The 56576-nt window shown below is 69.0% G+C and carries 52 protein-coding genes and 3 pseudogenes (1 of these 55 running past the window's edge); 40 read left to right on the top strand and 15 right to left on the bottom strand.

Annotated features, from left to right (window positions below):
• The 12 genes and pseudogenes from trmD to ACIQI7_RS33800 form a co-directional block, all read left to right on the top strand.
• Nucleotides 1-26, top strand: partial view of a tRNA (guanosine(37)-N1)-methyltransferase TrmD gene (gene trmD, locus ACIQI7_RS33855; RefSeq protein WP_401117599.1) — the 3' end only. The gene continues 793 nt to the left of window position 1, outside the view; 26 of the gene's 819 nt are visible here — the last part of the coding sequence; its start codon lies beyond the left edge, outside the window; it ends in the stop codon at nucleotides 24-26.
• Between the two features lie 154 nt (nucleotides 27-180).
• Entirely contained in the window at nucleotides 181-531 is a 351-nt protein-coding gene (gene rplS / locus ACIQI7_RS33850; protein ID WP_030306736.1) for a 50S ribosomal protein L19, read from the top strand.
• Nucleotides 532-609: 78 nt separating this feature from the next.
• Nucleotides 610-1575: a signal peptidase I gene (lepB, locus tag ACIQI7_RS33845; protein ID WP_401117530.1), complete on the top strand. Its 966-nt coding sequence runs from the start codon at nucleotides 610-612 to the stop codon at nucleotides 1573-1575.
• Between the two features lie 193 nt (nucleotides 1576-1768).
• Nucleotides 1769-2548, top strand: a complete 780-nt coding sequence (lepB, locus tag ACIQI7_RS33840; RefSeq protein ID WP_401117528.1) for a signal peptidase I — start codon at nucleotides 1769-1771, stop codon at nucleotides 2546-2548.
• Between the two features lie 242 nt (nucleotides 2549-2790).
• Complete coding sequence (gene lepB / locus ACIQI7_RS33835) at nucleotides 2791-3798, top strand: signal peptidase I (protein WP_401117526.1); 1008 nt, start codon at nucleotides 2791-2793, stop codon at nucleotides 3796-3798.
• 160 nt (nucleotides 3799-3958) lie between these two features.
• Nucleotides 3959-4711 carry a signal peptidase I gene (gene lepB, locus ACIQI7_RS33830; RefSeq protein ID WP_401117524.1) on the top strand — a complete coding sequence of 251 codons (753 nt, stop codon included), beginning with the start codon at nucleotides 3959-3961 and terminating at the stop codon, nucleotides 4709-4711.
• Nucleotides 4712-4823: 112 nt separating this feature from the next.
• A complete protein-coding gene (locus ACIQI7_RS33825) occupies nucleotides 4824-5297 on the top strand; it encodes an NUDIX hydrolase (protein WP_401117522.1) in 474 nt (157 codons plus the stop codon).
• A 54-nt stretch (nucleotides 5298-5351) separates the two neighbouring features.
• A complete protein-coding gene (locus tag ACIQI7_RS33820; RefSeq protein ID WP_188301739.1) occupies nucleotides 5352-5678 on the top strand; it encodes a DUF2469 domain-containing protein in 327 nt (108 codons plus the stop codon).
• A gap of 168 nt (nucleotides 5679-5846) precedes the next feature.
• Entirely contained in the window at nucleotides 5847-6365 is a 519-nt protein-coding gene (locus ACIQI7_RS33815; protein ID WP_401117520.1) for a YraN family protein, read from the top strand.
• Between the two features lies 1 nt (nucleotide 6366).
• Nucleotides 6367-7329, top strand: a pseudogene (locus ACIQI7_RS33810) (YifB family Mg chelatase-like AAA ATPase); the annotation flags it as partial.
• Between the two features lie 20 nt (nucleotides 7330-7349).
• Nucleotides 7350-7844, top strand: a complete 495-nt coding sequence (locus ACIQI7_RS33805; RefSeq protein WP_401117518.1) for a recombinase family protein — start codon at nucleotides 7350-7352, stop codon at nucleotides 7842-7844.
• A complete protein-coding gene (locus tag ACIQI7_RS33800; RefSeq protein WP_401117516.1) occupies nucleotides 7819-8784 on the top strand; it encodes a recombinase family protein in 966 nt (321 codons plus the stop codon). Before ACIQI7_RS33805 ends, ACIQI7_RS33800 begins: the two co-directional genes overlap by 26 nt.
• A 1628-nt stretch (nucleotides 8785-10412) precedes the next feature.
• Here the strand turns inward: ACIQI7_RS33800 and ACIQI7_RS33795 are convergent.
• The gene (locus ACIQI7_RS33795; protein ID WP_401117514.1) at nucleotides 10413-11240 is read right to left on the bottom strand and encodes an ExeA family protein; all 828 of its coding nucleotides are present in this window, start codon (nucleotides 11238-11240) and stop codon (nucleotides 10413-10415) included.
• 199 nt (nucleotides 11241-11439) lie between these two features.
• Here ACIQI7_RS33795 and ACIQI7_RS33790 point away from each other — a divergent pair, with 199 nt between their 5' ends.
• The 6 genes from ACIQI7_RS33790 (at nucleotide 11440) to ACIQI7_RS33765 (ending at nucleotide 14466) form a co-directional block, all read left to right on the top strand.
• Nucleotides 11440-11673, top strand: a complete 234-nt coding sequence (locus ACIQI7_RS33790) for a hypothetical protein (protein WP_401117512.1) — start codon at nucleotides 11440-11442, stop codon at nucleotides 11671-11673.
• On the top strand, nucleotides 11645-12163 hold the full coding sequence (locus tag ACIQI7_RS33785; protein WP_401117510.1) for a DUF6879 family protein: 519 nt from the start codon (nucleotides 11645-11647) through the stop codon (nucleotides 12161-12163). Before ACIQI7_RS33790 ends, ACIQI7_RS33785 begins: the two co-directional genes overlap by 29 nt.
• A 16-nt stretch (nucleotides 12164-12179) precedes the next feature.
• The gene (locus tag ACIQI7_RS33780) at nucleotides 12180-13025 is read left to right on the top strand and encodes a helix-turn-helix domain-containing protein (protein WP_401117508.1); all 846 of its coding nucleotides are present in this window, start codon (nucleotides 12180-12182) and stop codon (nucleotides 13023-13025) included.
• A 104-nt stretch (nucleotides 13026-13129) separates the two neighbouring features.
• Entirely contained in the window at nucleotides 13130-13483 is a 354-nt protein-coding gene (locus ACIQI7_RS33775) for a hypothetical protein (protein ID WP_401117506.1), read from the top strand.
• The gene (locus ACIQI7_RS33770; RefSeq protein WP_401117504.1) at nucleotides 13480-13725 is read left to right on the top strand and encodes a hypothetical protein; all 246 of its coding nucleotides are present in this window, start codon (nucleotides 13480-13482) and stop codon (nucleotides 13723-13725) included. The genes ACIQI7_RS33775 and ACIQI7_RS33770 overlap by 4 nt, the downstream gene beginning before the upstream one ends.
• A 240-nt stretch (nucleotides 13726-13965) precedes the next feature.
• The gene (locus ACIQI7_RS33765) at nucleotides 13966-14466 is read left to right on the top strand and encodes a hypothetical protein (RefSeq protein WP_401117502.1); all 501 of its coding nucleotides are present in this window, start codon (nucleotides 13966-13968) and stop codon (nucleotides 14464-14466) included.
• Nucleotides 14467-14593: 127 nt separating this feature from the next.
• Here the strand turns inward: ACIQI7_RS33765 and ACIQI7_RS33760 are convergent, their stop codons facing one another.
• The 8 genes from ACIQI7_RS33760 to ACIQI7_RS33725 form a co-directional block, all read right to left on the bottom strand.
• A complete protein-coding gene (locus tag ACIQI7_RS33760; RefSeq protein ID WP_401117500.1) occupies nucleotides 14594-15529 on the bottom strand; it encodes a toll/interleukin-1 receptor domain-containing protein in 936 nt (311 codons plus the stop codon).
• Between the two features lie 215 nt (nucleotides 15530-15744).
• Entirely contained in the window at nucleotides 15745-16095 is a 351-nt protein-coding gene (locus ACIQI7_RS33755) for a DUF5615 family PIN-like protein (RefSeq protein ID WP_401117498.1), read from the bottom strand.
• Nucleotides 16088-16297 (bottom strand): DUF433 domain-containing protein, encoded by a 210-nt coding sequence (locus tag ACIQI7_RS33750; protein WP_401117597.1) that lies wholly within the window; start codon nucleotides 16295-16297, stop codon nucleotides 16088-16090. Before ACIQI7_RS33750 ends, ACIQI7_RS33755 begins: the two co-directional genes overlap by 8 nt.
• A 34-nt stretch (nucleotides 16298-16331) precedes the next feature.
• Entirely contained in the window at nucleotides 16332-17858 is a 1527-nt protein-coding gene (locus ACIQI7_RS33745; protein ID WP_401117496.1) for a type IV secretory system conjugative DNA transfer family protein, read from the bottom strand.
• A gap of 13 nt (nucleotides 17859-17871) precedes the next feature.
• Nucleotides 17872-18696, bottom strand: coding sequence for a replication-relaxation family protein (locus tag ACIQI7_RS33740; RefSeq protein ID WP_401117595.1), 825 nt, complete (start codon nucleotides 18694-18696; stop codon nucleotides 17872-17874).
• A gap of 166 nt (nucleotides 18697-18862) precedes the next feature.
• The gene (locus ACIQI7_RS33735) at nucleotides 18863-20851 is read right to left on the bottom strand and encodes a type IV secretion system DNA-binding domain-containing protein (RefSeq protein ID WP_401117494.1); all 1989 of its coding nucleotides are present in this window, start codon (nucleotides 20849-20851) and stop codon (nucleotides 18863-18865) included.
• A gap of 123 nt (nucleotides 20852-20974) precedes the next feature.
• Nucleotides 20975-21733 carry a hypothetical protein gene (locus ACIQI7_RS33730; protein WP_401117492.1) on the bottom strand — a complete coding sequence of 253 codons (759 nt, stop codon included), beginning with the start codon at nucleotides 21731-21733 and terminating at the stop codon, nucleotides 20975-20977.
• Nucleotides 21734-21832: 99 nt separating this feature from the next.
• On the bottom strand, nucleotides 21833-22774 hold the full coding sequence (locus tag ACIQI7_RS33725) for a single-stranded DNA-binding protein (RefSeq protein ID WP_401117490.1): 942 nt from the start codon (nucleotides 22772-22774) through the stop codon (nucleotides 21833-21835).
• Between the two features lie 571 nt (nucleotides 22775-23345).
• On the opposite strand from ACIQI7_RS33725, the pseudogene ACIQI7_RS33720 reads away from it, so the two are divergent.
• From ACIQI7_RS33720 to ACIQI7_RS33705, 4 genes and pseudogenes are all read left to right on the top strand, one after another.
• Nucleotides 23346-23987 (top strand): annotated as a pseudogene (locus ACIQI7_RS33720) (ATP-binding protein); the annotation flags it as partial.
• 119 nt (nucleotides 23988-24106) lie between these two features.
• On the top strand, nucleotides 24107-25303 hold the full coding sequence (gene dprA / locus ACIQI7_RS33715) for a DNA-processing protein DprA (protein WP_401117488.1): 1197 nt from the start codon (nucleotides 24107-24109) through the stop codon (nucleotides 25301-25303).
• A gap of 687 nt (nucleotides 25304-25990) precedes the next feature.
• Nucleotides 25991-26740: pseudogene (gene whiG, locus ACIQI7_RS33710) on the top strand (RNA polymerase sigma factor WhiG); the annotation flags it as partial.
• Between the two features lie 223 nt (nucleotides 26741-26963).
• Nucleotides 26964-27548 (top strand): TetR/AcrR family transcriptional regulator, encoded by a 585-nt coding sequence (locus tag ACIQI7_RS33705; protein ID WP_401117593.1) that lies wholly within the window; start codon nucleotides 26964-26966, stop codon nucleotides 27546-27548.
• Nucleotides 27549-27590: 42 nt separating this feature from the next.
• Here ACIQI7_RS33705 and ACIQI7_RS33700 read toward each other — a convergent pair whose 3' ends face one another.
• Nucleotides 27591-28007, bottom strand: coding sequence for a peptidoglycan DD-metalloendopeptidase family protein (locus ACIQI7_RS33700; protein ID WP_401117486.1), 417 nt, complete (start codon nucleotides 28005-28007; stop codon nucleotides 27591-27593).
• Nucleotides 28008-28889: 882 nt separating this feature from the next.
• Here ACIQI7_RS33700 and rpsB point away from each other — a divergent pair.
• The 6 genes from rpsB (at nucleotide 28890) to rlmN (ending at nucleotide 35178) form a co-directional block, all read left to right on the top strand.
• The gene (gene rpsB / locus ACIQI7_RS33695) at nucleotides 28890-29762 is read left to right on the top strand and encodes a 30S ribosomal protein S2 (protein WP_401117484.1); all 873 of its coding nucleotides are present in this window, start codon (nucleotides 28890-28892) and stop codon (nucleotides 29760-29762) included.
• Between the two features lie 129 nt (nucleotides 29763-29891).
• Nucleotides 29892-30731, top strand: coding sequence for a translation elongation factor Ts (gene tsf / locus ACIQI7_RS33690; RefSeq protein ID WP_387759396.1), 840 nt, complete (start codon nucleotides 29892-29894; stop codon nucleotides 30729-30731).
• A 261-nt stretch (nucleotides 30732-30992) separates the two neighbouring features.
• The gene (gene pyrH, locus ACIQI7_RS33685) at nucleotides 30993-31757 is read left to right on the top strand and encodes a UMP kinase (protein WP_380654412.1); all 765 of its coding nucleotides are present in this window, start codon (nucleotides 30993-30995) and stop codon (nucleotides 31755-31757) included.
• 97 nt (nucleotides 31758-31854) lie between these two features.
• A complete protein-coding gene (gene frr / locus ACIQI7_RS33680) occupies nucleotides 31855-32412 on the top strand; it encodes a ribosome recycling factor (RefSeq protein WP_387759399.1) in 558 nt (185 codons plus the stop codon).
• 281 nt (nucleotides 32413-32693) lie between these two features.
• Nucleotides 32694-33953, top strand: a complete 1260-nt coding sequence (locus ACIQI7_RS33675) for a phosphatidate cytidylyltransferase (RefSeq protein WP_401117480.1) — start codon at nucleotides 32694-32696, stop codon at nucleotides 33951-33953.
• A gap of 94 nt (nucleotides 33954-34047) precedes the next feature.
• Complete coding sequence (gene rlmN, locus ACIQI7_RS33670; RefSeq protein WP_401117478.1) at nucleotides 34048-35178, top strand: 23S rRNA (adenine(2503)-C(2))-methyltransferase RlmN; 1131 nt, start codon at nucleotides 34048-34050, stop codon at nucleotides 35176-35178.
• Between the two features lie 19 nt (nucleotides 35179-35197).
• Here the strand turns inward: rlmN and ACIQI7_RS33665 are convergent, their stop codons facing one another.
• The 4 genes from ACIQI7_RS33665 to ACIQI7_RS33650 form a co-directional block, all read right to left on the bottom strand.
• Entirely contained in the window at nucleotides 35198-36349 is a 1152-nt protein-coding gene (locus ACIQI7_RS33665; RefSeq protein ID WP_401117476.1) for a hypothetical protein, read from the bottom strand.
• Between the two features lie 44 nt (nucleotides 36350-36393).
• Entirely contained in the window at nucleotides 36394-37149 is a 756-nt protein-coding gene (locus ACIQI7_RS33660; RefSeq protein WP_387759405.1) for an ABC transporter ATP-binding protein, read from the bottom strand.
• 236 nt (nucleotides 37150-37385) lie between these two features.
• Nucleotides 37386-38780 (bottom strand): aspartate aminotransferase family protein, encoded by a 1395-nt coding sequence (locus tag ACIQI7_RS33655; protein WP_387759407.1) that lies wholly within the window; start codon nucleotides 38778-38780, stop codon nucleotides 37386-37388.
• Entirely contained in the window at nucleotides 38777-39250 is a 474-nt protein-coding gene (locus ACIQI7_RS33650) for an Lrp/AsnC family transcriptional regulator (RefSeq protein WP_030243538.1), read from the bottom strand. The genes ACIQI7_RS33655 and ACIQI7_RS33650 overlap by 4 nt, the downstream gene beginning before the upstream one ends.
• A 250-nt stretch (nucleotides 39251-39500) precedes the next feature.
• On the opposite strand from ACIQI7_RS33650, the gene ACIQI7_RS33645 reads away from it, so the two are divergent.
• The 3 genes from ACIQI7_RS33645 (at nucleotide 39501) to ACIQI7_RS33635 (ending at nucleotide 43925) form a co-directional block, all read left to right on the top strand.
• Nucleotides 39501-40994, top strand: a complete 1494-nt coding sequence (locus tag ACIQI7_RS33645; RefSeq protein WP_401117473.1) for a gamma-aminobutyraldehyde dehydrogenase — start codon at nucleotides 39501-39503, stop codon at nucleotides 40992-40994.
• 300 nt (nucleotides 40995-41294) lie between these two features.
• The gene (locus ACIQI7_RS33640; RefSeq protein WP_401117471.1) at nucleotides 41295-42653 is read left to right on the top strand and encodes an aspartate aminotransferase family protein; all 1359 of its coding nucleotides are present in this window, start codon (nucleotides 41295-41297) and stop codon (nucleotides 42651-42653) included.
• Between the two features lie 69 nt (nucleotides 42654-42722).
• Nucleotides 42723-43925, top strand: a complete 1203-nt coding sequence (locus ACIQI7_RS33635; RefSeq protein WP_401117469.1) for a spermidine/putrescine ABC transporter substrate-binding protein — start codon at nucleotides 42723-42725, stop codon at nucleotides 43923-43925.
• 43 nt (nucleotides 43926-43968) lie between these two features.
• Here ACIQI7_RS33635 and ACIQI7_RS33630 read toward each other — a convergent pair whose 3' ends face one another.
• The gene (locus ACIQI7_RS33630; RefSeq protein ID WP_401117467.1) at nucleotides 43969-45621 is read right to left on the bottom strand and encodes a PucR family transcriptional regulator; all 1653 of its coding nucleotides are present in this window, start codon (nucleotides 45619-45621) and stop codon (nucleotides 43969-43971) included.
• Nucleotides 45622-45874: 253 nt separating this feature from the next.
• Here ACIQI7_RS33630 and ACIQI7_RS33625 point away from each other — a divergent pair, with 253 nt between their 5' ends.
• From ACIQI7_RS33625 to ACIQI7_RS33585, 9 genes are all read left to right on the top strand, one after another.
• Nucleotides 45875-47386, top strand: coding sequence for a gamma-aminobutyraldehyde dehydrogenase (locus ACIQI7_RS33625; protein ID WP_401117465.1), 1512 nt, complete (start codon nucleotides 45875-45877; stop codon nucleotides 47384-47386).
• Between the two features lie 58 nt (nucleotides 47387-47444).
• Nucleotides 47445-48695, top strand: a complete 1251-nt coding sequence (locus ACIQI7_RS33620) for a spermidine/putrescine ABC transporter substrate-binding protein (RefSeq protein WP_401117463.1) — start codon at nucleotides 47445-47447, stop codon at nucleotides 48693-48695.
• Nucleotides 48696-48734: 39 nt separating this feature from the next.
• Entirely contained in the window at nucleotides 48735-49877 is a 1143-nt protein-coding gene (locus tag ACIQI7_RS33615; protein ID WP_401117461.1) for an ABC transporter ATP-binding protein, read from the top strand.
• Nucleotides 49874-50803 (top strand): ABC transporter permease, encoded by a 930-nt coding sequence (locus ACIQI7_RS33610; protein ID WP_401117458.1) that lies wholly within the window; start codon nucleotides 49874-49876, stop codon nucleotides 50801-50803. The genes ACIQI7_RS33615 and ACIQI7_RS33610 overlap by 4 nt, the downstream gene beginning before the upstream one ends.
• A complete protein-coding gene (locus tag ACIQI7_RS33605) occupies nucleotides 50803-51606 on the top strand; it encodes an ABC transporter permease (RefSeq protein ID WP_401117456.1) in 804 nt (267 codons plus the stop codon). Before ACIQI7_RS33610 ends, ACIQI7_RS33605 begins: the two co-directional genes overlap by 1 nt.
• 103 nt (nucleotides 51607-51709) lie before the next feature.
• Nucleotides 51710-53104 (top strand): NAD(P)/FAD-dependent oxidoreductase, encoded by a 1395-nt coding sequence (locus ACIQI7_RS33600; protein ID WP_401117454.1) that lies wholly within the window; start codon nucleotides 51710-51712, stop codon nucleotides 53102-53104.
• Between the two features lie 132 nt (nucleotides 53105-53236).
• Nucleotides 53237-53668 carry a hypothetical protein gene (locus tag ACIQI7_RS33595; protein WP_401117452.1) on the top strand — a complete coding sequence of 144 codons (432 nt, stop codon included), beginning with the start codon at nucleotides 53237-53239 and terminating at the stop codon, nucleotides 53666-53668.
• A gap of 73 nt (nucleotides 53669-53741) precedes the next feature.
• Nucleotides 53742-54515: a hypothetical protein gene (locus ACIQI7_RS33590; RefSeq protein WP_401117450.1), complete on the top strand. Its 774-nt coding sequence runs from the start codon at nucleotides 53742-53744 to the stop codon at nucleotides 54513-54515.
• Between the two features lie 227 nt (nucleotides 54516-54742).
• Complete coding sequence (locus ACIQI7_RS33585) at nucleotides 54743-56266, top strand: CoA-acylating methylmalonate-semialdehyde dehydrogenase (RefSeq protein ID WP_401117448.1); 1524 nt, start codon at nucleotides 54743-54745, stop codon at nucleotides 56264-56266.
• The last annotated feature ends 310 nt before the right edge of the window (nucleotides 56267-56576 follow it).

The raw sequence follows: 56576 nt of genomic DNA, 5'->3' as shown, positions 1-56576 counted from the left end.
CCGTGGCCGGTGATGTGGAAGAATAGGCCGCTGTTGTCTGCCGCTGGTCCCCTTCCGTAGGGGGCACGTGGACCGGCGCCCCCGCCACGGGGGGATCGTCGTCAGCCGATGCGGCCCGCAGCACATCCCATTGAGACGATTTTCCGTGGGCGGCCCGTGGCGCCTGCGATGGAGAGCAACATGAGCAACAAGCTCGCTGCTGTCGACGCGGCCTCGCTGCGTAGCGACATTCCGGCCTTCCGCGCCGGTGACACCCTGAAGGTTCACGTCCGGGTCATCGAGGGCAACCGCTCCCGTGTCCAGGTCTTCCAGGGCGTCGTCATCCGCCGCCACGGCGCCGGTATCGGTGAGACCTTCACCGTCCGCAAGGTCAGCTTCAACGTCGGCGTGGAGCGCACCTTCCCGGTGCACACCCCGGTCGTCGAGAAGATCGAGGTCGTGACCCGCGGTGCGGTTCGCCGCGCCAAGCTGTACTACCTGCGTGACCTTCGCGGCAAGGCCGCGAAGATCAAGGAGAAGCGCGACCGCTGATCCACCGGCCCCCGGCCTCGCCGGGGGATCGGAATGCTCGGAGGGGGCCGAACGGCCGCAAGGTAAGCTCACCCCCCGATGAGCACGCACGAACCACCCGCGGACCGCGACGGCAGTCCCGCACCCACCGGTGCGGACTCGCTGTCGCGGTCCGCGGTCGTTTCCGGGGGCGATGCCGCGGACGTCTCCGATGGGGCGGCCGGCGGTGCGGCGGCGGGCGGTGCGGCCGTCTCCGATGGGGCCGCCGGCGGTGCGGCGGCGGGCGGCGTCGAGGGCCCGGAGCACGGCGGCGGGCCTGAGCGCGCCGAGGGTCCGGAACAGGCCGACGGCTCCGGCGAGGACGGCCAGGACCAGGACGAGGAGCCCGGGCACTCGCGTTCGCGGGACCTGCTGCTGTTGGTCGGGATCTGCCTGACGGCCCTGCTGCTGGTGAACGCCTTCGTCGCGCGTCCGTTCGCGGTGCCCTCCGGGTCGATGGAGGAGACCCTGCGCCCGGGCGACCGGCTGGTCGCGAACCAGCTCGCCTACGCCTTCGGCGGCCACCCCCAGCGGGGCGACGTCGTGGTCTTCGACGGGACGGGCTCCTTCCTGCGCGAGTCGGCGAAGCCGTCGGGCTTCTGGGACGGCCTGCGCTCCTTCGCCCAGGACCTCGGCCTCGCTCCGGCCGGGGACACCGTCTACGTCAAGCGGGTGATCGGCGTCGGCGGGGACCGGGTGACCAGCACCGGCCCGGGTGCGCCGATCACCGTCAACGGCGTGCCGGTCGACGAGACCTCCTACCTGTCTCCGGGCGACGACCCGTCGAGCGTGGCGTTCGACGTCGTCGTGCCGGCCGGCGAGCTGTGGGTGATGGGTGACCACCGCAGCGCCTCCCGGGACTCCCGCGACCACCTCGGCGAGCCCGGCGGCGGCTTCGTGCCCGAGGAGAAGGTGATCGGGCGGGCGGACTGGGTGGTCTACCCGTTCTCGCGCTGGACCAGTCTGGAGCGGCCCGCGGCCTTCGCCGTGACTGGGGGAACGGGCGGTCATGGGGAGCAGGGGTAAGGGACGGCTCGCCGACCGTCCGGCCGCGGAGCCGTCTGGTGCCGGCCTGCGGGCCGCCGGGGGACCGTCCGCGAGGGGAGCGGGAGGGGACGGTGCGGCAGGCAGTGGTCCGACCGGGGCCCGGCCGGCCCGCGGCCGGGCCGAGCGGCGGCGCAGCGCCCGCAAGGCGGCCCGCCGGCGCAAGCGTTCGCTGGTGCGCGAGGTACCGCTGATCGTCCTGGTGGCCCTGCTGGTGGCGCTGGTGATCAAGACCTTCCTGGTCCAGGTGTTCGTGATCCCCTCGGGCTCGATGGAGCGGACCATCCTGATCGGGGACCGGGTACTGGTGGACAAGCTGACTCCCTGGTTCGGCAGTGAGCCGCAGCGCGGCGACATCGTGGTGTTCAAGGACCCGGGCGGCTGGCTGGAGCGCGACCACGAGCCGTCCGACGAGGGCCCGGTGCTGGGCGCGACCAAGCAGGTGCTGACCTTCGTCGGACTGCTGCCCTCCGACGACGAGCAGGACCTGATCAAGCGGGTGATCGGCGTCGGCGGGGACACCGTCGAGTGCTGCGACGCGCAGGGGCGCCTCAGCGTCAACGGCCGTCCGGTGGAGGAGCCCTACCTCGCGCCGGGCAACCCGTCGTCCCGGCAGACCTTCAAGGTGCTGGTGCCGCAGGGGCGGCTGTGGGTCATGGGCGACCACCGGGACGTCTCCGCCGACTCCCGTTTCCACATGGGCAATCCGGGACAGGGGACGATCCCGTTGGGCGACGTGGTCGGTCGCGCGTTCGTGATCGCCTGGCCGCTGGACCGCTTCCATCAACTCGATGCACCGAGTTCACTCTCCTCTCTCTCGCGGATGCCGCAGGCCGGTGGAACTGCCGCGGGATCGGTGGGCGTTGGGCCGGTTCCTGTGGAACCACCGCTCGTTATGGGGGTGTTGGGCATCCTTCCGCTCGTGGTTCGCCGGTCCGGGCGGCCTCCGGAGTGAGCCGCGCCGGCCGTCGACCGGACAGGTCTCGCGTGTGGGACCGCGAGCCGGATGCCTCGGAGTGATAGAGAAGTGCAGGTGCGGCCGGGAGTGCTCCCGGCCGTGGGCCGAGGCTGTGCTGGTGTCAGGGGAGTCCGCGGTGGGCAGCCCTGAGGCGTTCATGGTCGAGGTGAGCGTGGTGCCCGCTGTGCGGCACTCTGAGCGCGGGCGCGCGGGCGTCCGCACAGCAGGGAGGAGACGTTGTGGGGGATTTGGTGATCGGCGCCCGGTCAGGCGCCGGAGAGCCCGAGGGCCCGGGCCGTCGGGCGGACCGGTCCGCCGAGTCCGCGTCCTCCTCGGCCTCGGTCGAGGACGCGGCGGCGCAGACCGCCGACGGGCAGGGTGGCACCGGTTCGGAGGACCCCCCGGACTCCCCGCACCCGGGGGCCGAGCCCGCGGACGGGTCGGAGTCGGAGGCTCCGGCCAAGCCGCGCAAGCCGCGGTCGTTCTGGAAGGAACTGCCGATCCTGGTCGGCATCGCGCTGGTCCTCGCGCTGGTGATCAAGACCTTCTTCGTCCAGGCGTTCTCCATTCCGTCGGAGTCGATGCAGAACACGCTGCAGGTCGGCGACCGCGTCCTGGTGGACAAGCTGACCCCCTGGTTCGGGGCCGAGCCCGAGCGCGGTGAGGTCGTGGTGTTCCACGACCCGGGCGGCTGGCTGAACGACGAGCCGACCCAGCAGAGCAGCAACTCCTTCCTGCGCGGCGTGCAGGACGTGCTCAGCTTCGTCGGCCTGATGCCCTCGGCCAACGAGAAGGACCTGATCAAGCGGGTCATCGCGGTCGGCGGGGACACCGTCGAGTGCGAGGGCGACGGGCCGGTCAAGGTCAACGGCGTCGCGCTCGACGAGCCGTACGTCTACCAGGGCAACACCCCCTGCGGCGACCGTCCGTTCGGCCCGGTCAAGGTGCCCAAGGACCGGATCTGGGTGATGGGCGACCACCGCGCCAACTCGCTGGACTCCCGCTTCCACATGGACCAGCCGGGTGGCGGCACCGTCCCGGTGGACAACGTGATCGGGCGCGCCTTCGTGGTGGCCTGGCCGGTCGGCCACTGGTCGACGCTGCCGGTGCCGGACACCTTCGACCAGAAGGGCCTGGCGGCGGCCGCGCCGATGGCGCCCCCCGTGGCCGGTGCGGTGGGGGCCGTCGCCCTGCTCCCGCTGGTGCGTCGGGTGCGGGGTCGCGCGGAGCGCCGCAAGGAGTCCTGAGCTCCACCGGATCGTGTTCCACCGGGTTGCCCCCGGCTCTTGCGCGGGCCGTGGTACCGACGAGTAATCTGCTCGGACGTGCCACGGCCCGTCGGCTTTTCCGCCCGTGCCTCCGGCGTGCCAGTGGTGATCTCCGGTCGGCCAGAGGTGGACGGTTCTGATGAGCGGTGTCGTGGAGCAGACGGTCGACCACCCGAGCGCGCCCGCCCGTGCGGGCCGCCGGCCGGCCGCGGTGCTGCAGGGCGTCGCGCTGGCGCTCGGACTGGTGCTGATGATCGGCGGGTTCGCACTGATCGCGATCGACTACCGGCCGTACAAGATCCCCACCGCCTCGATGCACCCGACGCTGCGCATCGGGGACACCGTGCTCGCCCGCAAGGTCGGCGGCGGCGACGTCGGGCGGGGCGACGTGGTGGTCTTCCGGGACCAGGCCTGGGGCAGCGAACTCATGGTCAAGCGGGTGGTCGCGGTCGGCGGGGACACCGTCGCCGCCACCGGGGCCGAGCACCGGCTGACGGTCAACGGGCAGCCGGTGGAGGAGCCCTACCTCGCGACGCAGGGCCGCCAGGGCGATTCGTTCAGCGTCACGGTGCCGCAGGGCCGGCTGTTCCTGCTCGGTGACAACCGGGTGGGGTCGCTCGACTCCCGGACCCACCTGGAGGTCGACGGCGGGACCGTCCCGGCCGACGCCGTGGAGGCCAGGGTCGAGGCCACCGTGCTGCCCCTCGACCGGACGGGCCTGCTCGACCGGGTCACGGACTTCGACGGGTTCGCGGGCCCGAAGGCCTCGCAGCCGGGGCCGCTGGCGCCCTTCGCCTTCGCCTCCGTCGCGGGCGCGGCGCTGATCCTCGTGACCTCGGCGGTGGGCGGAGTGGCCGGCCTGGCCCGCCGGATCCGGGGGCGCAGCTCCTGAGCGGGACCGTCGCCCGGCCGGCCGCTCTGCCGAACATCGCCCCGGACGGCCGCGCCGGGTGGCAGGATCGGTAGCGCCACCGATGCGAACGGAAGGAGCGTGGAGCGCTGCCATGACAGCACGGCGTCGCAGGGCGGCGCGGATCCTGCTGCTGGACGGGCTGGACCGCATCCTCCTCTTCCTGGGTGCCGACCCGGCAGCCCCGGGGGAGACGTGGTGGTTCACGCCCGGGGGCGGCTTGGAGGCGGGGGAGGACGTGCGCGAGGCCGCCGAGCGGGAGCTCGCCGAGGAGACCGGCCTCCGGGGTGTGGACCTGGGGCCCTTGGTGGCGTACGGCACGGTGTCGTTCTCCTTTCAGGGGCAGCGTTACGAGCAGGAGCAGTGGTTCCACCTGGCCCGGACCACGGAGACGGGCCTGGACCACTCGGGCATGGGTGCGGACGAGCACGCCCAGCTGCTCGCGGCGCGCTGGTGGACGGTCGAGGAACTGAGGGGGACCGCGGAGACGGTCTATCCGGTCGGACTGGTGGACTTCCTGGAGCGGCTGCTGGCCGAGGGCCCGCCGGTGGATCCGGTACGGCTCTGACCGCGGGTGCGGTGGTCCACAATGGGTGGACGTGACAAATGAGGGGACGCCTGGATGAGTGCCGAAGATCTCGAGAAGTACGAGACCGAGATGGAGCTCAAGCTCTACCGGGAGTACCGGGACGTCGTCGGCCTGTTCAAGTACGTGATCGAGACCGAGCGACGGTTCTACCTCACCAACGACTACGAGCTGCAGGTGCACTCGGTCCAGGGCGAGGTGTTCTTCGAGGTGTCGATGGCGGATGCGTGGGTCTGGGACATGTACCGGCCGGCCCGGTTCGTCCGCAAGGTCCGGGTGCTGACCTTCAAGGACGTGAACATCGAGGAACTCGCGAAGAGCGATCTGGAGCTGCCCTCGGACGAGTCCGGCTTCGGGAGCTGACGTTGGACGACTCCGTCCCGCGTTGTCCAGCCGAATTTCGCGGGAACGGGCCTCTTCACCCCTGCGGGTGACAAGAATTGTCGACAAGTCCGGGTTATCCACAGGGAACGGTAATTCCCGGGCCTCGTCGTGCGCATTGGTACAGCCTCCTCGGCGGAGGTGGTCACCATGCAGCACACCGTCGTGCAGGACCAGGCCGTACCGGACCAGGCAGTACCGGACGCGGCCGCAGCCGGGAAAGCCCCGCGGGCGATCCCGGACCGCAGCACCAAGAACGGGCTCGGCCGCTACGGGGAACGGGTCGCCGCCCGCCGACTCGCGGAGGCCGGGCTCCGCATCCTGGACCGCAACTGGCGCTGCGTCGAGGGCGAGCTGGACATCGTCGCCCTCGACGGCGACACCGTGGCGGTCTGCGAGGTGAAGACCCGCTCCGAGCGGGGCTTCCAACAGCCCACCGAGGCCATCGACCGGGCCAAGGCCGCCCGGCTGCAACGCCTGGCCGAGCGCTGGATGGCCGAGCGCTGGCCCGGTCACTTCGCCGAGTTGGCCGGCCCCGGCTACGACCCGGGGCCCACCGATCCGCAGTGGCCGCCCGCCCCACCGGGCGGGGTGCGGATCGACCTGGTCGCGGTGGTCAACCGGGCGCGGGGTGCGGCCCTGGTCGACCACCTGCGGGGGGTGGTCTGAGATGGCCTTCGCCCGCACCTGTTCCGTCGCGCTGGTCGGCGTCGACGGAGTGATCGTCGAGGTCCAGGCCGATCTGGAGCCCGGGGTGGCCGCGTTCACCCTGGTCGGCCTGCCCGACAAGGCGCTCACCGAAGCCCGCGACCGGGTCCGTGCCGCGGTGGTGAACAGCGGTGAGGCCTGGCCGCAGCGCAAGCTGACGGTCGGCCTCAGCCCCGCCTCGGTGCCCAAGAGCGGCAGCGGCTTCGACCTCGCGGTGGCCTGCGCCGTGCTGGCCGCCGCCGAACGGCTCGACCCCTCCGCGATCGCCGACCTGCTGGTCATCGGCGAGCTGGGGCTGGACGGCCGGGTCCGGCCGGTCAGAGGGGTGCTGCCGTCGGTGCTGGCCGCCGCCGACGCCGGGTACGAGCGGGTCGTGGTCGCCGAGCAGACCGCGCCCGAGGCCTCGCTCGTCCCCGGGGTGACGGTGATCGGCGTCCGCAGCCTGCGCCAGCTCGTCGCCATCCTGACCGGCACGACGGCACCGGAGGAGCCGCCCGACCCGATCGGCGGCCGGCCGGATCCGCTGATGGCCGGGCTGATGCTGCCCTGCGCGGGTGTGCGGGGCCTGCCCGACGACCGGACGGCCCGGCTCGACATGGCCGACGTGGCCGGCCAGTACGAGGCCCGGCGGGCCCTGGAGATCGCCGCCGCCGGAGGACACCACCTCTACCTGAAGGGCCCGCCGGGCGCGGGCAAGACGATGCTGGCGGAGCGGTTGCCCGCGCTGCTCCCGCCGCTGACCCAGAAGGAGGCCCTGGAGGTCACCGCAGTCCACTCGGTGGCGGGGCTGCTCCCGGCCGGGCGCCCACTGATCGACACCGCCCCCTACTGCGCCCCGCACCACTCCACGACGATGCCGGCCATCGTCGGCGGCGGCAGCGGTCTGCCGAGACCGGGTGCGGTCTCGCTGGCCCATCGGGGCGTTTGCAGACATACCTTGAAAATATGGACACCCTCGCTGCTATCTACTGTCGCATCAGCGATGACCGAGTGGGGGCAGGGCTCGGCGTCAAGCGACAGGAAACCGACTGTCGAAGCCTCTGCGGGCGCCTCTCGTGGCCTGTTGGACGCGTCTACGTAGACAATGACCTCTCGGCCTATTCCGGGCGCCCCAGGGGCGACTACCGGGCCTTGATGGCTGATCTCTGGACAGGCCCACAGAACGCGGTCGCCGCCTGGCACACCGACCGACTCCATCGCTCGCCGCTTGAGCTGGAGGAGTTCATCGACCTGTGCGACCGGCGGCACATCCTGGTTGAGACCTACCTCGCCGGACCGCTGGACCTGACCACGCCCGCTGGTCGAGCAGTCGCTCGCACCCTGGGGGCCTGGGCCCGCTACGAAAGCGAGCACAAGGCCGAGCGGAGCCGGCGAAAGGCCCTGGAGCTGGCCGAGACCGGCCAGGTCTCAGGCGGTGGCTACCGCCCCTTTCGGCTATAACGCTGATCGGCGCACCATCAATGAGTACGAAGCCGCAATCATCCGTGAACTCGTGGCGCGCGTCTTCATCGGGGATAAGCTCCGCACGCTGGTGAGAGAACTCAACGGTCTGGGGATCCGGACCACAACGGGCGGTCAGTGGTCGGTGACCACGCTCAAGCGGCTGTTGTGCTCGGGACGAATTTCCGGCCAACGTGAGCACCAGCCGCGTCCTCGCAGTGAGAGCAAGCGAGCGCTCGTAGGGGCGATCGTTGCGACTGCTGTATGGCCTGCGATCATCACCCCTGGCGAAACCGAGAAGCTGCGCGCAATCCTTTTGGCACCAGAGCGAAGGCTCACGTCCCCCACTCCGCGGCGGTGTCTGTGCACCGGGCTTCTGCATTGCTCGCTCTGCGGAGCAGGCATGTGCGGCCGCCCGCGAGAAGACGGCATGATGCGCTACATCTGCAACAAGATGCCGGGAAACAACCACTGCGGCAAGACATTCATCCTTGCCGACCCAACGGATGCCTTTGTCACGGCGATGGCCCGAGAAGCGTTGCTCTCCCCGCAGATGGCAGAACAGCTCCTCGCCGAGCCGGGCGGTCCTACCGAAGAGGACATCCTGCAAGTGATGCGAGCGTGCAGGATAAAACTTGATGAGCTGGCTGCTGACTACGCAGCAGACACCATCACCCGCAGCGAATGGCTCTCGGCTAAAACTGTCCTGGATGAGCGCCTGGCCACGCAGCGCACTGCTTTGGCCGAGACGGCACCTCGGCTGCAACTCATCACGGAATTCTCACTGGAGGATGCTTTTGATGAGTCGTTTGAGTTGCTGCCGCTTGAGCGCAAGCAGGCACTCCTGCACACAGTCTTTGATCAGGTCGTGGTCAAGCCGGCTGTTCGAGGCCTGAACCGCTTTGATCCAACTCGGCTTGAGCCTGTGTGGAAGATCTGAGGATGCGCGCGATGTCAGAGAGCACTACCGGGTCTTCGATTACCTCGGGAAGTCCTTGAGACGCTCGACTCGCGCGCACGTACTCCGCAAGCTCGTGTCGGTCCATAAAGACTCGACACCCCCACTCGCAAAACCAAGGGGTCTGTAACGGACGCTTCGCTTGGCTGCGAGGAAAAGCTAGCCTGCGGTAACGCCCAGTCTAACCGAGCTCTTGCCTGGAGCGAAGCAAATTCGAGGGCAAATCACGCTCGCGCGGAAAGTCTCTGAGCGGGGTTTCTGGGAGCCCAGTCACTCACCCGAGGCCGACCCCTGGACGAGGGCGAAAACGATAGCTCAGTGGCCCGCGGCAGGCCATTTGGCCACAGTCCCCTGCTCGGGAACCGAGCCTGAGCCAATCGGTGGCAACGCCACCACTCCATTGATCGCAACGCGATCCGCTCCTCCGCGTCAGCGGCCGATTTGCTGGCCGGCGGAAGGAAGGTCTGGAAGGAATGCCGCCGAGCCAGCCACTGTGTCCCCCCTTGGGGGTGGACTCGGAGCCTGCATCTACCCCGAAGGGCCATTGCGAAGCCAATGTGCAGGCGAAGAGGACGGGGGGAGTCAGCCGCGCCACCGACCGCAGGGAGCTTGGCATCACCCCCGAGGCGCGGCTGACTCCCCCCGTCTTGAGGCCACCCGAACCCGCTGGCCAGCGGGCCTTTCCTTCCAGCTACAACCGCCCGAAGGGCGCTTCCTTGGCTACCGGCCGGGCGTACCGGCTCGCGTACCGGCCAGAGGCGGTACGCCACCCGACCTGGGTATCAGGCCTGCTCGATCAACTCCCGTACTCGCCTCAAAGATGATCCAGAGCGATGCAGTAGTTTGCGGATCGAGCCAGTAAGAACCACTCGCGGCGACAGGCCAGATGCTTATAGGCGCAACGACCCCTCCCCCTAAAACCCCCGGGGGTAACGATTACTGGTAGCCTGGCCGCTTCTCTCCCCGATGCTTCGCATCGAAAATAAATGTTGGCGTGTTGTTTTGGGACAGTGTCTCATGCTCTCTCGGTAGTGAGCCGAGTGCCTTATAGCCAACGTGCGTCAGTAATCCAGCTGTGAAATCTCACTACCGCTGGAGCTCCGTAATCAGTGAAGCAGATAAAAGAAGAATCAACCAGACCGGGCCTAAGGCCGGGACCAGACCGGCCCCGGGCCGGGCCTAGGCCGGGACCCACCAAGAGAAAGTATCCTGAGGTGGTAATGGCTGAATGGTAGGCCGGGCCTAGGGGCCGGGCCGGGTTGATGTTAGTGAGAGTTCTTCCGGGCAGTAAGGTAAAGATCAATTGCATCTCGTACCATCGCACTCATGCTTCCTGGTTGTCCATTGGGACCACGATTATCTTCGGCAAGGACTCTAAGAGCCTCGTACTGGTCTTCATAGATGTCGAACTTGTGGCGCTGCCGAATAGGACGGTAGTCAAGAGTGGGCCAGGTCTGGGCCGGTAGGCCGGCGGTAGGCCCGGCCGGGGTAGGGCTTGACAGTGAATCCGAGCCCCGGCGAACCACCGACAGAACATCTGGAGCCGTCTCGGTAGGCGCATCGGCTACTGGTTTTGATATTTGCGTGAGTTTGTCGAATCTTCCCATAGGTTAGATGCGCAGGTTCTGCGCCTTGGCTATCTCCTCGATTTGCTGAGGGCTCGCGTGTGTGTTGCCCTGGACGGCAAGATCGATGAGGAGTTCAAAACACACCTTGATGGCATCTCGGGGAAGTCCTTTGGTGTAGGCGTAGAGCAGGTGGTAGGCCTCCTCGGCGGTTGATTCCTCAAACAGCGAATCGCGCCTGCCCGCGACAGTAAGACGAAACTGGATCATGTCGCGCAGGTCCTCCAAGGACATAGCACTCATGGCAATAGGAAACATGCGGGATGCCAGCTCGCGGTAATTTACGATCTTGGTTCCCAGCTCCTCTTGTCCGACCAGGACGATTTGTAAGAGCTTGGTCTTGTTGGTTTCAAAGTTGAGCAGGTAATGAAGTAGCTTCAGCTGCTCGCGAGTCATGTACTGGGCCTCATCGACCAGAAGCACGGGCACCTTGCCCGACTCAAACTGCTGAAGGAGAAATCCCTCAAAGTTAGCTAAGGAGGCTGCATAGGATCTCTCGGTCTTTACATCAAAGGTCTCCATGATTACCCGAAGCAACGCGTTGCTGCTTTTGATGTTGGGGACAATCAGAAGCTTGACGTTGTACCGCTCGTCTTGGCTTAGCTTTTCGTGGAGCCGGCGGACCAGCGAGGTCTTGCCCGAACCGATCGGTCCGTACATGTAGATGGGGCCGATGCGGTCGCGTGCCATGAACTCACACTTGGCCAGGGCCTCGCGCACCTGCGAGGAGAAGTACAGGAACCGCGGATCGGGGCTGGTGATAAACGGATGCTCGGTAAGTCCGAAATGTCTGACAATTGCATTAATATCCATATTGAGCAACTAACACCAAATATGGCAAAGTTGACGCAATTTGTCAATATGGCAATAAAGTTGGGCGAAATCGCTATTTTCGGAGAAACCCACGCAAAGGATGCTTGCCAAGCAAGTTCGAGCAAGTTGGGTGTGCCGTGGTTGTCGTTGGTGCAAGCTCAGTCACAGTGATCGACCGCGACCGCCAAGGAGGCCCATCATGGCGCTGCACAAACTGGGCAAGGATCCCGATTCGCCGGTGAACAACTCGCCGACCCTCTACTACGACTCGGAGACGGACAACTACCTCATCCAGGGCTGGAAGGTGCTGGACGAGGAGCGCCGGTCACAGTTGGAGCTGCCGGACCACGAGGATGTGGTCGAGTTCCCCAAGCGCATGATGCAGTTCTTCCCGGAGGTGAACGGTGGCGCTGGACCCGACCAGGTTCGATGAGCTGCTGAGGCTCGCCAGCCGCTCGGCCGTCCACCTGGAAATGCGGGACGGGTACATGCGCTCCGACCCGGCCTTCATCCAGTGGCAGGCGGGTGAGGTGATCGACCCTGCGGCGCTGTGGCCGCAGTGGTACGAGTTGCTGGGGGAGGCAGTAGCGCGGAGCGTGGCTATCCGCCGGGCACGCATTGTCTCCGAGCCCCTAAGTGACTACGTGGCGTTCGAGCACACCATCACCGAGGCGCTCAACATCGCGGCAGGAGAAGATGTCCGCTGGCTGCCGCGCCGGCAGGCAACAGATCTGGCGCTTCCCGGCAACGACTTTTGGTTGTTCGACAACCAGCTCGTCCTGGTGAACCACTTCAACGGAGACGGTGAAGCCACAGAGCCAGAGCTGCTCGATGATCCAGCAGTCGCGAAGCTGTGCGCCACAGCCTTTGAGGCGGTCTGGGAACGGGGCGTTCCCCACGCCGCGTACGCACCGGCACGATAGGAACCCCCAGAGATCCGTGTCGCAGTACTCCAACACCGAGCAAGCACGGCGGGACCTCGGCCAGCGGTTACGTGAGCTCCGCAAGGACGCGGGCCTCACCGCCCGAGCGCTGGCTGAGGCCGCTGGGTGGCACGAGTCCAAGTGCTCCAAGCTCCAGAGCGGGCGGACTGTCCCATCAAGCGAGGACATCCGGACATGGACGATGCTGTGCGGTGTCCCGGAGGAAGCGCCCGACCTGATCGCCACCGTCCGCGCCACTGAGGGCGCGTATATCGAGTGGCGGCGCATCGAGCGGGCCGGACTCAAACGTGCCCAGGAGGCCGCAACACCAATCTTCGACCGGACATCACGCTTTCGGTCGTACTCCTCCTGGCTCATCCCCGGGCCCCTGCAAACCGCGGACTACACGCGTGCTGTGCTCCTGGGGACAGCCAAACGAAGGGGACTCTCCCAGGATGTCGAAGAGGCGGTGGCGGTCCGTATGGAACGCCAACACGTCCTCCACGAGCGAGGCCGGTTGTTCGCCGTGCTCCTTGAGGAGTCGGTGCTCCACAAGCTGATCGGCGGGACCGAGGTCATGGCCGGACAGCTCGGCCAACTGGTCACCGCCGGCTCACTTCCCGCGGTCAGTCTGGGCATCATCCCTGACGCAGCAGACCGAAGCGGCATCCACCCGGTCGAAGACTTCTGGATCTTCGATGACGCGCAGGTCAACATCGAGCTGGTCGCCGCCTGGCTCACGATCACCCAGCCTGGCGAGATCGCTGAGTACGCCCGCACCTTCGCCGAGCTAGCGAGCCTCGCCGTGTATGGCGCGGAAGCCCGGGCCCTCATCGCTGGTGCGATCAGCGCGCTTGGGTGAACCGCGAGCAAGTTAAAGCAAGTTTGTTGAGGCGTCTTACAGCCGACTCCTACCGTCCAAAGCGGAGAGAGCAGTGCTGTTTCAAGCCATAGGGACAGGCAGCAATGACCGAGCTTGAGAACGAGGCGGACGTCCGCCGGGATCACCACCGCGAAGCCGAGACCGCTGCCGCTGCCCTGCGGACTGCCCTCTCCCTGAACGGCTTGCCGAGCCTGCCCTCGTTGGATGCAGCCCCTGTTGTCGAAGGGCTTCGCGAGGGCGGCTACGTCTACCTCGGCGGGTGCAACGCACGAACGGCTCAGGCCATCGCGGACACGTTGATGCTGCACGCCCGCTGGACGGGTCGAGTGCTCCCCAGCTCGGCTGACGTCCGGCTGCTCGCCGGCCTGCTGGACGAGCCCACCGCCGAGCAGCTGCCTGCACCACCCCCACACTTCCCCAAGGAGCTGAGTACATGAACAACATGGACGAGACCTCCCCGCCGGCGGCCCCCGCAGAGCAGAGTTGGACACCGCAGGAGGGGGAGGTCGTCACGCTCCTCAAGACCGGTGAGTTCATGAGAATCATGTCGATTCACTCCTTCGGAGTCTTCGTCCGCCCGGTCAGGGGCGGTCGGGAACAGATCAAGCGGCTGTGGGAACTGGTCCCCCCGGACACCGCCCCCGGAGGGTTCAACGACTGGCAGGCAAGCCGCGGGTAACCCGGCAGGCTCGAAGGCCTGGAGGCTTTGGCCGATGTCCTGACGCGGTTGGGGAAGCGGGGAGGCCGTACGCTCGCCAGCGGATCGGGCAGCCCAGCCTGCCCGCAAGAGCCCGATCTGGCCTCTCCGCCTGCGGGGCCCCAGCCGCGTGAGGTGGGTAAAACCTCCAGGCCATCCAATGGAGCAAGACAACCTACTCCCGCTCTGCGGAACCTATCGCAGGAACCTAACCTGACCTCTATGAGCACACCGCAACCGCAAAACGAAAAGGACAAAAACCATAAGGTCGACCCTGCTGCCTTATGGTCAGCCGCAGTTGCAGCAGTCATCGCCTTGGCCGTGGGCGAAGGCCGTTGGGGGTGGCTAAGTTCGGGAATCGGGATCGTGCTGTCGTTGCTCGTAGCGGCTTACTACCGCCCCGGCAAACAAACGGAAAATCGATGGGATAGACCTACCCGAGCTGCGGCCTTTGGTGGAATTGCAGGACTGCTTGGAGCGATGATCGCATCTGGACCCATTCAGGCAATCTTCTTTAATTGTCCACATGAATGCTCCAACGCCAACCTCTACCCCACTAAGAAAGAAATTGACAACTGCGCCGGCAACGCAGCAGGGGTAGCTGTGGGTTGGACCTGGCTGGGAGCTACGCTACTACTCGGATGGTTGCACTGGCGACTCACGGCAACACGAACTCTGGGATCAACAACAGAAGAAGATGTGTCAGAAGAAAATCAAGACTAACCTTCCTATAGTTGAAGCTAGCAAAATTATTAGAGGATAAATTGCACCCTACCCCCGTGTCATCAGGCTCAAAACCTCGCCGCAAATCTTTGATTGTGCGACATGGACTGCTAAGGCAGTTACCCGGCTATGGGATTTCTTCACCAAGGACATCATAAAGGCGCTCGCGCCTAACCAACCCATCAGAGTCGTACTCAAGCACCTTGCGGGTATACCCGTAGGAAAGATCGGGCGGACCTGAAAGGGTAACGATGCGCTCCTCAACCACGCGGTTGTGGCCGTCATACGTCAACTCCCGGCGTGACAACGCACCTGGCTTGTCGATGACCTTGCGCACGCGCCGGCCAGAGGCCGAGTCGTAGTAGTAGCGCCAAGTATCGATGTAGCGCCAAGTACCATCCGGCTCGCGCTCGTACATCATGTTCTCGTGCACGCGGCCTGATGCATCGAAGGTGAACGCCTTGTAGTGCGCGAGATCCCCGTTGTAAAAGATTTCACAGCGCTCCACGATGCCTTGGGCCCAGATGATTCGGACGCTGGGGCCGGTCGGGGCAACTTGGCTGATCTGGCCCACACCGACTATCTCCCCGAAGGGAGATATCTCAAGCGCCTTATACCAGCGCTCGCCAGTGAATGTATCAGCGTCCAGGCGGACGCGTTTAGCCAGAGCCCGCACGTTGTGAGTATAATTCTTCGCGTTGATGAAATTCAAGTACTGGAGCCCGGCGAGACGGGCAGGCAATGGCTGGGTGAGTTTGCGAATAAGGATCGGCAGGATGAAGACCTCCAGCCGGTCACGGATCATCTTTGCAAATGCGCTCTCGAACTCAACTCGCCGGACGTAGTACGAGCGAAGAGCCGCGGGTGAAAGAACGAGGCAGAAGTATCGACTATCCTCGATGGCCTCTTCGATGCTGAGGTGGAACTGAGCGCCGACCTGGAGCTCGATCGTGTCGAGCCAGACATCAACGTGGTGTTCCCGCAAGTCGGCTGCTAAGCGCTCAACAAATCGGGTGTTGGCGTGCGAGTAGGAAATGAAGAGGTCGCGTTGCTGTCGAGTCATGTCGCACCTCTACGAGACAAGCCCTTTGATCCAGTGTCGACCTGGTAGTCCAACAGCGCAACTGAGGGTGCCTTTTCTTCCTTGTGGCTCATGATGTTCCGGCCCGTCCGCCGCGTCAAGGACAAGCCCCTTCGGGGTCCTTCGGATCCTTGACCCGCCGGCCAGCCCGGAAGAGCCGCCAATTAAGGAAGGAAAAGGGAAAGGTGGTCAGGGGGTTACTTTGAGTTGAGTGCAACTACCTTGCCGCGGAAGAAAGACGCCCCGTGCCGTGTAAGCATCGAGGTGAGTTGGGCATCCATGCGCACCCAGTTGTTACCGGTAACTGCAATGACGCCCTCATCAAGACTTGACCCCACAAGTTTGAGAAAGTCGCGCCAATTCTGCGACACGATGATTCGGTGGTGTTTGAGAGCGAGTTGATAGACGGAGGAATCGGCTATCCCGCCCTGATGGAGGTCTACGCTTACGTGCTTGACATCAAAGCGCTCGTTGAGCTTAGGGAAGGCGCCACGCGGGGGCATGTTCTCATCGAGGAGAATCTTGTGTTTGTGGAAGGTCTTAGGCATGAGCGGCGTTGTTGATGATTTCATTTGCCTCGTCTACGGCGCCTGAAATCTGTTTCTTGCTCACCCATGGATACCATTCGTGCAATTGCGCGATAGAGACTCCATTCTTCATGAAGTCAATAAACTGAGTGATGCGTATTCGTGTGCCCTTAAGGACGAAATCGCCGCTGGCAATATTTGGACTAGAGTCTAAGTATTTCATTGCACCTTGTTTATAGCAATTCCGCACCATAAAGTCAATCACCGCTATCTCGCCTTTGGTCTTTAAAGCCGGGCAACCTAAAGACCGTGGTGGGCTGAACGAACTCACGGATCTGGGCTTGCAAACTTCGCCGAGAAATGGGCGGCGGCCGATTGGGTCGGCCCCGGTGGCGGTCCGCACGGCTTTCTTGCTTGGGGGCCGGGGCGAAGTAGCGGTGGAGGTAGTAGTCCTCGACCTGGGCCACCGCGGTAGGGGACGCCGGGAGGTCGGGGAGGGTTGGCGTTCGCACCTTGAGGACCTGGTCGTTGGGAAGACGGATGTAGGCCTCGCCGACCTGGAGCTGCTGCACCCACTGGACCTGGCGCTCCCACTGTTCCTGGAGGGGGTAGTAAGTGGGGTGCGTGCGCTCCTCGGCCTGCTCGTTGGAGACGGTGTGCTTGATCTCGTCCGGGTTGACGGTGCCGAACATCCGGGCGGAATACTCGGCGTCCGGGCGTCCGGCCTTGAGGATCACCTCAAGCCCCACGTTCTGCAGGGCGCCCTTGAGGCGGTCGGAGGCCTGGCTCCAGCTCTGGTGGGCCATGACGCAGAACAGGTTGTACTTGCGGGTCTCAGACAGCATGCGGGTGAGGGCTTCTTCGCTTTGGGCCATGAACTGGGAGAACTCATCGAGGATGAGGTGGTGTGAGCGCCGGGCGGCGGCTGTCCCCAGACTGGCGCGGCTGAGGGCCGCTGCCTCCATGCCGACTGTGAGCAGGCAGCCGAAGAGCCGGCGGACATCGGGGGAGGGGAGGGCCAGGTTGATGATCACCGAGGTCCCTGAGTCGATGATCTTGCGGAAGTCCAGGGCGTTTCGCTCGTGGCCCAGGGCGTAGCGCAGCACCGGGGAGAGGGTGAGCAGGTCGGCCCGGTTGAGGGTCGACTCCTTCATCAGCGGGGCCTCGCGTCCCCACTGGTCCATGCGCATCCGGAAGAAGCGGATCACCTGGGGGTCGGTGACCCGGGCCAAGACGGTGGTCCGCAGAACCGGGTCGACCAAGAGGTCGGAGAGCTTCGTGAGGGGCAGGCCAGCTTGGCGAAGCGCTATCACGGAGTGTTTGAGGATGTTCTCGAAGGTCGGGGCACCGCGGGCCAACTCTGGCCAGGCGCGGCGGGCGGCCTCGGCGACATGCTCGGCCATCGCGTGATCGTCATAGGGCTGAAGCAGGTAGTTGAACGGCAGGTACCTGCCCTCAGCGGCGGCCCGGGGGATGTCCAGGTACATGAGGGCCTGGCGTTGCTTAAGGGTGGTGAGGTCGCCTTCGGCCACCAGGTGGGCGAGGACGAGACGGGCCAGGTCGCCGTGAGGATCAATGAGGGTGACAGGCATCCCGGTCCGGTGCAGGGAGAGGAAGAGCGAGGCGAGAAAGTAGCTCTTGCCGGAGCCGGTCTTGCCGAGAACGTGGGTATGGACTCGGGCCTCATCGCTGGGCAGGGAGAGGGTACGGGGGATCACGTAGCAGGTGCGGTAGGCCCCCAGAGGGATCCGCGGCAGTCGCCGCTGCCAGCTGAACCAGCCCATACCAACGGCGAGTTCAGCTCTGCCCCTCCCCTGGCAGATCAAGCAGGCTGACTGGCTCGGGCCGGTCGGCGGGGAACCAGAGGGCCCCGAAGAAGAAGGCCTCCGCGGATACCTCAAGTGGTGAGGTCTCGGTGAAGAGGAAGACGTCACAAAGGGCCGGCTGGCCGATGCCGTACAGCTCCTGGGCCGTCCAGGAGGAGAGCTGCCTCCTGCGAGCGGTGGTGGGAACCACGGTCGCCACCGTGAGGTTGTCAGCCTCGAAGAGTTGCCGGTAGGGGCCCAGCGCCCAGGCCGTAAGGGCGGCGACCTTGCGGCGCCAGTACTTCTGCTCCTCGGTGCCCCGATCAAGCTCCAGGGCCACGTACACGGCCTCACCGGCCACGGCCAGCTCCAACCACGCATCGGGGATCACCGCCACCGGCCGGGCCTGGGAGTCGCCGGCTGGCTGAACACGTACGGCCTCGCGCTTGAGCTGGCGCTCGGTGAACAGGCGCGGCACGGACACGAGGGGGTGCTGCCGGTTGAGGAGTTCGGCGGCCACGAGAACATCCACCGCGGCAAGGGTGTGCTCCATGAAGGGGTTGTCCCGGGCCTTGGCGCGTTCCTCGGAGGGGCGGTAGTACCCACTCGTAAGCCTGACGCCCCGGGCCTGGAGGAACCGCCGGCCTCGGTCGGCCAGGGTGAAGACGTGCGGGGCCGAGCCAACCTGTGGGGTCGGAAGCTCCCGGAGCCTGAGAAGGTGTCCCGCCTCGACAAGGCGGCGAAGACGGCGCTGGGCGTACCGGTTGTCATCGTGCTGGTTGGGATAAAGGAGGCGGGCGACTTGGCCCGCCGTCATGTAGTGGAACCGGTTAACGGCACGGAGGATCTGCTCGTCTGCCTCACCGATTCGCACTGACTTGTTCTGCTGATTGGTAGGAAGGCCATTCATCGGGCTACAACTTTCGCAGACAAGCGTGAGAGGTATACCCCCAAGGTCGTAAGACTCCCGTAAGAGAAGTCGCTCACCGCTTCTTCGGAGACCTCCTGCCTATCGCTGGAGGAACCTGCGGACTGTCCTGAACCGGAGTGGAAGACTCCTCGGCGCGGGCCTGCTGCTGCGGCTCGTCCGCCTCAGGGTGCGGTGCGGCCGGCTGGTGGTCGGACTCCGGCCGTTGGGGCTGGGTACCAACCAAGCGCTCCTGGCGCTGCCTGATTTGAGCCTCGACCTGATTCCGAGGAGTCCCGAAGCGCTCGCGGCTACGCTCACGGACGCGTTGCAGGATGTCCTCGGGGGTAGGAGCCTCCATTGAGCCGATGAGCCCGCGCATGGCGTCTTGAAACCCCTGCTGCTTAAAGTAGTACTTTGGCTCGGGCGCCCAGCTGCCGAAACCCTCGCGAAGAAGATACTCCGGATCGAGACCTCGAAGCTTTTCACTGATCCGAGTAGCGCTCTCCCGGAGTTCCTCCTCGCTAGACGCTTGGGCCGGAGGCAGCATTTGAACTATGTTCTCGTGCGCCGAACCATCAAACCCGACCACCTTGCAATACGCTACGCCAGTAACAAGATGCGTCAAGCTATTCGTGATCTCCGCCTCTCGATCTGCATGGGTCTGACGAATCTTCTCTACGGAGTCGTACCAGCTACTACCGTCAAGACTCTGGGCAGCTACTTCGCCGAGGTATTCCTTGTGGTGGACGACAGAATGATGGCTGGCATAAAGCTCCTCCATCTCGATTGTGAGAGCTTGAGAGCGAGTGTCGATTTCAGCGAGCTCTTCTTGGCAGGCGTGATAGACCTCAGCGTGGAGGGCAACTGCCTTCCGTCTCTCTATTTTCTCCCGATCCTTCATGAGCGACATCTTGCGCGCTGCCAGCGCCTCGTAACAATTGCAAGCATCTTGGCTATCCCAAACTTGCTCATCCCACTCGTCAAAATGCGATTCCATACGCCGCTGCACATCCGTCTCAGTGCGGACAGGAGTGGAATCCAGGTTCGCCGCTACCTCGCGTGCATCGCTTCCGGACACCTGAAAGGCAATAAGGCTCTCAACGTTGAGCCCTTCCTTCTGGGGCGTCTGGGAAAGGTTCTGATGGGCGATAGTGGCGCCGAGGCCGAACTGGCGGCATTCCGACAGCATGCGTTGGGTTATAGGTGTAGCGAATCGGGCGTACTCATCAAGATACAAATGGACGCGCTTTCGCTTAGCCCTTGGGGTTGGTTCGCGCTGATGAAAGAGCCGCTCGATTTCGACTAGTAGCACCATTCCGAGAAGAGAAGTGGTGGAGTCGCCCAAGCGGGCGAGGTTGAGAAGAAGAATCCCGCCCTCGTCCATCACCTGCTTTATGGGAAGCGTGGTGGGCTGGGACACCATAAGCCGGATTCTATCGTCCCCCAAGAAGCGTTCGACCTTATTGAGGATGGGATCTCTCTTCGAGAGCTGGTCACGGGCGGACAGGGCCTCATACTCGCGCCAGTATTCGCGCGCCTCATTGGAGACTTGACGCAGCGCGCACTGCCGAAAGGTCGCATCTCTATAGAGAAGGCGCAACTCCTGCATGGTCAGGCCATTTGCTATGAGAAGTCGCGCCGTGTTACGAAGTCCCGGGTCGATGACTGAGCGGTACCCCTCCTCTGAGCCCATGAGCTTATTGAACACCTCCATCACGTGTTCAACCGCTAGTTCCCAAGAACCCTGATCTTCGGAGGATGGCAGCTCATAGAGGTTCAATCCGAACGGGCGCTCTGTATTGGGTTCGACAAGTACGATCTTGTCGCGCGCATAAGAAGGAGCCAATGAAACAAGCCGCTTGGTGAGATCGCCTTGGGCATCAATAACAATGGCCGCCGTACCATCGCGCATATCGGCAAGGACCAAATGCTCAAGCAGTACAGTCTTACCAGAACCAGACTTGCCGAGAATGCAGAGGTGTCTGTCGCGGCGATCATAGCGAAGGTGAATTGGGCTCTTGCTCTCGTCCTTCGTGTAGCCGAGCACAACATCAGTACCCACCGGCTAACCTCCTTCCGTGGCGTTGCGCCAAGCGGCGACATGCTAACGAAGAGGGTCTTAGTTCCATCCTACGACTGATCAGAAAAGCGGGCAAAGGGAGAACAGCTTCCCTTTTGATGGGACCTACTGCTCGTCCGGTGAGTACGCCCACCGTGCTCCAGGGGCACCGATACCGGAAATAACAGTTTCAGAGGTGTCATAGGGTAAAGAAGCCCGCTTGGCTAAAACATCAACAATTTTAGCCTGGCGAGGGGTAAGCTCGACCTTCTCCGGCGCAATCTGAATATCGCCCAAGTTTGTATGGAGCTCGCGCTCTGTAAATTTGAAACGCTTAAGCGAGAGAAGAAGAAAGGCGTTGCGAGCTGCATCTAGATCCCTAAAAGCTTCTCCATATCTCCGCGGATCTCTACGGGCCGCAACGGCTACCTGCGCGAAGCCTCCATCCAAAAATTCATCGTATGTCTGCCCTTCCGGGCTCAAAGGAGAACCCGCAGCCGTTTCTTTCTCTGCATATTCCTGGGGGGTATAACCCCTGTAGCGCCCCAGTTCTGCAAGCTCTCCAAGAACGTATGGAGCCAACGCTTCATCTAGGCGCTCCTTGGATGCCAAGACCTCAATGGGTACTCGGGGCGGAAACTCGGCCCACTTCTCGTCCCATCCTTCCGTCTGTACAGGTCTAAGCTCATAGGTCTTCCATGGCGAAGGTTGAGGTTTCTCGCCGCCGCTTTCTGGAGCCGCCGCCTTCTCCTGAGACTTCTTGACACCTTCCGGGTGCAGCAAGAATGTTTCATTCGAAAGCACTGTCCCCGCAGTTATGGACTTTCTCTTGGGTAAAATGCGCTCCTTGTCTTTTGGTGGTCCTCCTCCGGATTCCTGTTCCATATTAGTTTTGTCTCATATTTGCCGCAGTAGCGTCAAGAAGAAAACGGTACGCGGAAGACCGACATGAATGAATAGAGAAAGGTAAGATTCCCTGAAAGCTCAGCGCTTTTTGATGGCAACTGAGTAGATCTCCCGCGCCGTCTTGGTGGTCCCATCTCGCCCCTTGTACTCTCGCTCGTGCTCGTAACCCACAACTTCAACTTCTCTGCCCTTGACCAACTCGCCCTCCTCCATCCGCTTCTTAAGCGCTCGGGCACGCTCTCCAAAGGCCAAGACGTCTTGCCACTGAGTCTCACCGTTCTCCAGATGGATGGCCAAGGGAAACTTGCCAACAAGCTTGCCGCCTGCGGTCTCACGAACTGTGGGATTACGGCCGAGCCGTCCTACTACCTGCACGCGAGGCGGGCCGGACTCCTTAGCCGGCTGGTCCTCCGCGGCCTGCGAAGGTGCCTGATCTCCTCCCCGGATTTGTCGTGCCTGAGCGAGCGGATCCTCCTCGGTCCCGCCGGCCTCTACGGGTTGCACCGCAGGCCGTTCGTCCGGATAGGCACCGGGCGCACGAGTGGGGAACTTGTTCTTCACGGAGTTGACGACTTCTCGGGCTGGATGCCCGGGCTGCTCCGCCTCGGCGGGCACCTTAACGGCCTCCTCGCGGGTAATGATCTGCTCGGTGTCCTCAAGATCGTCAGGCAAGCCGTCAACCTTGGCGGGTCCCGCGTCCACCTGATAGCCAAGGGTGAGACCACCATCCGGATGCAGGGCAACGGTTGAGTGCTCGTGATCGGAGTCTTTCTGGAGGAAAACGATTCCCTCTTCCTCAACCTGCGGCAGGGCACCACCATAGAGCTCGATGCGAGCACCCTTGGTCGTGATACGAGAGACGCCGCTCTCGGGAAAGGTGTCAAGGCTCAAAAACGCTTGGTCGGTCTGCACCTGGAAGTGCTGGCCTTCACCAAAGGCTGGGTCCACAACTTCCTGCGGCTTAGCGCCTAACGCCTTAGCTACCGCCTCCTGATCGAATGATTTTCTTCGTTCTGTCATAGGACAGAGGATTATAAAGAGCAGGAGCAGCAAAGGCTGTAAGACGGATTACAAACCGCCGTGGCGGAGCGTGCTGGGTTAGGCTCGCGTTGTGGCGCGGGCGCTGCCCAAGACTCGACCCCTTGCCTGGCTCCCGCGCCCCCACCAGAGCCCCCTGTGGGGGCACCAGACTCCACTAAGCGGGCGCTTCGCGCCTTGATGGTCTCAGGGCTGCCGAGCCCGACTCGAAGCGTCAGCGGCACCCTGGTGACCTGAGATGCCACAGCCGGACGCCCCCGGGTGAAAGGATCAGCCCATGGCCCAACCACCGAGCTGGTACTTCAACGGTGAGGTCTCTCTCAGCCGTCACCGGATGCAGGCAGCCCACGCACGCCTCGCTCAGGTCGAGGGCGACTCCCCGCCTGGGCCTGGCGTACCGCCTGAGGTGGTGGCTGCCCGAGCCCAAGCGTGTGAGGCAGAGATCGACTTCGCAACGCTCCTGGTGGAACTGCGAGACGGAGCACCAAGGAGCTGACAGCGGAGACGCCCTCTCCTCTATCTCCTCCTCTAGATACATAGGTGAACCCCTTGCCACCGGGGCGTGCTCTTCCTGGACGAGGCGCCGGAGTTCCCGGTCCGGGTGCTCGACGCGCTGCGCCAGCCGCTGGAGTCGGGCGAGGTGGTGATCGCCCGCTCGGCCGGATCACTGCGGCTCCCGGCCCGCTTCCTGCTCTGCCTGGCGGCCAACCCCTGCCCGTGCGGCCGGTACTCGCGGCGGGGCGAGGGCTGCGAGTGCACCCCGGCCATGGTCAGCCGCTACCAGGGGCGGCTCTCCGGGCCGCTGCTGGACCGGGTGGACCTCCAGGTCCAGGTGGCCCCGGTGACGAGGGTCGAGCTCATGGAGCGGGACACCACGGCGGAGACCACCGAGACCGTCGCGGCCCGGGTGCTGGCCGCGCGGGAGCGGGCGGCGGCCCGGTTGGCGAACACTCCGTGGCGGACCAACGCGGAGGTGCCCGGCCACGAGCTGCGCACCCGCTGGCAGCTCGGGGCCGGCGCGCTCAACGACGCCGCGCGGCAACTGGAGCGGGGGCTGCTGACCGCCCGGGGCCTGGACCGGGTGCTCAGGGTCGCCTGGACGGTCGCCGACCTCGCCGGACGCGACCGGCCGGACCAGCGGGACGTCCGCACGGCCCTGGTCCTGCGCACCGGGGTGGAGCAAGGGCTGCCGCTGACCGAGCGGGTCGTCGGCCGGCTCGGTGGAATCCCGGCGCAGCGCGGCAGCCCGGAGGACGGCCGGCCCGGGAGGCCCGAGGCGCCGGACGAGAAGGCGCGGAACCAGGAGGGTGAGGCATGAACCAGTTGCTGAGGCAACCTCGGATCCCCACGGCGGCCGAGGCCGGGGGCGGAACCACGACCGACGCCGGGGCCGAGCCCGAGCGCCTCGCCCGGGTGCTGCTCTGCCGGATCAGCGAACCGGGGGACGCGGTGGTCGGCCGGTGGCTCGGCCAGCTCCCCGCCGTCGACGTGGTCAGGGCGATCAGGGACGGAACGGTGCCCGACCACCCCGGACTGGACGGCACCCGGCTGGCCGGGTACCAGGCGCGGCTCCCCGGGCCGGACCCGCGGACGGACCTGAAACGGGTACGGGCCGTCGGTGGACGGTTCATCATTCCGGGGGACACGGAGTGGCCCAGTCAACTCGACGACCTGGGTGACGGACGTCCGATCGGGCTCTGGGTGACGGGCACCGGCTCACTGCGGCTGCTCGCGCTCCGCTCGGTCGCGATGGTGGGCTCCCGCGCCTGTACGGCCTACGGCGCCCATGTCGCGGGGGAGCTGTCGGCCCAACTGGCGGAGCGCGGCTGGGTGGTGGTCTCCGGAGCCGCCTACGGGATCGACGCCGCCGCCCACCGCGGGGCGCTCGCGGTCGGAGGGACGACCGCCGCGGTGCTCGCCTGCGGCGTCGACGTGGCCTACCCCAAGGGCAACGCCGAACTGATCCGGCGGATCGGCGTCCAGGGCCTGCTGGTCAGCGAACTCCCGCCCGGGGAGCACCCGAACCGCTTCCGCTTCGTCCTCCGCAACCGGGTCATCGCGGCGCTCACCCGGGGAACGGTGGTGGTCGAGGCGGCGGTGCGCAGCGGCGCACTGAGCACGGCCAGACGGGCGCGGGACCTCAACCGCCACACCATGGGCGTCGCGGGCCCGGTGACTTCGGAGCTCTCCGCCGGGGTGCACGCCCTGATCCGCAGCGGCGGTGCCACCCTGGTCACCGACGCGGCCGAGATCACCGAGCTGATCGGGGCGATCGGGGACGACCTGGCGCCGCAGCGCAGCGGTCCGGTGCTCCCGCGCGATCTGCTGGAGCCGGCCGTCGCCCGGGTGCTGGAGGCCGTACCGGCGACGGCGGAGGGAGCGCCGATCGAGCGGCTAGCCCGGCAGTCCGGTCTCCCGCCGGACGAAGTCCTCCAACGCCTCTACGAGTTGGGCTCGCTCGGCTACGTGGAGCGGCACGGCGCGCACTGGCGCGTGGTGCGGAGGAGGTGAGCACCGGAGCGGAGGACACGCCCGCGCCGGGGGACGCGCGTCGGAGCCACCCTGCTGACCTGCCGATCCGTGCTCCTGTTCGTCGCCCGGACCCGGTGTGCGAACGCCACCGGATCGGGGGACGACCGAGTGGCGGTAGCGCTTTGCAGTGAGTCGGTCACGCTACGCTCCACATGCCTTCCCTATCAGCACATGACTCGGCAGAACGGCGCAGACCAACGCATGCCCACACACATTCCCGGACACAGAGTGACCGGTGGTGCTCGGTCCTCGGGAGGGCCGCGGACCGACCGGCGCTCCGCGCCCGACTACCCGTCGAAGCCGGCGGGGGCGATGGGAGGCCTGTCGCGCCAGGGCGGCCGACCGACGGCGGGGCCCCAGCCTGTGGATGCGGCCCGAGACGCCGAACCGGCCCAGGGTGTCGACGCGGCCGGCCCCGCGGGCGCGCCCGTCGGTACGCCCGCCGGCGCGCCCCCCGGCGCGGTCGTCGACGGCGCGCCCCGGCCATCCGGAAGCGCGCCGACCCCGGACGCCACCTCACCGGCCCGCACCTCACCGGCCCGCACCTCGCCGGTGCCCGCCCCATCGGTGCCCGCCCCGCCGCTGTCCGCACCCCGCCGGGAGAGGGCGCCGGGCGGCGATCAGGGGCAGGAGGCCAGGGAGGCCGCGGCCCAGGGGCGCACCGCGCTCGAAGCGCTCTGGCGCTCCTACAAGGAGACCGGGGACCAGCGGCTGCGCGAGCAGCTGATCCTGCACTACTCACCGCTCGTCAAGTACGTGGCGGGGCGGGTCGGGGTCGGCCTGCCCTCCAACGTCGAGCAGGCGGACTTCGTCTCCTCCGGGGTCTTCGGGCTGATCGACGCGATCGAGAAGTTCGACATCGACCGCGCCATCAAGTTCGAGACCTACGCGATCAGCCGCATCCGCGGCGCGATCATCGACGAGCTGCGCGCCCTGGACTGGATCCCGCGCTCGGTGCGGCAGAAGGCGAAGGCGGTCGAGCGGACGTACGCGACGCTGGAGGCCCGGCTGCGCCGGACGCCGCACGAGCCCGAGGTCGCGGCCGAGATGGGCATCGCGATCGAGGACCTGCACGCCATCTTCAGCCAGCTGTCGCTGGCCAACGTGGTGGCGCTGGACGAACTGCTCCACCCGGCGGGGGAGGGCGGCGACCGGCTGAGCCTGATGGACACCCTGGAGGACCACGGCGCGGACAACCCGGTCGAGGTGGCCGAGGACCGCGAGCTGCGCAGGCTGCTGGCCCAGGCGGTCAACACCCTCCCCGAGCGGGAGAAGACGGTGGTGACGCTCTACTACTACGAGGGCCTCACCCTCGCCGAGATCGGACAGGTGCTGGGGGTGACGGAAAGTCGGGTGAGCCAGATCCACACCAAGTCCGTCCTCCAACTGCGCGCCAAGCTGTCGGACATCCGATAGGGCGTCGCACCCCGGCCGTCGGCCGCCAGCTGTCCGAAGCCAGCTGTCCGAAGCCGGCCGTCGGAAGCCGGCCGTCGGAAGCCGGGCGTCGGCCGCCAGCAGCCCGAAGCCAGCAGCCCGAAGCCGGCCGTCGGGCCCGGGCCTCCTTCGGATGCGCGGCGCCGTACCGGCCGGAGGTGTGGCTCCGTACAGTGGGTGCGTGCCGAAGATCCGAGCGGCCACGGTGGCCGAGCATCGCCAGCTCCAGCGAGCAGCCCTCCTCGATGCTGCCCGCGTCCTGCTCACCGAGGGCGGCATGGAGGCCCTGACCTTCCCCGCGCTCGCGGCGCGCACCGGGCTGGCGCGCTCCTCGGTCTACGAGTACTTCCGCTCCCGCGCCGCCGTGGTCGAGGCGCTCTGCGAGGTCGACCTCCCGCTCTGGGCGGCCGAGATCGAGGCCGGGATGGAGAGCTGCGACACCGCCGTCGAACGGATCGAGGCCTATGTCCGGGGCCAGCTGGCGCTCGCCGCCGACCCCCGGCACCGCGCGGTGGTGGCCATCTCGGCGCTGGAGCTCGACGAGGCCGCGCGCGAGCGGATCAGGGCGGCGCACGGCAGGCTGGCCGGCCTGGTCGGCCGGACGCTGGAGGACCTCGGCCACCAGCAGCCCCGGCTCGCCGCGGCCCTGGTCCAGGGCGTCGTGGAGGCGGCGACCCGCAGGGCCGAGCAGGCCGCCGCCGGAGGCCGCACCGGCTGTGCGAGCGAGAGCGCCGAGGAGATCGCCGACGCCGCCGTCGCGATGGTGCTGCACGGACTCGTCCGCGGCTGAGCCCGGCCCCGGTCGCCATTCGCGGCCGTACGGCGGGGCGCCCTACCCGTCCCCGCCCGCCAACGGCAGCAGTCGCGCCGTGCCCGCGCCGAACAGGGCCAGCGGGTCCAGGTAGCGGCTTCCGCGCAGCAGCCCCCAGTGCAGGCAGTCGCGCCCCGCGCAGTGCCGCCCGTCCGCGGCGAGCAGACCGACCGGCTGCCCGGCGCTCACCGGGGTGCCGACCGGGACGGTGCCGGTGACGGGCAGATAGGTGGTCCGCAGCGGGGGAGAGCCCGAGCCGGGGTGGGAGACGGTCACCACCGGCCGTCCCGCGACCAGCCCGGAGAAGGCGACCACTCCGGGAGCCGCCGCCCGGACCTCGACCCCCGGGGCGGCGGCGAGGTCCACGCCCCGGTGCCCGGCGGCCCAGACCTTCGCCGGTGGCTCGAACCGGCCCAGCAGCCCGCCGGGCCCGCCCACCGGCCAGGCCCGCGCACCACCCCATCCGGCCCCGCGCCCCGTACCGGGGGCGCCGTCCACACCGCTACCGCCCGAGGCCCGGGAAGCCCTGGGGACCCCCGAAGCCTCCGAAGCCTCCGAAGCCTCCGGAGCCACTGAGATCCCTGCGACCCCCGAAGGCCTCGGGGCGCCCAAGGCTCCCGGCAGCACGAGCGCCACCGCCACCACTACGGCCACCACCGACACCGACACCGACACCCCGCCGAACCCGCCGCGACCAGTCATGCCCGCAGGCTCGCCGCCCCGTCGCCCCCGCACCACCCGCATCCGGATACCTGTGGACAAACCACCCCCAGGCCCGAGCGTCATCCCTCGGACGGGTGTACGGGCGCCACCATCCGGTGTACAAGCGGCATACCTCCGGCGCTCCCGCGCAAGCGGCCGACCAGCCCGCGCCACCCTCCCGCGTCCGCCCACGCGTCCCCACGCCCACTCCCGGCGCCGCCCCCGGCTCCGCTCCCGCCGCCCCGCCGGAACCGGCCCGCCCCGGCCGTTCCCCGGGCTCCGCCCAGGTCCCCGGCGGGCCCCCGGCCACGCGTGGAGTCGCTCGCCCCTCGGCGCTTCCCGTACACTTCACACGCGACCCGGTCCGCCGGGTCGACTTCGCACGCCCCGCCACCGGCGGTCGGACGCGGTTCGTCCGCGGCCCCGCCAGGTGCGAGTGCCGCTCGGTCCGCCGAGCCCGACCGGCCCCCGGGCCGTGAGGGGAAAGCGGCTCGGCACGTTCGGGGCGTCAGGCGTGGCTGTCACCTGGCCGCCACGGACAAACCGAGCCTGACCCGGCTGTGGGCTACCGCTGCGACGCAGTGCCGCTGCCGGGCCGTAACACCAAGGAGCACGGCAATGGCCGTCGTCACGATGCGGGAGCTGCTGGAGAGCGGCGTCCACTTCGGTCACCAGACCCGCCGCTGGAACCCGAAGATGAAGCGCTTCATCATCACCGAGCGCAACGGCATCTACATCATCGACCTCCTGCAGTCGCTGAACTACATCGACCGCGCCTTCGAGTTCATCAAGGAGACCGTTGCCCACGGCGGCAGCGTCCTCTTCGTCGGCACGAAGAAGCAGGCCCAGGAGGCCATCGCCGAGCAGGCCACCCGCGTGGGCATGCCCTACGTGAACCAGCGCTGGCTCGGCGGCATGCTGACCAACTTCTCGACCGTCTACAAGCGCCTCCAGCGCCTGAAGGAGCTCGGCGAGCTGGACTTCTCGGACGTGGCCGGTTCCGGCCTGACCAAGAAGGAGCTCCTGGTCCTCCAGCGCGAGCACGACAAGCTGGAGAAGACCCTCGGCGGTATCCGCGACATGCAGCGCGTTCCCAGCGCCGTCTGGATCGTGGACACCAAGAAGGAGCACATCGCGGTCGGCGAGGCCCGGAAGCTCAACATCCCGGTCGTCGCCATCCTCGACACCAACTGTGACCCGGACGAGGTCGACTACAAGATCCCGGGCAACGACGACGCGATCCGCTCCGTCACCCTGCTGACCCGCGTGATCGCCGACGCCGTGGCCGAGGGCCTGAAGTCCCGCGCCGGTGTCGCCAAGGGCGACGCCAAGGCCGAGCCGGGTGCCGACCAGCCGCTGGCCGCCTGGGAGAAGGACCTCATCGAGGGCGAGAAGAAGGCCGAGGAGGCCCCCGCCGCCGCCGAGGCTCCCGCCACCGAGGCCCCCGCCGCCGAGGCCCCGGCCGCCGAGGCGCCGGCCGAGCAGGCCTGACGTACCCAGGGTGAGGGGCACCCGCCGGTACGAAACCGGCAGGTGCCCCTCTCTCCAGCGCCGGGACCGAACCACCGGTCCCGGCGCCACTCCACGCAGACACGCGAGACGCGAGAAGAGATTCACACCATGGCGAACTTCACCGCCGCGGACGTCAAGAAGCTCCGTGAGCTCACCGGCGCCGGCATGATGGACTGCAAGAAGGCCCTGGACGAGGCCGAGGGCAACGTCGAGAAGGCCGTCGAGCTCCTGCGCATCAAGGGCCAGAAGGGCGTTGCCAAGCGCGAGGGCCGTGACGCCTCCAACGGCGCCGTCGCCTCGCTGATCGCCGAGGACAAGAAGTCCGGCGTTCTGGTCGAGCTGAACTGCGAGACCGACTTCGTCGCCAAGGGTGACAACTTCGTCAAGGTCGCCGACGCGATCGCCGCCCACGTCGCCAAGACCGCCCCGGCCGACCTGGACGCCGCCCTGGCCTCCGAGATCGAGGCCGGCAAGACCGTCCAGCAGTTCGTGGACGAGGCCAACGCGACCCTGGGCGAGAAGATCGTCTTCCGTCGCTTCGCCCAGTTCGACGGTGACGGCTTCGTCGCGGTCTACCTGCACAAGACCAGCCCCGACCTGCCGCCGGCCGTCGGCGTCCTGGTCGAGCTGGACAAGGAGAACGCCGAGGTCGCGAAGGACGTCGCGCAGCACATCGCCGCCTTCGCGCCGAAGTACCTGTCCCGCGAGGAGATCCCGGCCGAGGAGCTCGAGAACGAGCGCCGCGTCGCCGAGGCCACCGCCCGCGAGGAGGGCAAGCCGGAGGCCGCCCTGCCGAAGATCGTCGAGGGTCGCGTCACCGGCTTCGTGAAGGAGAACTCCGTCCTGGAGCAGGCCTTCGCGAAGGACAACAAGAAGACCGTCGCCAAGGTCCTCGAGGAGAACGGCGTCGCCCTCAAGCGCTTCGCCCGCTTCCGCGTCGGCGCCTGAGCCACGTTCCACCTGGTCCCCGGCCCCTCTACGCTGGGAACCGCCCCCGCCCGCTGACCCGGGCGGGAGGAACGCCGAACGGGCTCACCCCGCGCCCACCGTCAACGGGCGGGCTCGCGTCGGCACCATGAACGACGAGGAGGCCATTGCCGTGCAGGACACCGAACCGGTTCCCGCGGCAGTGGCCTCCTCTCGTGTACACGCAGGCGGGGCATCCGCACACCCGCGCCTGTGACCAGTAGGTGCAAAAAGGAGAAGTCCATGCAGGAGACGCAGGAGACCGCGCAGGACCCCAGGGCCGGCTCGCGCCGCCGGGTGCTGCTCAAGCTGTCCGGTGAAGCCTTCGCCGGTGGCGGCGGGCTCGGCGTCGACCCGGACGTCGTGCACGCGATCGCCCGGGAGATCGCCACGGTCGTCCGCGCCGGTACCGAGGTCGCGGTGGTCATCGGCGGCGGCAACTTCTTCCGGGGCGCCGAGCTCCAGGTCCGCGGCATGGACCGCGCCCGTTCCGACTACATGGGCATGCTCGGCACCGTCATGAACTGCCTGGCGCTCCAGGACTTCCTGGTCAAGGAGGGCATCGAGACCCGGGTCCAGACCGCCATCACCATGGGCCAGGTCGCCGAGCCGTACCTGCCGCTGCGCGCCGTCCGGCACCTGGAGAAGGGCCGCGTGGTGATCTTCGGCGCCGGTATGGGCATGCCGTACTTCTCCACCGACACCACGGCCGTCCAGCGCGCCCTGGAGATCCACGCGGACGTCCTGCTGATGGGCAAGAACGGCGTGGACGGCGTCTACGACTCCGACCCGCGGACCAACCCGGACGCGGTCAAGTTCGACGCGCTGGAGTACTCCGAGGTCATCGCGCGCGACCTCAAGGTGGCCGACCTCACCGCGATCACGCTGTGCAAGGACAACAACCTTCCGATGCTGGTCTTCGAACTGCTGGCGGAGGGCAATATCGCGCGCGCGGTGAAGAGTGAGAAGATCGGCACACTCATCAGCCAGGATTCTGTCCGGGCCTGAGCAGTAACCAGCCGTACGGAACGGGGCGGGCGCCGCGACCGGCGACCGCCCGACACCGGTCGGAACGACAGCAGATGAACCGGACAGGGAGACCACAGTGATCGAAGAGACCCTCCTCGAGGCCGAGGAGAAGATGGAGAAGGCCGTCCTCCACGCCAAGGACGACTTCGCGGCCATCCGCACCGGCCGCGCCCACCCGGCGATGTTCGCCAAGATCGTCGCCGAGTACTACGGCGCCAAGACCCCGATCAACCAGCTGGCCTCGTTCTCGGTGCCGGAGCCGCGGATGGCGGTCGTCTCGCCGTTCGACAAGACCGCGCTGAAGGCCATCGAGCAGGCGATCCGCGACTCCGACCTGGGCGTCAACCCGTCCAACGACGGCTCGATCATCCGCGTGGTGCTGCCCGAGCTCACCGAGGAGCGCCGCCGGGAGTTCATCAAGGTCGCCCGCACCAAGGGCGAGGACGCCAAGGTCTCGATCCGTTCGGTGCGCCGCAAGGCCAAGGACGCCATCGACAAGCTGGTGAAGGACGGCGAGGTCGGCGAGGACGACGGCCGCCGTTCCGAGAAGGAGCTCGACGACACCACGGCCAAGTACGTGGCCCAGATCGACGAGCTGCTGAAGCACAAGGAAGCCGAGCTGCTCGAGGTCTGATGAACGACGCCCCTGACGCCCCCGGCTACTGGGGCCCGTCCGACCAGCAGTTCCAGCCCCACCCTCCGGCGCCGCACCCGCAGGCCGCCCGTGCCCGGGCCCACCCGGCGCCGGGGTACGGTCCGCAGGCGGCGCCGGCCCAGGGACACCCCGGCCACCCGGGCGGCCACGCCGTGCCCCCGGGCGCGCCGGGTGCCGCCCCGGGGGCGCCGGGCCACCGTTCGGATCAGTCGCAGCAGCCTCCGGTGTACTGGGGCGGCGGCGCGGAGGAGACTCAGGTCATGCCTCCCGTACCGGCCGAGCCCGGCCCGCCGCCCGGCATGCCCGACCCCGGTCGCCCGGTCGGCCACGGCCGACCCGCGGCCCACGGCCGGCCCTCGACCGAGGACCGGTCCGCGGCCCACGGCCGGCCCGCCACCGGCGGACCGTCCGAGCCCGCCGAGGGACAGGCCGGGGCGTCCGGCCGGCTGAGCGGCCCGCTGTTCCGGGACGAGCGGCCCGAGCCGGCGCCGCCGGGTGTGACGGAGACGGTCGTGCTGCGCGCGATATCCGACGACGCCACCCCCGCCCCCGGCCACGGCACCCCGCCGCACCCGGGGGCACCGGTGCGTCCCGCGCCGCCGGCGAACCACCTGGCGGCCGGGCAGCCCCGGTTCTCGCCGTCGTCCCATCCAGGGCAGGAGACACCCGTGGCCGCCCAGCCCGCCCCGCAGCCGCAGCCGCGCAAGCAGCGCGGTGGCCGTAACCTCCAGGCCGCCATAGGCGTGGGCGTCGGCCTCGGCGCGGTGATCATCGCCTCGCTGTTCGTGGTGAAGGCGCTGTTCCTGGTCGTCGTGATGGCCGCGGTCGCGGTCGGCGTCTGGGAGCTGACCAGCCGGCTCTCCGAGCGCAAGCAGATCAAGGCGCCGCTGGTGCCGCTGGTCGTGGGCGGCCTCGCGATGGTCGCCACCGGCTACTGGGCCGGCGTCCAGTGGGCCGCCGCCTCGCTCGCGCTGACCGGGCTGGCGGTGATGGTCTGGCGGATGGCCGAGCCGCCGGAGGACTACCTGCGGGACATAACGGCGGGTGTCTTCACGGCGTTCTACGTGCCGTTCCTGGCGACCTTCGTGGCGATGATGCTGGCGGCCGACGACGGCCCCCAGCGGATCGTGCTCTTCCTGATCGTGACGATCTGCAGCGACACCGGCGCCTACGCGGTGGGCTACAGGTTCGGGAAGACCAAGCTGGCCCCGACGATCAGCCCCGGCAAGACCCGCGAGGGCCTGGCCGGCGGCATCGCCCTGTCGATGCTCGCGGGCGCGCTGCTGATGCAGCTGATCATCGATGACGGCAGCTGGTGGCAGGGCCTGATCCTGGGCGGCTGCGCGGCGGTCACCGCGACCCTGGGCGACCTGGGCGAGTCGATGATCAAGCGCGACCTCGGGATCAAGGACATGGGCACGCTGCTGCCCGGCCACGGCGGCATCATGGACCGGCTGGACTCGCTGCTGCCGACCGCCCCGGTGGTCTGGCTGCTGCTCGCCGCCTTCGTGGGCAGCTGACCCGCGCGGACGGGAGACGTACGTACGTAACGCCGGGAGGGCCCCGGACGCCTGGCGTCCGGGGCCCTCGCGCGTCTGCGACACTTGAGGAACCATGCCTAAGCCCGGAGAACTCACGTTTGTCGCGCCGCGCGGCGCCAAGCCCCCGCGACACCTCGCCGACCTCAGCCCCGCCGAGCGCAAGGAGGCCGTCGCCGAGCTGGGCGAGCAGCCGTTCCGCGCCAAGCAGCTCTCCAACCACTACTTCGGCCGGATGTCGAACGACCCGGCGAGCTGGACGGACATCCCCGCCGCCAGCCGGGAGAAGCTCACCGAGAGCCTGCTGCCCGACCTGATGTCGGTGGTCCGGCACGTCTCCTGCGACGACGACGCCACCCGCAAGACGCTCTGGAAGCTCTTCGACGGCACGCTCGTGGAGTCCGTGCTGATGCGCTACCCGGACCGGGTCACCATGTGCATCAGCTCGCAGGCCGGCTGCGGCATGAACTGCCCGTTCTGCGCCACCGGCCAGGCCGGGCTGACCCGCAACCTGTCCACCGCCGAGATCGTCGAGCAGATCGCCGCCGGGATGCGCTCGCTCAAGGCGGGGGAGTTCGGCGCGCGGGCCCCCCAGGACGGGAGCGGCCCGGGCGGCGAGGCGCGGCTGTCCAACGTGGTCTTCATGGGCATGGGCGAGCCGCTGGCCAACTACAACCGGGTGCTGGCCGCGATCCGCCGGCTGACCGACCCGGCGCCCGACGGCTTCGGCCTGTCCCAGCGCGGCATCACGGTCTCCACCGTCGGCCTCGTCCCGGCGATGAACCGGTTCGCGGACGAGGGCCTCAGCTGCCGTCTGGCGCTGTCGCTGCACGCTCCGGACGACGAGCTGCGCGACGAGCTGGTGCCGGTGAACACCCGGTGGAAGGTCGCCGAGGTGCTGGACGCGGCCTGGAACTACGCGGAGAAGTCCGGCCGCCGGGTCTCCATCGAGTACGCGCTGATCAAGGACATCAACGACCAGGCCTGGCGGGCCGACCTGCTCGGCCGGCTGATCAAGAACCACCGGGTGCACGTCAACCTGATCCCGTTGAACCCGACGCCCGGTTCCAAGTGGACGGCGTCCCGGCCCGAGGACGAGCGCGAGTTCGTCCGCCGCCTCCAGTCGCACGGCGTGCCGACGACCGTCCGCGACACCCGCGGCCAGGAGATCGACGGCGCCTGCGGCCAGCTCGCCGCGGCGGGCTGAGCCCCACCGGGGGAGTCCGCTACCGGAGTCCGGCGGCCGCCAGCGCGGCGGTCGCCCCGCCGGTCAGCAGCAGCGTGCTGCCCACCGCGAGGGTGCGCAGCGCGACCGCGCCGAACAGCAGCCGGGGCGAGGTGCCGAGGCGCAGCAGCGCTTCGGTGACCTCCCGGCGGTCGGTGCGAACCTCGGCGAGCCGGGTGACCACCGCGGCGGCCGCGCAGCCGAGCACCAGGCAGGCCTCGACGGCGGGCAGCGCGTCGGCGCTGTCCGGCGTGCCGATCCAGTAGCGGATGGTGGTGAGCACCAGCGCGACGGCGAGGGTGAGCACGGCCAGCGGCGCGCCGAGCCGGCGGGCCTGGGCGGTGAGCCCGCGCCCGGCCAGCAGCCGCAGCGGGGTGGGCCGCCCGAGGGCGAGCAGCCGCCCCGCCCAGGCCAGCAGCGGCCCGGTGAGCAGGGCGAGGCCGAGCGTGCTGGCGGCCCAGCCGCCGAGGGCGGCGGTGCTGGTGGAGCCGAGCCCGGCGGGCAGGTGGATCGGGCGGCCGTCGACGGCGGCGCCGGGCCGCAGGGCGATGAGTTCGAGCGCGGCGCCGATCACGCCCAGCCCGACCCCCAGGGCGATCCGCCAGACCCCGAAGCCGGTCGGGGCCTGGGTGCGGCCGCCGGGCAGGGCGTCGGTGACGGGCACCGCGCAGGCGGCGGCGGTGCCGGCGGTGAGCGGCACCAGGGCGAGCAGGGCGACCGGGGCGGCGGCCGGCAGCGGCGCGCCCATGCCGAGGTCGGGTGCGAGCGAGGGCCCGGCGACGTCGTTGCGCAGGACCAGGAAGGCCAGCAGGGCGAGCACGCTGCCGAGGGTGCAGGCGAGCGCGACCTCGCCCGCGATCAGCGTCCGGATCCGGCGGGAGCCGGCCCCGGCGGCGGTGAGCCCGGCGATCCGCTCGGGCCGCCGGGCGGGCACCGCGCGGGCGGCGACCGCCGCGAACCAGGCGACGGCGGCGAGCGGGGGCAGGCACCAGAGCAGCCGGACCAGCGGGTCGGCGCCGCCGGCCGGGTCGCTCATCGCCCGGCCGAGGGAGCGCAGCAGGAAGGCGGCGACCACGGTGGCGGCCAGCGCGGTGAGCAGCCAGCGGCCGAGGTCGGGCACCCGGTAGCCCCGGGCCAGACGGAGATAGAACACGTCGACTCTTTCAGCGGCTCGGCGTCGTCGCGGGCCCGGCGTCGTCAGCGGCGGGTGGCCGTGACGGCGGGCGCTGCGACGGCCCCGGGGGCGGCGGTGCCGCGGGGGACGGGGGCGACGGGGGCGGTCAGCCGTCCGTCGACGAGGGCGACGGTGCGGTCCGCGAACCGGACGAGCTCGGGGTCGTGGGTGGCCAGGACGAGGGTGAGCTGGTGCGACCGGGCCGCGCTGGTCAGTATCCGCATGACCTGGTCGGCGGCCTCGCGGTGCAGCGGGGCGGTGGGGTCGTCGGCGAAGACGACCGGAGGCAGCGGGGCCAGCGCGCGGGCGACGGCGACCCGCTGGCGGCGGCTCTGGACCAGCCGCTCGGGGCGCAGACGGGCGCAGTCGCCGACGTCGAGGCGTTCCAGCCACTCGTCGGCGGCGGTGTAGGCGGCCTTGTGGCCGGCCCCGGCGAGCAGCAGCGGCAGGGCGACGTTCTCCCGGGCGGTCAGTTCGGGCACCAGGTGCGGCTCGGAGCCGACGAAGCCGAAGCGGTCGCGGCGCAGCCGTTCGCGGCCGGCCCGGGAGAGGGTGTGCACGGGGGCGCTGTTGAACCAGACCTCGCCCTCGTCGACCGGGAGCTGCGCGGAGAGGCAGCCGAGCAGGGTGCTCTTGCCGGAGCCGCGCGGGCCGGTGACGGCGAGCACCTCGCCCTCGCGGACGCCGATCGAGATGCCGCGCAGGGCGGGGGTGCCGTCGTGGGACTTGACGATCCCTCGGGCCCACAGCACGTCGTTGTCAGGCGGTGCCGCTGACATGAGGATCCATCCTGGGTGGCCGCAGGGATATGACAGTCGTCAGATTAGAACGACGGGGGCCGGTCGCGGTGGCGGCGCACTGGTCCATCACGGGCATATCACCCGCATTCAGGCATGTTTGGTCGTACGACTGTGATGTTGCGGGGCGGGGTGCGGCGGTCCGGGGACGCCGAAGGGCGGCCCCGCGGGGAGCGGGGCCGCCCTTCGGCGGAGGGTGGGGAAGAAGGCTCAGGGGATCAGATCTTCGCCCACGCGTCGGTGAGGCTGGTCCGCAGGATCTGCTCGATCTCGTCGAAGGTCGACTGGTCGGAGATCAGCGGCGGGGCCAGCTGGACGACCGGGTCGCCACGGTCGTCGGCGCGGCAGTACAGGCCGTTGTCGAAGAGGGCCTTCGACAGGAAGCCGTAGAGCACGCGCTCCACCTCGTCGTCGTTGAACGACTCCTTGGTGACCTTGTCCTTCACGAGCTCGATGCCGTAGAAGTACCCGTTGCCGCGGACGTCGCCGACGATCGGCAGGTCGCGCAGCTTGTTCAGGGTGCCCAGGAAGGCGGCCTCGTTGTCGAGGACGTGCTGGTTCAGGCCCTCGCGCTCGAAGATGTCGAGGTTGGCCAGCGCCACCGCGGAGGAGACCGGGTGGCCGCCGAAGGTGTAGCCGTGCAGGAAGGTGTTGTCACCCTTGTAGAACGGCTCGGCGAGGCGGTCCGAGATGATCGTGGCGCCGATCGGGGAGTAGCCCGAGGTCATGCCCTTGGCGCAGGTGATCATGTCGGGCTGGTAGCCGAACTTGTCGGCGCCGAACATGGTGCCGAGGCGGCCGAAGGCGCAGATGACCTCGTCCGAGACCAGCAGCACGTCGTGGCGGTCGCAGATCTCGCGCAGGCGCTGGAAGTAGCCGGGCGGCGGCGGGAAGCAGCCGCCGGCGTTCTGCACCGGCTCGACGAAGACGGCGGCGACGGTCTCGGCGCCCTCGTTGAGGATGGCCACCTCGATCTCGTCGGCGCACCAGCGGCCGTAGGCCTCGGGGTCGACGGTGCCGTCCGGGCCCTCCAGGAAGGCGGGGGCGCGGTAGATGTTGGTGTTCGGGGCCTTGTGGGTGCCCGGCACCAGCGGCTCGAACGGGGCCTTCAGACCCGGCAGGCCGGTGATGGACAGCGCGCCCTGCGGGGTGCCGTGGTAGGCGACGGCGCGCGAGATGACCTTGTACTTGGTCGGCTTGCCGGTCAGCTTGAAGTACTGCTTGGCGAGCTTCCAGGCGGTCTCGACGGCCTCGCCGCCGCCGGTGGAGAAGAAGACCTTGTTCAGGTCGCCCGGGGCGTAGTGGGCCAGGCGCTCGGCCAGCTCGACGGCCTTCGGGTGGGCGTAGCTCCACACCGGGAAGAAGGCGAGCTCCTTGGCCTGCTTGGCGGCGGCCTCGGCGAGCTCCTCGCGGCCGTGACCGGCCTGCACGACGAACAGGCCGGCCAGGCCGTCGAGGTACTTGCGGCCCTTGTCGTCCCAGACGTAGGTGCCCTCGCCCCTGACGATGGTCGGCACGGGGGAGTTCTCGTACGACGACATGCGGGTGAAGTGCATCCACAGGTGGTCGTAGGCGGTCTTGGAAAGGTCCTTCTGCGCCGGGTCGGCTGTCATCGGGTGCCCCAGGTGTAGGTCTGTTTCCGGAGCTTCAGGTAAACGAAGCTCTCGGTGCTCCGCACGCCGGGAAGGGCGCGGATGCGCTTGTTGATCAGTTCGAGCAGGTGCTCGTCGTCCTCGCAGACCAGTTCGGCCAGGAGGTCGAACGAGCCTGCGGTGCAGACCACGTAGTCGACCTCGTCGAGGGCGGCCAACGCGTCGGCGACGGGCTCGATGTCACCCTCGACCCGGATGCCGACCATCGCCTGGCGGGTGAAGCCGACGGTGAGCGGGTCCGTGACGGCGACGATCTGCATCACGCCCTGGTCGAGCAGCTTCTGGACGCGCTGCCGGACGGCCGCCTCGGACAGGCCGACGGCCTTGCCGATGGCGGCGTACGGGCGGCGCCCGTCCTCCTGGAGTTGCTCGATGATCGCCTTGGAGGCGGCGTCGAGGGGAACGCTGGCGTTCCGGTCGCGGTTGGCCACGCGGCCACTGTGCCTGATCGTTCCCGTGTTCGCAAGCGTGGAAACTGCTGATTTCGTCGTGATCTTGGAAAACCCATGCGGATTTCATCGCCCAATCGCACTCCGCCTGTCGATACCGGCAGTCGTGCGGCTACCCTGGCACCGTACGCGCGCGCCCCCGGGGCGCGGCGCACGTACCGCCACCAGTGGACCGCGCCCCTCCGGGTGCGGCCACTCGGGACCCTTCGTACGCCGGATCCGCCGACGTACCATGGCGCCGGAATCTGCAACGCCGCAGGCCCAGACCGAGGAGAGATCCGTGAGCGACCTTCGCACGCTGCGCAACTACGTCAACGGTGAGTTCGTCGACGCGGCTGACGGCCGCACGCTCGACATCGTGGACCCGACCACCGGCGAGGTGTACGCGACGTCGCCGCTGTCCGGTGCCGCGGACGTGGACGCCGCCATGGCCTCCGCCGCGGCCGCGTTCCCGATCTGGCGCGACGCCACCCCGAGCACCCGGCAGAAGCTGCTGCTCAAGATCGCCGACGCGGTCGAGGCCCGGGCCGACGAGATCGTCGACACCGAGGTCCGCAACACCGGCAAGCCCCGCGCGCTGACCCTCTCCGAGGAGATCGGCCCGATGGTGGACCAGATCCGGTTCTTCGCCGGTGCCGCCCGCCTGCTGGAGGGCAAGGCCGCCGGTGAGTACATGGACGGGCTGACCTCGATCATCCGTCGTGAGCCGGTCGGCGTCTGTGCCCAGGTCGCGCCGTGGAACTACCCGATGATGATGGCCGTGTGGAAGTTCGCCCCGGCCATCGCCGCGGGCAACACCGTGGTGCTGAAGCCGTCCGACACCACCCCGGCCTCCACCGTGCTGCTGGCCGAGATCATCGGCGGCGTGCTCAAGGAGCTGGAGCTGCCGGCCGGCGTCTTCAACGTCATCTGCGGCGACCGCGAGACCGGCAAGCTGATGGTCGAGCACCGGACCCCGGCGATGGCCTCCATCACCGGCTCCGTGCGCGCCGGCATCTCGGTCGCCGAGTCCGCCTCCAAGGACGTCAAGCGCGTCCACCTGGAGCTGGGCGGCAAGGCCCCGGTCGTGGTCTTCGAGGACGCCGACATCGCCGAGGCCGTCGAGGGCATCTCGATGGCGGGCTACTTCAACGCCGGCCAGGACTGCACCGCCGCCACCCGCGTGCTGGTGCACGAGTCGATCCACGACGCCTTCGTCGAGGCGCTGGCCAAGGCCGCGGCCGAGACCAAGACCGGCGGCGTGGACGACGAGGACGTGCTGTACGGCCCGCTGAACAACGCCAACCAGCTGAAGCAGGTCTCCGGCTTCATCGAGCGGCTGCCCGCCCACGCCAAGGTCGAGGCCGGTGGCCACCGGGTCGGCGACAAGGGCTACTTCTACGCCCCGACCGTCGTCTCCGGCCTGAACCAGGACGACGAGATCATCCAGAACGAGGTCTTCGGCCCGGTCATCACCGTGCAGAAGTTCACCGACGAGGACCAGGCCGTCGAGTACGCCAACGGCGTCGAGTACGCGCTGGCCTCCTCGGTGTGGACCAAGGACCACGCCCGCGCCATGCGGATGTCGCGCCGCCTGGACTTCGGCTGCGTCTGGATCAACACCCACATCCCGCTGGTCGCCGAGATGCCGCACGGCGGCTTCAAGAAGTCGGGCTACGGCAAGGACCTGTCGTCGTACGGCTTCGAGGACTACACCCGCGTCAAGCACGTCATGACCGCGATCTGAGCGGGTCGTGACCATCGGCGCCGTATGACCGCGATCTGAGCGGGTCGTGACCATCGGCGCCGTATGACCGCGATCTGAGCGGGTCGTGACCATCGGCGCCGCATGACCGCGATCTGAGCGGGTTGTGACCATCGGCGCCGCATGACCGCGATCTGAGGTGCTGATCATCGGCTGAAGTGGCCACGGGCCCGGGTCCTCTCGACCCGGGCCCGTGCGTCTTTGCACCCTGTCGGCGGTCGGCACGACCGGCTGACACGATGGAACTGCCCTTCCGGGACCGGCGGCCCTAGCCTTACCGGCATGAGCATCCCCACCGCTGACTCAGCCGCCGGCCAGGCCGTCAAGGCCGCCGACCGCGCGCACGTCTTCCACTCGTGGTCCGCCCAGGCGCTGATCGACCCCCTCGCGGTGGCCGGCGCCGAGGGCTCGTACTTCTGGGACTACGACGGCAACCGCTACCTCGACTTCTCCTCGCAGTTGGTCAACACCAACATCGGCCACCAGCACCCGAAGGTGGTCGCCGCGATCCAGGAGCAGGCGGCGAAGCTCTGCACCATCGCCCCCGGCTTCGCGGTCGAGTCGCGCAGCGAGGCCGCCCGGCTGATCGCCGAGCGCACCCCCGGGGACCTCGACAAGGTCTTCTTCACCAACGGCGGCGCCGAGGCCAACGAGAACGCCATCCGGCTGGCCCGGCTGCACACCGGCCGGCAGAAGGTCCTCTCCACCTACCGCTCGTACCACGGCGCCACCGCCAACGCGATCGCCCTCACCGGCGACCCCCGGCGCTGGCCCAACGAGAGCGGCGTCTCCGGCGTGGTGCACTTCTGGGGCCCGTACCCGTACCGCTCCAACTTCCACGCCGAGAACGAGGCGCAGGAGTGCGAGCGCGCGCTGGAGCACCTGGAGCAGGTGATCGCGTTCGAGGGGCCGGGCACCGTCGCGGCGGTCATCCTGGAGACGGTGGTCGGCACCGCGGGTGTCCTGGTCCCGCCGGCCGGCTACCTGGCCGGGGTGCGGGAGATCTGCGACCGCCACGGGATCGTGTTCATCCTGGACGAGGTGATGGCCGGCTTCGGCCGCACCGGCGAGTGGTTCGCCGCCGACCACTGGGACGTCACCCCGGACCTGCTGACCTTCGCCAAGGGCGTCAACTCGGGCTACGTGCCGCTGGGCGGCGTGGCGATCAGCGCCGAGATCGCGGCCACCTTCGCCGAGCGCGCCTTCCCCGGCGGGCTCACCTACTCCGGCCACCCGCTGGCCTGCGCCTCCGCGGTGGCGACCATCAACACCATGGCGGAGGAGGGCATCGTCGAGAACGCCCGGCACATCGGCGAGACCGTGCTCGGCCCCGGCCTGCGCGAGCTGGCCGAGCGGCACCCGTCGATCGGCGAGGTCCGCGGCCTCGGCGTGTTCTGGGCGCTCGACCTGGTGCGCGACCGGGAGACCCGCGAGCCGCTGGTGCCGTACAACGCGGCCGGCGCCGACAACGCCCCGATGGCCGAGCTGGCCGCCGCCTGCAAGCAGCGCGGGCTCTGGCCGTTCGTCAACATGAACCGCTTCCACGTCGTCCCGCCGTGCACCGTCACCGAGGAGGAGGCCAAGACCGGCCTCGCGGTGCTGGACGAGGTCCTGTCGCTCACCGACGCGCACACCGTCTGACGTACCTACCAGGACGGCCCCGGACACCCGCGTGTGCCCGGGGCCGTGCCACGCTCCGGAAGGCCCGCCATGCCCAGCCGCACCACCCCGACCCGCCGCCCCGCCGACTCCCCCGCGCTGCGCCGACGTTCCCTGCTCGGCGGGGCCGCGCTGCTCGGCGCCGGCACGCTGACCGGCTGCGGCATCCCGTCCGCGTACGTGGCCGAGGACCGCCGCTCGGCGCCGGACCGCTCGGAGAGCGACAAGCGGCTCGTCTTCTCCAACTGGACGCAGTACATCGACACCGACGACGAGGGCGGCCGCCCGACCCTGGACGCCTTCAGCGAGCGGACCGGCATCGAGGTCGCCTACACCGAGGACATCAACGACAACGACGAGTTCTTCGGCAAGATCAGCCCGGTGCTCACCCAGGGCGCGGCCCCCGGCCGGGACCTGATGGTGGTCAGTGACTGGATGGCCGGGCGGTACGTCTCGCTGGGCTGGGTGCAGGCCATGGACCGGGACAACCTGCCCAACGTCACGGCCAACCTGGACCCGCAGCTCGCCGACCCGGCCTTCGACCCCGGGCGCAGGCGCAGCGTGCCGTGGCAGTCCGGGATCACCGGCATCGCCTACAACCGCAAGGCGCTCGGCCGGGAGATCAGGTCCACCGCCGACCTGTGGGCGCCCGACCTCAAGGGCCGGGTCACCCTGTTCGCCGGGCTGGACGAGGCGCTCGGGCTGCTGATGCTCTCCCAGGGCGCGGACATCGCGAAGTTCGGCGACGACGACGCGCACCGGGCGATGGACCTGGTGCAGAAGTGGGTCGACAGCGGCCACGTCCGGCGCTTCACCGGCAACGACTACACCAGCGACCTGGCCTCCGGCGCGGCGCTCGCCTGCCAGGCCTACTCGGGCGACGCCGTTCAGCTCACCGCCGAGAACCCCGACATCGAGTTCGTGGTGCCGGAGGAGGGCGGCGAGCTGTGGGCGGAGAGCCTGATGATCCCCAACCGGGCCGCCCACAAGCGCAACGCCGAGCTGCTGGTCGACCACTACTACCAGCCCGAGGTGGCCGCCGAACTCGCCGCGTTCGTCCAGTACATCTGCCCGGTGCCGGCCGCCCGCGAGGTGCTGGCGGCCGGCGGCGACAAGGAGAAGGCCGAACTCGCCGAGAACCCGCTGGTCTTCCCGACCGAGGAGATGCGCGCCCGGCTGCACACCATGCGCGACGTCACCTCGGCCGAGCGGCCCGAGCTGCACAAGGTCTGGGGCCGCATCACCGGGGTGTGAGCACGGGGGCGTCGAGGAGCGCCGGGGGCCGGACGCGGGGCGCTCAGCGCCGGACGGCGTCCAGGGCGAGCAGCGCCACGTGCAGGGAGAGGCAGGACTCCACCTGGTCGAGGTCGACGCCGAGGATCCGTTCGACCTTGTGCAGCCGGTCGTAGAAGGACGGCCGGGACAGGTGCGCGGCGTCCGCCGCGGCCGACTTGTTCCGGCCCTGCTCCAGGTAGATCCGCAGCATCTGCACCAACTGGCCGTTGTGCTCGGCGTCGTGGGCCAGCAGCGGGCCCAACTCCCGTTCCACGTACGTCTGCAGCCGGGCGTCGTCGCGCAGCAGGTGGAGCAGGCCGCGCAGCCGGACGTCCGGCAGGCGGTAGTAGGAGGAGCTGCGGCCGCCGGGCGCGTCGTGCAGGGCGGCGTCGGCGACCTGGGTGGCCTCCAGCAGGGTGCGCCGGGCGTCGCGCACCGAGCCGACCGAGGAGCCGACCGCGACCACCGGGCCCGCCGGGTCGCCGCCCTCCCGCCCGGGCTCGGCCGACATCCGGCGCAGCGCGGCCGACAGGGCGTCCAGCGCGGCGTGCTCGTCCTGCTGGGTGCCGAGCGCGATCAGCAGGCCGACGGCCTCGTCGTCCAGCGCCCCGACCAGGGCGGACAGCCGGCAGGCCCGGACGGCTCCGGCGGCCAGCTCGGTGAAGTCGCGCAGCCGGGCCTGGGCCTCCAGCGCGGCCGGGATCGGTCCGCGCCGCTGCCGCAGCACCACACCGACCAGTCGGCGGCCCTCCAGCGGAACGCCCAGGGCCTGGGCGCGCAGCGCGGCCTCGGAGACGGTCAGCGCGTGGGTGAGGATGCCGGACAGCAGGGTGCGGTGGGTCTGCCGCTCCAGGCTCTCCCGGTCGCGCACCACCAGCCGGTTGAGCGCCAGCGCGGAGGCGCCGCGTTCCAGCAGCATGGCGTGCGGGTGGGCCTCGCCCTCGGGCAGTGGGCCGGGCTCCTGCACCAGTACCAGACGGCCCCAGTCCTGGCCGCGGGCGCCGACGGTGGTGACCAGCCAGCCGCTGCGCGGGTCGTGGCCGGTGCGCCCGGCCGGGCGCACTCCGCGCGAGCGGCGCTCCCAGTCCTCCAGCACCTCGGCCTCCGGGCGTCCGGCGGTGTCGTGGGCGAGCACCTGGTGGGCCAGGTTCTCCAGGACGACCGGGGCGCCGGCCATCCGGGCCACCTGGCGGATCACCTCGGGCGCCTCCGCGCCCTCCACCACCAGCTCGTTGAAGACCTGGTGGACCGACTCGGAGACCCGCAGCTGCTCCAGCTGGGCGTTGACCACCAGTGCGTGCACGGCCTCGGTGACGGCGACGAAGCGCAGCTCGCGGCGGAGCGTGATCACGGGCAGTCCGCGCTGCTCGGCGGCGTGGACCAGGGCGCGGGGGAGCGAGTCGAAGTAGCGCCGTCCGAACTCGACGACGAGGCCGGCCACCCCGACCTCGTCCAGCTCGCGCACGTAGCGGGCCAGGGCCTCGCGGTCCTCCGGCAGCGCGATCCCGGTGGTCAGCACCAGCTCGCCGCCGCGGAGCATCCCGGCGACGTCGGGCAGTTCGCTGACGTGGACCCAGCGGACCGGCCGCTCCAGGTGGTCGGCACCGGCCACCACCTGGGGCAGGCCGCGGCGCATCACGTCCAGGTCGAGGACTCGGGCGACGGTGGGGAGCATCGCGGGCCTCCGGAGCCGGGGGGACCGGAGCGGGTGCTCCGGGGTGATCAGGGTGTCAGGTAAATCATCCATCGCCCGAACGACCTGTCGCCCTGCCCGCACCCTTGCACCCTGTAAGGCCCTTCGTGCCGAGACTGCCGGAGTGACCCTTGTCACCCCTGTCCCGCAGCGGGCAAGGTCAGCGGGACCGCAGACCCCCAACCGCGGACGCGTGACCCCGCAGCGGTCGAACCACGGCACTTGGAGGAACCAGATGGACCTGACCGACTTCGGCCCGGGCGCGCAGTACATCGCGGGCCGGCAGACCACGGGGAGCGGTGAACCCTTCCAGGTCGTCAACCCCGCCGACGGCAGCGTGGTCGAGCAGGTCGCGCTGGCCACCACCGGGGACGTGGACACCGCCGTCGCCGCCGCCAGGGCCGCCCTGCCCGGCTGGTCCTCGGCCACCCCCGGCGCGCGCTCGGAGGCGCTCACCCGGCTGGCCGCCGTCCTGGCCGGCGCCGCCGAGGACCTGGCCCGGGTGGAGACGGCGCAGACCGGCAAGCCGGTCAAGCTGGCCACCGAGTTCGACGTGCCCGGCACCGTCGACAACGCCGCGTTCTTCGCCGGCGCCGCCCGCAACCTGGAGGGCAAGGCGGCCGGCGAGTACTCCGGCGACCACACCTCGTACGTGCGGCGCGAGGCGGTCGGCGTGGTCGGCTCGATCTCGCCGTGGAACTACCCGCTGCAGATGGCCGCCTGGAAGATCCTCCCGGCGATCGCCGCGGGCAACACCATCGTGCTCAAGCCGGCCGAGCTGACCCCGCTGACCTCGCTGATGTTCGCCCGCGCCTGCACCGCCGCGGGAATCCCGGACGGCGTGGTCAACGTGGTCACCGGCGCCGGACACACCGCCGGCGAGCACCTGGTCGGGCACCCGGACGTCGCGATGGTCTCCTTCACCGGTTCCACCGGCGTCGGCAGGAGGGTCGCCGAGATCGCCACCGCGGGCGTCAAGCGCACCCACCTGGAGCTCGGCGGCAAGGCCCCGTTCGTGGTCTTCGACGACGCCGACCTGGACGCCGCCGTGCACGGCGCGGTCGCGGCCTCGCTGATCAACGGCGGCCAGGACTGCACCGCCGCCACCCGCGCCTACGTCCAGCGCCCGCTGTACGACGCCTTCGTGGCCGGGGTGGCCGAGCTGTACGCGGCGATCCGGATCGGCGACCCGCTGAACCCGCGCACCGACCTCGGACCGCTGGTCTCCCACGCCCACCGGGACCGGGTGGCCGGTTTCGTGGAGCGCGCCCGCTCGTACGCCACCGTGGTCACCGGCGGCCGGGCCCCGGAGAAGGGCCACGACGGCACCGACCTCACCCGCGGCGCGTACTACCGGCCCACCCTGATCACCGGCGCGGCCCAGGACAGCGAGGTCGTGCAGGGCGAGATCTTCGGCCCGGTGCTGGTCGTGCTGCCGTTCGACGGCGACGACGAGGGCCTGCGGCTGGCCAACGACACCCCGTACGGCCTGGCCGCCTCCGCCTGGACCGCCAACGTGCACCGCTCGCTGCGCGCCACCCGGGAGATCGCGGCCGGCTGCGTCTGGGTCAACGACCACATCCCGATCATCAGCGAGATGCCGCACGGCGGCTACAAGGCGTCCGGCTACGGCAAGGACATGTCCCAGTACTCGCTGGACGAGTACACCCAGGTGAAGCACGTCATGTTCGACACCACCGCGGTGGCCCGCAAGGACTGGCACCGCACCGTCTTCGGAGACAGATAACCCCCCCCGGCCCCAGCGGGTGCCCCCACACCCCATCTCCCCCCAGGAGGCCCGTTCCATGGCGTTCAACGAGCTCACCGACGGTCTGCCCGAACCGGTCCGAAGGGCCTGGGAACGCAGCCTGACCAGCGGCCGGGCCGCGCTCGGCCGCCGCACCCTGCTGCGCGCCGCCGCGCTGACCGCCGGAGCGGGCACCCTGGCCGCCTGCGGCATCCCGGCGGCCCCCCGGGCGACCGGGGACTCGACCGCGAACGCCGCCAAGGACCTCTCGGAGACGCAGAAGGAGGTCGACTTCTCCAACTGGCCGCTGTACGTGGACACGGACGAGAAGGACAAGGATCGGCACGGCACGCTGGACGCCTTCACCGAGGCCACCGGCATCAAGGTCAGGTACACCGAGGACGTCAACGACAACGTCGAGTTCTTCGGCAAGGTCAAGCCGCAGCTCGCCGCCGGCCAGGACACCGGCCGCGACCTGATGGTGCTCACCGACTGGATGGCCGCCCGGCTGATCCGGCTCGGCTGGGCGCAGAAGCTCAACCCGGCGAACGTCACCACCGCGATCACCAACATCGAGGCGCGCTTCCGCGCCCCGGACTGGGACCCGGGGCGGCTGTACTCCTACCCGTGGGCCGGCATCCAGACCGTCGTCGCGTACAACCGGAAGGCGACCAGGGGGAAGGAGGTCACCAGCGTCTCCCAGCTGCTGGACGACCCCGACCTCAAGGGCCGGGTCACCTTCCTCTCCGAGATGCGCGACAGCATCGGGATGGTCCTGCTGGACCAGGGCAAGGACACCGCGAGGTTCACCGCCGACGACTACGACGGCGCGGTCGCCCGGCTGCAGAAGGCCGTCGACAACAAGCAGATCCGCCGCTTCACCGGCAACGACTACGGCCAGGAGCTCTCCGCCGGGGACATCGCGGCCTGCATCGCCTGGGGCGGCGACCTGATCCAACTGCGGGCCGACAACCCGGACATCGAGTTCGTCATCCCGGAGAAGGGCTACATCGCCTCGACCGACAACATGCTGGTCCCGGCCAAGGCGCAGCACAAGGCCAACGCGGAGAAGCTGATCGACTTCTACTATCAGCCGAAGATCGCGGCGCAGCTGGTCGCGGGCATCGGCTTCGTCTCCGCCGTCACCGGGATGAAGGACGAGCTCGCCGGCATCGCCCCGGACACCGCGGCCAACCCGCTCGTCGTACCCACCCCCGAGATGGCGGTCCGGGCGCACGTGTTCCGCACGCTCTCCGAGAGCGAGGAGAGCGACTTCGAGCAGAAGTTCTCCAAGCTCATCGGCGCCTGACCCCACCCCCGGCAGAGAGACCCAGGAAGACACCACCCCATGACAGACCAGCAGCGCGACGCGGCCGTCGGCGGCGACGTCCGGCTCACCGGCATCGGCAAGACCTACGGCTCCTTCACCGCCGTCCACCCGCTCGACCTGACCGTCCCGCAGGGATCGTTCTTCGCCCTGCTCGGCGCCTCCGGCTGCGGCAAGACCACCACCCTGCGCATGATCGCCGGCCTGGAGGAGCCCACCACCGGCACCGTCCTGATCGGCGGCCAGGACGTCACCGCCCTGCCCCCGTACAAGCGGCCGGTGAACACCGTCTTCCAGAGCTACGCGCTCTTCCCGCACCTGGACATCTTCGAGAACGTCGCCTTCGGCCTGCGCCGGCGCGGCCGGAAGGACGTCAGGAAGCAGGTCGAGGAGATGCTGGAGCTGGTCGAACTCGGCCAGTACGCCCGGCGCAAGCCGCACCAGCTCTCCGGCGGCCAGCAGCAGCGCGTCGCGGTCGCCCGCGCGCTGATCAACCACCCGCAGGTGCTGCTCCTGGACGAGCCGCTCGGCGCGCTCGACCTCAAGCTCCGCCGCCAGATGCAGCTGGAGCTGAAGCGGATCCAGACCGAGGTCGGCATCACCTTCGTGCACGTCACCCACGACCAGGAGGAGGCCATGACCATGGCCGACACCATCGCGGTGATGAACGGCGGCCGGGTCGAGCAACTGGGCGCCCCCGCCGAGCTGTACGAGAACCCCGCCACCACCTTCGTGGCCAACTTCCTCGGCCAGTCCAACCTGCTGCCCGCCGAGGTCACCGGCACCGAGGGCGGCGACCTGCTGCTCAGCGCGGCCGGCGCCCGCCTCGCGGTGCCGAAGGCGCGCTGCGCCACCGACGCCAAGCGCGTCCACCTGGGCGTGCGCCCGGAGAAGATCACCATCACGCACGCCTCCGAGCAGGTCGCCGACGGCCGCAACCGGCTGGTCGGCACGGTGCTCGACTCCAGCTTCATCGGCGTCTCCACCCAGTACGTGGTGCGCACCGACGGCGGCCAGGAGGTCACCGTCTTCGAGCAGAACATGGAGCGCGACGCCCGGATCGTCCCCGGCGCCGCCGTCCAGCTGCACTGGAACCCGGCGCACTCCTTCGCCCTGGACGCCGCCCAGGCGATCGACGCGGGCACCGCGGAGGAGGCCGCATGACCGCCACCACCCCGGCCGCGCCGCCGCAAGTCGTCCCGCTGGAACCGGCGGAGCGCAGGCCGAGGCGCAGGCTCACCCCGTACTGGCTGCTGCTGCCCGGCCTCGCCTGGCTGGTCGTCTTCTTCGCCGTCCCGATGGTCTACCAGGCGTCGACCTCGCTGCAGACCGGTTCGCTCGAAGAGGGCTTCAAGGTCACCTGGCACGTCTCGACGTACTGGGACGCCCTGGTCGAGTACCGGTGGCACTTCCTGCGCTCGTTCTCCTACGCGGCCGTCGCCACCGTGCTCTGCCTGGCCGTCGGCTACCCGCTCGCGTACACGATCGCCTTCAAGGCGAGCAAGCGCTGGCGCAACGTCATCCTGATCCTGGTCATCGCGCCGTTCTTCACCAGCTTCCTGATCCGCACGCTGGCCTGGAAGACCATCCTGTCCGACGGCGGCCCGGTGGTCGGCGCGCTGAACGCGCTGCACCTCCTGGACGTCACCAACCTGCTCGGCCTCACCGACGGCGACCGGGTGCTGGCCACGCCGCTCGCGGTGGTCTGCGGCCTGACCTACAACTTCCTGCCGTTCATGATCCTTCCGCTGTACACCTCGCTGGAGCGGATCGACCCGCGCCTGCACGAGGCGGCCGGCGACCTCTACGCCCGGCCGTTCACCACCTTCCGCAAGGTGACCTTCCCGATCTCGCTGCCGGGCGTGGTCGCGGGCACCCTGCTGACCTTCATCCCGGCCTCCGGCGACTACATCAACGCCCAGCTGCTGGGCTCGCCGAGCGAGCAGATGGTCGGCAACGGCATCCAGAAGCAGTTCCTGAACGTGCTCGACTACCCCACGGCGGCCGCGCTGAGCTTCATCCTGATGGCCCTGATCCTGGGCATGGTGACGGTCTACATGCGCAAGGCCGGGACGGAGGATCTGGTCTGATGTCCCGGATGTCCAAGTGGATCCGCGCCCACCTGGTGGTGCTGGCCGGCCTGCTGGCCCTCGCCTACCTGGTGCTGCCCAACCTGGTCGTGCTCGCCTTCTCGTTCAACAAGCCGGTGGGCAAGTTCAACTACGAGTGGAACGAGTTCTCCACCGACGCCTGGACCGACCCCTGCGGCGTGGCCGACATGTGCGGGTCGCTCTCGCTCAGCCTGCAGATCGCGGTGCTCGCCACCATCGGCGCCACCGTGCTCGGCACCATGGTCGCCTTCGCGCTGGCCCGCTACCGCTTCCGCGGCCGCTCGGCCACCACGGCGATGATCTTCCTGCCGATGGCCATGCCCGAGGTGGTCATGGCGGCCTCGCTCGGGACGCTCTTCCTCAACATGCGCATCCCGTTCGGCTTCACCACCATCCTCATCGCGCACATCATGTTCTGCCTCAGCTTCGTGGTGACGGCGGTCAAGGCGCGCGTGATGAGCATGGACCCGAGGCTCGAACAGGCCGCCCAGGACCTCTACGCGACCCCCACCCAGACCTTCCTGAGGGTCACCCTGCCGCTGGCGGCGCCCGGCATCGCGGCGGGCGCGCTGCTCAGCTTCGCGCTCTCCTTCGACGACTTCATCATCACCCAGTTCAACTCGGGGCCGACCACGGTCACCTTCCCGATGTTCGTCTGGGGCGCCTCGCAGCGCGGCATCCCGGTGCAGGTGAACGTCATCGGCACCGCGATGTTCCTGGCCGCCGTCGCGCTGACCGTCGTCGGCCAGTGGCTGGGAAACCGCCGGAAGGCCACCGCCTGACGTACGGTCGGCAGCGGTCGGCAGTGGTCGACACGGCTGACAGCGGAATGGCAGCGGTGGCACGTAAGACCGTCATCTATTCGTAGAAAGTGGCTGATAATGCATGGACTCCGCCCGCGCGCTCAGTGACGCCAGGCCCACCCCCTTCTGGCTGGAGGACCCCGGCCGGCCGGCGGCGCTGCCCGCCCTGGTCGGCGACACCACCTGCGACCTGCTGGTCGTCGGCGGCGGCTACTCCGGTCTGTGGACCGCCCTCATCGCCAAGGAGCGCGACCCCTCGCTGGACGTCGTGCTGGTCGAGGGCAACGAGGTCGGGTGGGCCGCATCCGGGCGCAACGGCGGATTCTGCGCGGCCAGCCTCACCCACGGCTTCGGCAACGGCCTGGACCGCTGGCCGTCCGAACTCGCCCAGCTGGAACGCCTCGGTGCCGCCAACCTCGACGGCATCGAGGCCACCCTGAAGCGCTACGGCATCGACGCCGAGTGGGAGCGCACCGGCGAGATCGACGTCGCCACCCAGCCCCACCAGGTCGAGGAGCTCCACGAGATCGCCGAGGCGGTCGCCCGGTACGGCTTCGACATCACCGTCCTGGACGCCGACCAGCTGCGCGCCGAGGTGAACTCGCCGACCTTCCTCGGCGGCCTCTGGGACAAGGAGGGCGTGGCGATGGTCCACCCCGCCAAGCTCGCCTGGGGTCTCAAGGACGCCTGCCTGGGCCAGGGCGTGCGGATCTTCGAGCACACCCGGGCCACCGACCTGCGGGAGCACGGCAGCGGCATGGCCGTCCGCACCCCGTACGGCCGGGTCCTCGCCCGCAAGGTCGCGCTGGGCACCAACGTGTTCCCGTCGCTGCTCAAGCGGGTCCGCCCGTACATCGTCCCGGTGTACGACTACGCGCTGATGACCGAGCCGCTCGACGACGAGCAGCTCGCCTCGATCGGCTGGCGCGGGCGGCAAGGCCTCGGCGACAGCGCCAACAAGTTCCACTACTTCCGGCTCTCCGCCGACAACCGGATCCTCTGGGGCGGCTACGACGCGGTCTACCACTTCGGCGGCCACGTCCGGCACGAGTACGACCAGCGGCCGGAGACCTTCCGCACCCTGGCCAACCACTTCTTCCGCTGCTTCCCGCAGCTGGAGGGCCTGCGCTTCACCAACGCCTGGGGCGGCGCCATCGACACCTGCAGCCGGTTCTCGGCGTTCTTCGACACCGGCTACCGGGGCAAGGTCGCGTACGCCGTCGGCTACACCGGGCTCGGTGTCGGCGCGACCCGCTTCGGCGCCGAGGTGATGCTCGACCTCCTCGCCGGGGAGCGCACCGAGCGCACCTCGCTGGACATGGTGCGCAGCAAGCCGCTGCCGTTCCCGCCCGAGCCGGTCCGCTGGGCCGGGATCGAGCTCACCACCCGGTCGCTGGAGCGGGCGGACCGCACCGGCGGCCACCGCAACCTCTGGCTGCGCACCCTCGACCGGCTGGGGCTGGGCTTCGACAGCTGAAGCGCGAATCCCCCAGTCGGGTGCTCCTAGTCGTGTAATCGGGACCCGCCGTCCGCCTCTCCTTGGTGACGGCGGGTCTCGCACCTCCCGCCGTCTCCGAACAGTACGAACGGCGAGAAGCGGGGACACGACATGGAGACCACCGGACTGCACTGGCTCGCCCAGGTGGCACCGGACCCGGAATCCCTCCGGGAGCAGTGGGAGCGCACCGGGCTGGGCCTGATGCTGCTGCCGGCCGGCCGTCGCTGGGACGTCCTCTCCGTCCCCGGACGGCTCGGGCGCCCGGCCCTGGAGATCATGGACCCGTGCACCAGCGGCCCGGTCCTCACCGACGCCGCGGGCGAGTACGTCGGCTTCCTGGTGCCCGCCGGCACCGCCGCCCGCTGGATCGGCACCGGCGTGCGCGGTGCGGGGGAGGGCACCTGGGTCGTCGTCCCGCACCCCGAGCGGACCAGTCGGGGCGTGCGCTGGCTGGTCCCGCCCGACGGCTCCGGGCGACTCAACGACCCGGTGCTGCTGGAGCTCGTCCTGCACGAGGCGGCGGCGAGGCTCGGCGGCTGGTGAGCCCTGCGGCGTCCGGTGATCGGGGCCCGGTGGTGGCGGCGCGCGAAGCGGGCGGGCGCGTCAGACTGGAGGCGTGACCACCGTCCCGCACGCCGTCGACGCGTCCCTCCGCCCGGGCCCCGCCCAGCTGCGACTGGCCGCGCCGGCCGCACCCGTCTGCGACCGGTACGGCCTCGCGCTGGCCGGCGGGCACGCGCTGCGCGCCCACGGCGTCGCGGCCTGTCCGCAGGACGGGCTGACCCTGGTGACCGGCGGGGCCGACCTGCCGGAGGTGGCCGCCGCACTGGGCGAGGCGTACCGGGCGGCGGGCGGCGGGGTCGCCGAGCGGCCGGGGACACCGCGGCTGGAGCAGCTCGCCGTCCGGCTGGCGCTGGGCGGGCGGTCGCACACGGTGGAGCTGCGCAAGGAGCCGCTGGGCCACCGCCCGGTCCGGCTGGACCTCGGTGCGCCGGGACCGGACGAGCCGCCGGTGGTGCTGCCCGTGGTCGCCCTGGAGGACGCGGCCGCGCTGACCACCGCGCTGCTGGCGGACCGGGGCATGCCGCGTGACCTGATCGACGTGTACGCCCTCACCCGCTGCTACCGGGAAGGCGAACTGCTCGCCCTGGCAGGGGAGTTGGATCCGGACTTCCAGCCGGCCGCGCTGGCCGACCGGCTGGAGACGCTCGCCGAGGCGGCGGACGGCCGGTTCCGCGCCCGGGGCGTCCCCGCCGACGGGGTGGACGAGCGGAAGCGCTGGGCGCTGGCCTGGGCGCAGGACCTGCGGCTGGACCTGCTGGAGACCCAGGAGGCGGCGGACGGGCTGCACGACCCGTACCTGGAGGAGCCGGAGGACGGGGAGCCCTGACCCCCGACCGGGCGGAGGCCACCCGATCGGCCGACCGAGTGACCGGACGACCTGTAAGGCTGAATCCATGATCCCCGTCAGCCTGTTCGTTGAGCCGGGCCGAAGCGGCCACCAGACTGGGAGACGAGCGCGGTAGCCCCGTGATTCCCGTCGACCGGCCCACCGCGGGCGGCGCCAGACCGGACCGGTGGCAGGACGCCGCCCGGGACTTCGGAGGCAGACGGACCTTGAGCAAGCACATCATTCACTGGATCGGCGGCAAGCCGGTCGCCACCGCCGGTGCGGCCCCCCGTCGTGGCGAGATCTTCGACCCGGCCACCGGCCAGGTCTCCGGTCAGGTCGACTTCGCCGGGATCGCCGAGGTCGACCAGGCGGTGGCCGCCGCCGCCTCGGCCTTCACCGAGTGGCGCACCGCCTCGATCGCCAAGCGGACGACGGTGCTCTTCGCCTTCCGCGAGCTGCTGAACGCCCGCCGCGACGAGCTGGCCTCGATCATCGTGGCGGAGCACGGCAAGGTGCACTCCGACGCACTGGGCGAGATCGCCCGCGGCCTGGAGGTCGTGGAGTACGCCTGCGGCATCCCGCAGCTGATCAAGGGCGGTTTCACCGAGCAGGCCTCGACCGGCGTCGACGTCTACTCGATCCGCCAGCCGCTCGGCCCGGTCGCGATCATCTCGCCGTTCAACTTCCCGGCCATGGTGCCGATGTGGTTCTTCCCGATCGCCATCGCGGCCGGCAACACCGTCGTGGTGAAGCCCTCGGAGAAGGACCCGTCCGCCGCCAACTTCCTCGCCGAGCTGTGGAAGGAGGCCGGTCTGCCGGACGGCGTCTTCAACGTCGTGCACGGCGACAAGGTGGCCGTCGACCGCCTGCTGGAGCACCCGGACGTCAAATCCGTCAGCTTCGTCGGCTCCACCCCGATCGCCCGCTACGTCTACGAGACCGGCACCCGCTACGGCAAGCGCGTGCAGGCCCTGGGCGGCGCCAAGAACCACATGCTGGTCCTGCCCGACGCCGACCTCGACCTCGCGGCCGACGCCGCCGTCAACGCCGGCTTCGGCGCGGCCGGCGAGCGCTGCATGGCGGTGTCCGTGCTGGTCGCGGTCGACCCGATCGGTGACGAGCTGGTCGAGAAGATCAAGCAGCGGATCGCCACCCTGAAGGTCGGCCCGGGTTGCAACGGCGACTCCGAGATGGGCCCGCTGGTCACCGGCCAGCACCGCGACAAGGTCACCTCCTACGTGGAGTCCGGGGTCGCCGACGGCGCCGAGCTGGCCGTGGACGGCCGCAAGCACCCGGTCACCGCCGAGGACCGGAACGGCTCCCCGACGGCCGACGGCTTCTGGCTCGGCCCCACGCTGTTCGACCACGTGAAGCCCGGCATGTCCGTCTACAACGACGAGATCTTCGGCCCGGTGCTCTCGGTCGTGCGCGTCGACTCGTACGAGGAGGGCCTGGCGCTGATCAACGCCAACCCGTACGGCAACGGCACCGCGCTCTTCACCAATGACGGCGGCGCGGCCCGGCGCTTCCAGTTCGAGGTGGAGGTCGGCATGGTCGGCATCAACGTGCCGATCCCGGTCCCGGTCGCCTACTACTCCTTCGGCGGCTGGAAGGCCTCGCTGTTCGGAGACGCCCACGCGTACGGCCAGGACGGCGTGCAGTTCTTCACCCGGGGCAAGGCCGTCACCCAGCGCTGGCTGGACCCGTCGCACGGCGGCATCAACCTGGGCTTCCCCACCAACAGCTGAGCCGCACGGCTCCACCGGCCGGACCCCTCTCCCCGGGGTCCGGCCGGCCGTCTTTGCACGACGTTTGCATCCGCTCGCAGAAGCGCGTACAGTTCTTCGAGCTGCCCGGCAGGGAGCACCGGACACGCGTCTGCGCGGACGGTCCCGGGGCAGCCAATCCTCTGAAACACCACTTCTCGGTTCGTGCCGGTCGTTTCGCTTTTCCGCGTGACGGTCTGGTGCTTATTCGGCGTGCACGTTTAATTGGGTTGCGGCTGGATTCGCTTTTCGGAGCGGGGATCGGCTAGAGTTTGAAACGTCGGACGGGGCG

This window comes from Kitasatospora sp. NPDC092039, assembly GCF_044756065.1.
In the GTDB taxonomy this organism is placed as follows: Bacteria; Actinomycetota; Actinomycetes; order Streptomycetales; family Streptomycetaceae; genus Kitasatospora.
Note: the sequence above shows the minus strand (reverse complement) of the source record. Positions and strands in the feature narration are given on the sequence as shown.

Bases quoted from the DNA above. Each gene is read 5' to 3' on its own strand.
- ACIQI7_RS33770 (WP_401117504.1), top strand. From the start codon at position 13,480: ATGAACAACATGGACGAGACCTCCCCGCCGGCGGCCCCCGCAGAGCAG.
- ACIQI7_RS33615 (WP_401117461.1), top strand. From the start codon at position 48,735: ATGACAGACCAGCAGCGCGACGCGGCCGTCGGCGGCGACGTCCGGCTC.
- ACIQI7_RS33730 (WP_401117492.1), bottom strand. From the start codon at position 21,733: ATGGAACAGGAATCCGGAGGAGGACCACCAAAAGACAAGGAGCGCATT.
- rpsB (WP_401117484.1), top strand. From the start codon at position 28,890: ATGGCCGTCGTCACGATGCGGGAGCTGCTGGAGAGCGGCGTCCACTTC.
- tsf (WP_387759396.1), top strand. From the start codon at position 29,892: ATGGCGAACTTCACCGCCGCGGACGTCAAGAAGCTCCGTGAGCTCACC.
- ACIQI7_RS33620 (WP_401117463.1), top strand. From the start codon at position 47,445: ATGGCGTTCAACGAGCTCACCGACGGTCTGCCCGAACCGGTCCGAAGG.
- ACIQI7_RS33595 (WP_401117452.1), top strand. From the start codon at position 53,237: ATGGAGACCACCGGACTGCACTGGCTCGCCCAGGTGGCACCGGACCCG.
- ACIQI7_RS33630 (WP_401117467.1), bottom strand. From the start codon at position 45,621: ATGCTCCCCACCGTCGCCCGAGTCCTCGACCTGGACGTGATGCGCCGC.
- ACIQI7_RS33655 (WP_387759407.1), bottom strand. From the start codon at position 38,780: ATGACAGCCGACCCGGCGCAGAAGGACCTTTCCAAGACCGCCTACGAC.
- ACIQI7_RS33765 (WP_401117502.1), top strand. From the start codon at position 13,966: ATGAGCACACCGCAACCGCAAAACGAAAAGGACAAAAACCATAAGGTC.
- ACIQI7_RS33775 (WP_401117506.1), top strand. From the start codon at position 13,130: ATGACCGAGCTTGAGAACGAGGCGGACGTCCGCCGGGATCACCACCGC.
- ACIQI7_RS33600 (WP_401117454.1), top strand. From the start codon at position 51,710: ATGGACTCCGCCCGCGCGCTCAGTGACGCCAGGCCCACCCCCTTCTGG.
- ACIQI7_RS33645 (WP_401117473.1), top strand. From the start codon at position 39,501: ATGGCGCCGGAATCTGCAACGCCGCAGGCCCAGACCGAGGAGAGATCC.
- ACIQI7_RS33625 (WP_401117465.1), top strand. From the start codon at position 45,875: ATGGACCTGACCGACTTCGGCCCGGGCGCGCAGTACATCGCGGGCCGG.
- ACIQI7_RS33745 (WP_401117496.1), bottom strand. From the start codon at position 17,858: ATGGGCTGGTTCAGCTGGCAGCGGCGACTGCCGCGGATCCCTCTGGGG.
- lepB (WP_401117530.1), top strand. From the start codon at position 610: ATGAGCACGCACGAACCACCCGCGGACCGCGACGGCAGTCCCGCACCC.
- ACIQI7_RS33805 (WP_401117518.1), top strand. From the start codon at position 7,350: ATGGACACCCTCGCTGCTATCTACTGTCGCATCAGCGATGACCGAGTG.
- ACIQI7_RS33610 (WP_401117458.1), top strand. From the start codon at position 49,874: ATGACCGCCACCACCCCGGCCGCGCCGCCGCAAGTCGTCCCGCTGGAA.
- rplS (WP_030306736.1), top strand. From the start codon at position 181: ATGAGCAACAAGCTCGCTGCTGTCGACGCGGCCTCGCTGCGTAGCGAC.
- ACIQI7_RS33660 (WP_387759405.1), bottom strand. From the start codon at position 37,149: ATGTCAGCGGCACCGCCTGACAACGACGTGCTGTGGGCCCGAGGGATC.
- ACIQI7_RS33795 (WP_401117514.1), bottom strand. From the start codon at position 11,240: ATGGATATTAATGCAATTGTCAGACATTTCGGACTTACCGAGCATCCG.
- dprA (WP_401117488.1), top strand. From the start codon at position 24,107: ATGAACCAGTTGCTGAGGCAACCTCGGATCCCCACGGCGGCCGAGGCC.
- ACIQI7_RS33790 (WP_401117512.1), top strand. From the start codon at position 11,440: ATGGCGCTGCACAAACTGGGCAAGGATCCCGATTCGCCGGTGAACAAC.
- ACIQI7_RS33825 (WP_401117522.1), top strand. From the start codon at position 4,824: ATGACAGCACGGCGTCGCAGGGCGGCGCGGATCCTGCTGCTGGACGGG.
- ACIQI7_RS33755 (WP_401117498.1), bottom strand. From the start codon at position 16,095: ATGCCTAAGACCTTCCACAAACACAAGATTCTCCTCGATGAGAACATG.
- ACIQI7_RS33725 (WP_401117490.1), bottom strand. From the start codon at position 22,774: ATGACAGAACGAAGAAAATCATTCGATCAGGAGGCGGTAGCTAAGGCG.
- pyrH (WP_380654412.1), top strand. From the start codon at position 30,993: ATGCAGGAGACGCAGGAGACCGCGCAGGACCCCAGGGCCGGCTCGCGC.
- ACIQI7_RS33750 (WP_401117597.1), bottom strand. From the start codon at position 16,297: ATGAAATACTTAGACTCTAGTCCAAATATTGCCAGCGGCGATTTCGTC.
- lepB (WP_401117524.1), top strand. From the start codon at position 3,959: ATGAGCGGTGTCGTGGAGCAGACGGTCGACCACCCGAGCGCGCCCGCC.
- rlmN (WP_401117478.1), top strand. From the start codon at position 34,048: ATGCCTAAGCCCGGAGAACTCACGTTTGTCGCGCCGCGCGGCGCCAAG.
- ACIQI7_RS33675 (WP_401117480.1), top strand. From the start codon at position 32,694: ATGCCTCCCGTACCGGCCGAGCCCGGCCCGCCGCCCGGCATGCCCGAC.
- ACIQI7_RS33815 (WP_401117520.1), top strand. From the start codon at position 5,847: ATGCAGCACACCGTCGTGCAGGACCAGGCCGTACCGGACCAGGCAGTA.
- ACIQI7_RS33640 (WP_401117471.1), top strand. From the start codon at position 41,295: ATGAGCATCCCCACCGCTGACTCAGCCGCCGGCCAGGCCGTCAAGGCC.
- ACIQI7_RS33635 (WP_401117469.1), top strand. From the start codon at position 42,723: ATGCCCAGCCGCACCACCCCGACCCGCCGCCCCGCCGACTCCCCCGCG.
- ACIQI7_RS33740 (WP_401117595.1), bottom strand. From the start codon at position 18,696: ATGACGGCGGGCCAAGTCGCCCGCCTCCTTTATCCCAACCAGCACGAT.
- ACIQI7_RS33820 (WP_188301739.1), top strand. From the start codon at position 5,352: ATGAGTGCCGAAGATCTCGAGAAGTACGAGACCGAGATGGAGCTCAAG.
- ACIQI7_RS33760 (WP_401117500.1), bottom strand. From the start codon at position 15,529: ATGACTCGACAGCAACGCGACCTCTTCATTTCCTACTCGCACGCCAAC.
- ACIQI7_RS33605 (WP_401117456.1), top strand. From the start codon at position 50,803: ATGTCCCGGATGTCCAAGTGGATCCGCGCCCACCTGGTGGTGCTGGCC.